The sequence below is a fragment of the Flavobacterium sp. C3NV genome, from assembly GCF_046825355.2.
GTDB lineage: Bacteria > Bacteroidota > Bacteroidia > Flavobacteriales > Flavobacteriaceae > Flavobacterium.
In genome coordinates this window covers 230,686-288,356 of the sequence record NZ_JBKQBJ020000001.1, presented here as the reverse complement: position 1 = coordinate 288,356, position 57,671 = coordinate 230,686, and the positions used below count along the sequence as shown (strand labels likewise).

Here is a 57,671-nt window from a genome sequence, read left to right as displayed (position 1 = left end):
AATTTTCTCGGTGAATCTTTGATTATCGGTTGTTAAAAATTCTGTGATGTAAACGCCGCTGCTTAGTCCGCTGGTAGAAAAAGTATAATTTTCGTTTGTTCCAAGGTCTTTTTTAGATAATACTGTTTTACCTAGAATATCATACAGTTTAAATGATTTCAACGAAAAATTATTTGGATTTGAGGCCTTTAAGTTGCGATTGACATTGTCCTGACTAATGAAAAATTGTTTGATGGTATTGCTGTCAACACCAAGTGTAGTGGCATCTCTAAAGGCAACTTTAAAACGATCATTATACACGCCCGGTGCTAGCGTAACTTCGTAAGTTCCGTTTTTAACGTCATGATAAGAGTCATCAAGCGCATCATAAATATAAATTTTCTGAGTTGTGTCAAAGTTGATCACTTCCGGAATAAAAAATTTAAAAGTTGTATTTGTTGCTGCTTTTACCGTGAGTGCTATTTTTTTATTTTCATCAAAATTGACTCCCTGAATGACGTAACTACCATTTTCTAACCAAAAAGTGACATCGCTTGGCAAGTCATCATCCATGTTTAATGCATCTATTCCATAATCTATTCCATCAGTCGCTTCGGGTACAAAAGCTAATGCTAATTGTCGGGTAAATTGATTGTTGATGATGGTGTTTAATTTAAAATGCGAAACTTCTTCAGGAGTATCTTCGGTACTTTCTTCTTTTTTATTGTCCTTATCTTTTGATGCGGGTCTTTCAAATTGAGATGAACCGGGAGCTTCTTGCATAAATATTCTATGACTGTTTTTGAATGTTGCTGTTCCTCCTGTTGCATTAGCGTTAATAACAAATCCCTGACCAATAGGTGAGTATCTGCGGTTAATTGAGAGCGCAGATGTAGAACCACCACCATTCATTGATCCATCCCCATTATAAGAACTAAAAATTGCAGCGGTATACAAACCCTGACTAGTTCTGCTTACAGGAGCATAAGAATCATAACCACCTCTATAGTTTATAAGGGTATGAGAGTTTACTGTTTTATCCTGTTCCCAAAAATACGCTGTACCATTAGTCGCAGTGTTATCAGTATCCAAAAGGAACTCATTTAAATTCAAAGCCGAAGGATAAGGATTTCCTGTTAAAGTACTGCTATTAGCACCCAGTGTAATGGTTATATTGCCATCATTTGGTCTTCCTCTAAAATCATATCGTTGCGCACTTCCTGGATTATTTGTAACTCCCGTTCCTTCCGGATCTGTGGTGTCAATTCCGCTGGTTCCTTTCATAGAAAAGCCTTCGCCGGGAGCGAGTGTTGTAGTATTACCAACGAAAACCCATTGCGAATAATTAGTAGCACTACTTAACTTGTAAATCCATTTTGAGGCTATTGCAAGCGGGGATGCTGTTCCGTCAGAAGTGGTTGCCGGTAAAATAGTAGCCGGAGTAAATGCAGTAGCGCTTGTAGGCCTGCCTAACATGGTGACTCCAAATTTTCCAGTTTCTGCGGGAACAGTACTGGTACTTCCTACGGGAGAGCACCAATAATTATAACTATAATTGTTTGTGGTACCTTCCTGGTAAACAGATAATGTACCAGTTCCTGTATTGCCATTAGTTGTAGTTGCTTGACCTTGCAATAATTGTGCATTGTTTCTCAAATATAAATTTGAAGAAGCACCTAAATTAATATCCTGCTGCACAAACAGTACTTCGCTTTTGACATACATATAGGCATTAGGGCCAAAATAAATTTGTGAAATACCTTTTGTAGTGGTCAGTATCAAAATAAGTAGTATTATTTTTTTCATAACTTATGATAAAGATTAAACTGTCGATTTTGTTTTTCGTAAGAGAAAAAATAGTCCAAGTAAAATGCCAGCAGCAAAAAGTATTGCTATTTCACTGTCGATAGGCACCTGATCACCAACAGGAGGTATCCCTCTGGGTTGAGGTTTGGGAGGGTCAGGCATGGCATAACTATCAAAAGTGATGCAGAGTAATAAGGCGAATAGTAACTTTAACTTTTTAACTTTCATATAGTAATTCTAGATTTGGGTAAATAAAATTCCTGAAACGAATTATTCTTAAATTTATCAGTAAGAATAATTTTATAAAAAATAGGAGCGGCCTGTAGTAATTTGGTATTTTAGATAAAATGCGTGTAAAATGTAATTTTTTGGCTACGAAAATAAAATTTAATAAATTGTTAAAACATGAAACAAAATGATAAAAAAGCACTTACTAATCCTACACAAATTAGAGTTTTCGTATTTTTTTAACAAATGCTCTTTGTAGTATAAGTAAGATATTTATTCTAATATATTGAAAATAATCGTATAATTTTGCTGTTTGTGGATATTATTTTAAGTAAAATCTTATGTAGTGTAGTACTGTTGGCAAAAGTAGATTGTTGTTGAAAAATGAATTAAAAGTGCATTTTGTTTAAGAAAATTCAAAATGAGATCAAACAAAAAAAGAGCCGATCATATGATCAGCTCTTTTTTGTAAATGTAGAAAATTAAAGTATTGAAGTGTATGTTAGAATAGTATCACTGTTCAATAATAGAAACAATACTTTTAGGAATTTCATCAAATCCTTCGATAGAATAAGGTTTGATCAGATAGGCTTTTACACCCATCAAATCGCATTTTTCTTTATAAACAGGATTTATACTTGTCGAGTAAACAAAGCAGGGAATCGTTTTTAAGTTGTTATTATTTAAAATTTGCTGTAATGCTTCAATGCCGTCAAGTATAGGCATGTTGATATCGGTAAGAATAATGTCGGGTGTTTCGTTTGAAGTATTTTCTAAAAAGTTTAAAAGCTCTTCACCATTTGCGACAAGACTTACTTTTGCAAAATCCGGATTTTTATTAAAGCTATGGCAGATAATATCTGCATCATCGATATCATCTTCGGCAATAATAATATGTAAGTTATATAAGTGTGGCATTTTATAAGATTGGGAAATAAAGGTTAAATGTAGTACCCTCATTCAGTTTACTTTGTACAGTAATATTTCCTGAGTGGTTCTCCATGATTTTTTTGCAAATAGCAAGACCAATTCCGTTTCCGGAATATTCATTTTTGGCATGCAGACGCTGAAAAATAGTGAAAATTTTAAGCAAATGATTTTGTTCCATCCCGATACCGTTGTCTTTAATCTGAATTTTCAGGTATTGTTCAGGTTGATTTGGAATTTCAGATTCAAAATTATCAATTTGAGAAATTTGAATGAGCGGAAAATCCTCTTTTTTGCTGTATTTAATAGCGTTTGAAATAAGATTAGAAAAAAGCTGACGCATTTGCACTCTCGAAGCTTTTATGGTAGGCAATTTTCCTATTTGAATAACTGCTTTTTTATCGGATATTATAATTTCGAGATCATCACATACTTCACGGATGATATCAACGAGATTAACGTCTGTGCGTTCTTCCTGCGCAGTATGAGACGAATAACTGACTAAATCATCTACCAGCGAATTTAATCGTAAAGCAGCTGATTTCATGACATTCATAGATTTAGCATCAGCTTCAGAAAGATAGCTGGCATCTATTCGTCCATTATACATTACAATTTTTCGAAGAGGTTCTTTAAGGTCATGCGATATTACATGAATAAACTCCTCCAGATTTGCATTTATTCGGTTTAATTCGTGAATTTTTTCTTCAAGATCTTTTTGATGTTGTATTAAAGCATCTTCATGTTTTTTCTTCTCTGTCAGGTCTGTGATCACGATTCCAATTCCCTGCACAGCGGGTTCAAGATCTGTTACGGCTATATAGGCAGGAAAAGTATTTCTGTAGGTCTCTGTTTTAAATACAATTTCATGCGTGGTAATACCATATTTTAAAGCTTCAATAATAGGTACAAAATTGTCTTTACTATTAAAGTACTCATACAGGTAATTTCCAATTATTTTTTCGGCAGGTAAGCCTATCAATTTCGAGAAATAATCATTGCAATATAATATCAGTCCGTTTCTCGAAATACTCAGTGCACCTTGTCCAAATTTTTCGATCAGGAGCCTGAAAGTATAATCGGCAGTTTCTAACGAATAAAGTTGTGGTGTCCCGTTTGTATTGACCACCAATGCATCGACATCTCCCTCTTTTATGGCATCAACAATACTATTAGATTCATAAAGTTGTTCCTTTAGGGCAGCTATTTCAGCTTGTAGGGATTCTATATTTGTATTATTGTCCTTCAAATTATTCGCGTATGTTTAGGATTCTCAATACCTTTTCTTTGTCTGATAAATCGCCAAGTATTATTCGTCTTGGCTCAGGATTTGTTTTTATCAGGGTAGGTATCGCCACTATTTGATGTATTACTGCCTGTTCTGTATCGCGGCTAATGTCTATAATTTCTAACTCGTAATTATCCTTGAGATATTGGTCGCATATTTTACGCAGGTTTTCGATAGCATGACCTGATTTAACAGACATACCCGAAACAAAAAGCATAAATTGATGTTTGGTGGTACTTGAGCCATCAGATGAATCGTCCATTTTTTTAAGAGTTTAAGGGTTTTATATTAAGCCCAACAAGTACTCGTTCCTCATTCGAAAGATCACCGATGATCTTACGAATAGGTTCTGGAAATTTTCTAACCAATGTAGGTACAGCAAAAATCTGGTCACCTTCTGCCAATTGCGGATTTTTAAGTAAATCTACAATTTCAATACTGTAAATTCCTTTCAAATGTTCTTCGGCATATTTTTTTATATTTTCCAGTGCCGTTATTGATTTTGGCGTTTGACCCGCAATATATAATCGTAATTGCCATTCGGCTACAGCTTCTTTTTTCATTTTACTCTATTTTTTTTTCGAAGACATCTTTTCCTGCAATTCTTCTGTCGCTTTCAGAATACTTAATTCTTCTTCTGCAGATTCGAATTCATTTTTAAGTGCTTCTATATTAGCTTCAAGAACTCTGCGTTTTCGCTCAATTTCCCTGTCTTTTCTGCTAATTTCGTTCTGAAGTTTAATATCTGATATTGTTTTCTTGAACTGATGCGTTTTTCTCGCAGCACCTGTTAAAATACCTTGTGGACCCAATTCTACATCCAGTAATTCTATACCATTATTGGTAATAACAAATTCCCTTACCTGATTAGAATGTCCCATTCCTCTGGCTTTTACAATAAATATCCCACGGTTTCTTTCGCCAATTCCTTCCATATCACGAACTGTAATCCAGGTATCTACTAGTGAGGATACAGATTCTTCTGCAAGATCGGGTCTAAAGTTATCCGTTTGTTTATTTAATGACGTAAAAAGAGCCGTAATATTGTTTGCTTTCAGCATATCAATCAGCCTTACCAGCATCGAACGTACTTCGTGTTCACTTCCCACGGTAATTAGATTACTAATAGGATCGATAATAATTGTGGTAGGTTTAAACTCCCTGATTAATTTTCGAAGCGTGAGCAAATGCAACTCAAGACCGTTTAATGACGGACGTGACGAATGTATTTGTAAAGTACCATCGTCAAGATGCTTTTGAAGATTGACATTGATCGATTTCATGTTGCGAACCAATTGTTGAGGTGATTCTTCAAACGCAAAATAGATTGTTTTTTCTTTCTTTTCGCATTGCTCATTAGCAAAATAACACGCAATTGTAGTTTTAGCCGTTCCTGCTGTTCCGGAAACTAATATATTACTTCCGCGATAAAATCCTCCGCCCTGAAACATTTCGTTTAATCCCGGAACTCCGGTCGAAATAACATCCGAAGAAACTTCGTTATCCAGTTTTAATGACGTAATAGGCAATACCGAAATTCCGTCCTCATCAATAAGAAAAGGATATTCGTTTGTACCATGAGTTGATCCTCTGTATTTTACAATACGAAGTCTTCTGGTCGAAACCTGTTCGATAACACGATGATCCAGCACAATTACACAATCTGAAACATATTCTTCCAGTCCCTGACGGGTTAAAGTTGCTTCACCACGTTCTCCTGTAATGATTGCCGTTACACCTTTGGTTTTTAACCAATGAAATAATCTTCGCAACTCCGCTCTAAGAATCGCCTGATTATCAAGACCTGCAAAAAGAGATTCTATAGTATCAAGTACAACGCGTTTTGCTTTTATCGAATCTATGGCGTGTCCTAACCTGATGAATAAACCATCAAGATCGTATTCGCCAGCTTCTTCAATTTCAGATCTTTCGACTCTTACGTGATCTACAACGAGTTTTTTATCTTTTTTCAGCTTTTCCAGATCAAAGCCAAGTGATTTTACGTTTAAAGTAAGATCATCAGAAGGCTCTTCAAAAGACATGAAAACTCCGGGTTCGTTATATTCTGTAATACCTCTAATAAGGAATTGCATCGATAACAATGTTTTTCCGCAGCCGGCACCACCGCAGATTAAAGTTGGTCGTCCTTTAGGGAATCCACCATCAGTGATCTCATCTAGGCCGTCTACTCCCGTAGGAGTTTTGGGAAATATAAAACTATGTGATTTTGATTGTTCTTGCACGCTATATAAAATTCTATGTTACTCAAATATACGTTTTCCTAGATTATTAACAATTAATATTTATTAAAGATTTAACAGCTGTTTAGTCCAAAATGAAATATTTCAGAAATGCTTTGCTATTAAACATGGGAATAATGTAAAATTTAAGGAAAATTATAAAACAATTTAATAAAAAACTCTCTATTTTGCAAGTAAAAATTTTTATATTTTGAGTAATACTATTTTGTCAGGAATTAGAATTAGCGAGACCAAAAAGAACTTTCAAACTGCTCTCAAGAATTGTTACATCATAAGCTGAATATAAATTTCTGCGTAAAGTTTATCTCAAATGCATTAAACAAAAGGGAATAGTAATTAGCTATTCCCTTTTGTTTTGAATTAATATATAATCTTTTAGAATAACAATCAAATTATCTAATAGTGATGGCCATATTTGGTACTAATATATCTCCTGTAACTCCTGAGTAGCGTTGTGCATATACTTCGATATAATCGTTATTTGATAATTCGACAGATCCATTTAAAGGAAGAACAACAATATCATTTACAACTGCACCTCTTCCATAAATTTTGTATTGATTTAATGGTACACCATTTTTTGCTATATAAATAATATAGACAGCTACTCCCGGAACCTGAAAAGAAATGGATCCTGCAATCTGAAAAATTCTTTTCTTTTTTCCCACATATTTTAATCTGTTATTGTTATTGGGGCTTATATCTAAAGCAAATCTAAATAAATTGTACGATGTTGAATTTCCACCAACTTTTACTGTATTACTTGGATTTGATGTAGTGAAAGAAGTATTAGCTCCCGATCCAACTGTATAATCCATCGCAAAATCGCCAACCGCATTTGCATCTGCCTCAGTAGGTATTCCGGCAGCTCTTACAGTCCAACTGTTGGTAAAATTATAACCTGAATAAGTTCCTGCCGTATAAGGTTTTACATATCCTGCTGTATTAGCACCTGTAAACACAACCGATTCTAAAACGGCATCACCAGTTATTGCAGGATTTGTTGATACATCAAATCCTATAGCACTACCCTCAACCTGACTAAAACCGCCTTGCTTTTCTACAAGGGTAAAAGTTCCTGTAAGTTTTTCATAAGTTCCAGTATTATTAGCAAACCATCCCTGGTTACTAAGTAATAGTTGGTTAATGTTATTATAAACGATTCCGTTTGTATTTGCAGAAAACTGAATAATACTTAAAAATACTAATCCGAAACCTGAAATTGTACCCACTGCATTAGAATTTGCCACAACACAATCCCTGAATATTAAATTTTGGGTTGCTGCCCCGCTAAGGTTAAAGACATTTCCAGCTGTAGCTATAATGGTAATACCTTTGATGCTTCCTCCATTTGCTCCTTCAAAAAAATTCCCTGTTGATTTAATGATAATATCGTTATTGGTATCTAATCCCTGAACATAGGCGTTGTTTAAATCAATAGGGAAATTAAATAATACGGTACCATTAATTTCATACAAGGTATTAGAATTTAAAACATATTTCGATCCTCCTCCAGCAGCAAGTTCAGCAGCTAAAACCGTTGCCAAAACATCTGTAGATTTTATACGTTTAAAATTGATTCGACCCGGTACACCGCTAACAATTGGTACCCAGGCACCGGTTGAATAATAATAAAATGTTTTCAAATCAGTGTCATAAACAATTAATCCCTCTGCCGGAGTTGCAATAGAGTTTTTTTGTGTCGTTCCCATTCTGGGGGTCAACATTCCTTTTGTGCCAGACGTAACATCCAAAACGGAACTTACATTAGGTGTTATCGTTCCAATCCCAATTTGAGCATTTCCTGTTAAAGTAAAAAGAAGAAAAAACAGCAGTACTATTTTATTATTTTGAAGAGAAGATTTAGTGATCATAATTTTTAAAATTAGTTAGTTGGGGTATATTTTATTTACCTGAATTGGATATGATAATTTTTTCAGTGAATCGTTCATTATCAATTGTTAAGAACTCTGTAATGTAAACGCCGCTGCTTAATCCGCTGGTCGAAAAAGTATAATTCTGATTTGTTCCCAGATCTTTTTTTGATAGTACTGTTTTGCCTAAAACATCATATAATCTAAATGATTTTAGATTTAAATTGGCAGGATTTTCGGCTCTTAATTTACTAGTACTATTATCCTGAATAATGAAGAATTTTTTCGCAGTATAGTCACCAATGCCAAGTGTAGTCTCCTTAAAGGTTATCTTAAAGCGATCATTGTATACTCCGGGCGCAACAGTAACCTGATAAGTTCCATTTTTAATATCATGATAAGAATCATCAAGCGCATCATACATGTAAATTTTCTGCGAGTTGTCGAAGTTGACCACCTCAGGAACAGAAAATTTAAAACTTGCTGTAGCGGTAACTTTTACAGTAAGTGCAATTTTTTTTGTTTCGTCAAAATTAATCCCCTGAATAACATAGCTGCTGTTTTCTATTAAAAAAGTAACATCGTTAGGTAGTGCATCATCCATATTTAGGGCATCGATTCCATAATCAATTTCATCAGTAGCCGTGGGTACAAAAGCTAATGCTAATTGTCTTGTAAATTGATTGTCAATGATGGTATTTAATTTAAAATGCGAAACTTCTTCAGCAGCTTCTTCGGCAGAATTTTCTTTTTTGGCGTTTTTTTCTTTTGGAGTTTGTCTTTCAAATTGAGACGAACCAGTACCTTCCTTCATGAAAATCCTATGACTATTTTTGAATGTGGCAGTTCCGTTTGCAGTAGCACTAATGACAAATCCCTGACCTATGGGAGAGTATTGTCTGTTTATCATAATGCCAGATGATGAGCCGCCATTATTTACTGACCCATCTCCGTTATAAGAACTAAAAAAAGCCGGTACATATATTCCGGAAGAAACCAAATCTACGGGAGAATAAGATCCGTAACCACCTTTGTAATTGATAAGCGTGTGAGAGTTTACCGTTTTATCCTGTTGCCAAAAATAAGCAACTCCACCAGTTGCTGTGTTAGAAGGATCTAAAAGAAAAGCATTTAAATGCAAAGCAGATGGATAAGGATTCCCGGTTAGGGTTGCATTATTGATACCTAAAGTAATAGAGATAGTTCCATCATTTGGTTTTCCTCTAAAATCATATCTCTGTGCACTTCCGGGATTATTGGTTACTCCGGTTCCTTCAGGATCTGTTGCATCTGTTCCGCTAGAGCCTTTCATAGAAAAACCTACACCGGGAGGCAATGTTGCAGCTCCGCCAACGAAAACCCATTGCGAATAATTGTTGGCATTAATGAGCTTATAAATCCACTTTGAAGCTATTGCCAGTGGGTTAGAAGTTCCGTTAGAATTACTTGCAGGTAAAACAGCAGCTGTTGTCGAGGCGATCGAACTTGTTGGACTGCTTAACATTGTAATTCCAAAGTTTTCATTTCCGGGTGCAGCAGAAGCATTTCCTACAGGGGAACACCAATAGTTATAATCAAAATTGTCTGAAGTACCTTCCTGATAAACAGACACAACACCTAATCCTGTATTAATAGACGCCACCGAAGTTCCTTGTAATAATTGCGAATTATTTCTTAAATATAAATTTGAACCTGAAGCTAAATTGATATCCTGCTGAACATATAACACTTCATTTTTTACATACATGTTTGCATTAGGACTAAAATAAAGTTGTGAGATAGATTTTGTGGTTACCAGCATCAAAATGAGCAAAGTAATTTTCTTCATAATTTTTATTTTTTAGGACATTAAAAGCGTTTGTTTTGGCTCGTATCATTGACTTATTTGATTTTTTTAACGAACGATTATGAGGTAGGTTTTGGCCTCTTTAAGAGAAAAAAGATGCCTAACAAAATGCCACTTGCGAATAGTATCGAGATTTCGGTGTTTATTGGTACCGGATCACCTACAGGAGGCGGGATAGATCGAGGCTGCGGAGGATCAGGAGCAGCAACACCTCTAAATGTTATACTAAAGCATAAGAGTAGTAATAACTGTAACTTTCTAATTTTCATATGATATTTTTAGATTTGGGTAAATAAAATTCATGAAATCGAAATTATTTTTACTTTATTGAAGAAATCAATTGGTAAGAATAATGGCATAAAAAATAAGAACGGCTTGTAGTAAAATAATTATTTTAGAGAATAGTGTATGATGCTTAATCTGTTGGCAAAGAGTGAATAATAGAACAATGTGTTAATTTGTGAAACAATCTGATGAGCATTTCACTTTAATCTTGTAATAAGTAAGCTTTTCGTACTTTTAGGATCTATTTAGGTTTAATAGAAGTAGGTAGGTGTTTTTAAATGTATTGAAAAATTATTATTAATATTGAATATTTTTAAAAAATTAATATAATAATATTTTAAATGATGAAAAATTCGTAAAATTTAATCAAATACATTGAGAATTTTTTATTGCAAGAAAAGTATTGTCTGATAAAATAATGGCTAACTTTTAAGTGAAATTTCTTTTCTTATGTAAGAAGTTTTGCGTGACAATTTTAGCTTAAAAAGCAGCCAAAAGAAAAGATTGTTTTTTGAAGATGGTTTGAACGTCAAACTACTATATACTTTCGTTAATTGTTTTTGTTTGAAAGTTCAAGCATGTTTTTGTTGATGATATTTTTATCTGAAACATTTTTGGCTAAGCCAAAAGCAGTTTCAAAATATTGTAAAGCTTTTTGATTATCATAACCCGAATATAAATGTCCGAGTAAAGAGAAATAGAAATGATTATCAGTTAATTGTAGTTTTTCTGCTTCAGCAATTGCTTCTTGTTTACCCATTACTTTAGATAAAGCATAGGTTCTGTTTAAAGCTACAATTGGCGAATATTCTAAAATAATTAGATTATTATACAATTCTAAAATGTGCTGCCATTTTTCAACTGTATCCTTTTTCTGCGTGTGCCAGTACGCAATTCCAGCTTCGAGATGGTATTTAGAAAGAGTGTTTCCGGTAGAGGACTGACTCAAAAAATAAGTTCCCTGGTCTATCAATTCCTGACTCCAAAGTGATTCATCCTGATCTTCATATAAAATGATTTCCCCGTTTTCAGTTGTTCGCGCCTCGAATCTTGAAGAATGAAAACACATTAAAGCCATTAACGCGTTCGTTGCCGGTAAATGGGTCGTTTTGTTCTGAATTAATAAATAAGTCAGGCGCATGGCTTCGGCGCAAAGATCTTTTCGTAAAGTAGTATTTTGCGAAGTAGAGTAGTAGCCCTCAGAAAATAAAAGATAAATGGTTTTAAGTACCGTATCGATGCGTTCTTTTATTTCAGTAGGATTTGGGTTTTGAATTTTAATGTTTTCTTCCTTAAGTCTTTCTTTAGCACGATTGATTCTTTTGTAAATCACTTCTTTGTTCGAAAGAAAAGCATCGGCGATTTCGTTGATTCCAAAACCGCATAATAAATTCAGGGCAAGGGCAATCTGAGCTTCATCAGAATTGCAGGGATTGCAAACCGTAAAAATCATTGCCAACTGGCTATCAGCAATATTCTGATCTGATAAATCAATTTCGATTTCGGGATTGTTTATTGTGGAATTGTATTTTATTTCGGTGACGATTTTCTTTTCGAAAATATCATTTCGTTTAAAGTAGTTTTTGGTTTTATTTTTAGCCACGGTATACAACCACGCTGTTGGATTTTCAGGAATTCCTTTTATCGCCCAGGTTTCGGAGGCCGTCAAAAAAGTATCGCTTACAATATCTTCGGCAATCTCAATATGGTGAATGCCAAACAAATTGCATAAAACCGAAACGATTTTTTGATACTCGGTTCTGAATAAATGAGGGATGAGTTCCTGGTTCATAAAGCTAAAGGTAAATAAATTCCAATACTAAATTTTAACATGAGATAAATTCCAAATTCCAATGAATTGGCCACGGATTGAACGGGTTTCAACGGATTGTCGCGGTTTTTTTATTTGATTGTCTTTTTAAGTTTGTCTGCGCATTTTTGTCATCCCGAGGGACGAGGGATCTCCGCAAGTAGCTCTACAAAGATTGGCGATTTTCATTGGGGAGTTTCTCGCGGAGATCCCTCGTTCCTCGGGATGACAAGAATTATGGTTACGTTGTAAATAATTTTAGCCACAGATTTCACAGATTAAAATGATTTAAAAAACTTTGACAAAGATGAAGAGAAATAAAAAAATCCGCGAAAACCCGCTGAACCCGTAAAATCCGTGGCCAATCATATTGGAATTTGGAATTTCGAGATTGGAATTTCAAATATTCTACATCGCCTGACGTATCTCTACATTTCCACCCAAATTCAAAACCGGGCAACCTTGTGCAATTTCGGCTGCTTCGTCATAATCTTTGGCTTTTATGATAATCAATCCGCCAATAGATTCTTTAATTTCTACAAAAGGTCCGTTTGTAATGCCTTTTGCTTTGCTGACAATTTTTCCCTGTCCGTCCCATTTTTGCAAAGGTCTTGCTAGTTTATCCTGTGCGGCTAAACCACCAAACCAGTTTTGCCATTGTTGCAAATGTTGTTGCAATTCTTCAGGTGAAGGCTGATTTTCTTTGGTTGTAAAATCTCTTCTGAATATTAATATGAATTCGTTCATTGTTTTTATTTTAAAGTTTAAAAGGAGCATTTTATAAAAAGAATTTTAAAAAAGGCTGCCTTTTATCTGAGATATAAATTTAGTGTTTTACCCCAAATAAAAAACAGCCTGATGTATTTATCCAAATTGACCCACTCTGTAAGTTCCCGGAGTATTAGGAAAAGCAAGATTAAAGCGATTCCAAGTATTGATGGTGGTAATTACAAGTGTAAGATCGATTAGTTCCTCGTCTGAGAATTCGCTTTTTGCTATAGCATAAACATCGTCATGAACCTGACAAGCTGTTACAGCTTCCGCCCACGCCAATGCAGCTCTTTCTCTTGAAGTGTAATACGGAGTTTCTCTCCAGGCGCTTAATCCAAATAAACGTTGCGGAGTTTCGCCAGTTGCCAAAGCTTCTTTGGAGTGCATGTCTAAGCAATATGCACAACTATTAATTTGTGATACTCTAAAATCGACTAAATCTAATAATGATTTTTCAAGTCCTGATTTTTTGATATAACCCGTGATGGCAAATAAAGTACTTAACGCTTTTTGACCTTTTTCGAATGCATTGATTCTAGTTTCCATAATGTATAATTTTTAATGTTATACCCTAATGACAACTGAACTTTCAGGATTGGACAAATTTTCGAAAAAAAATAGAGATTTTTTTGAAGTATTTCTAAAACCCTTGATTTTGCTAGGTTTTAATTTATAATTAAATCGATGTTTTTAGAATAGTTAGACAATAAAGGCTTGCCATTAAAACTATTTGTCATTGTCCACGGTACAAGTTTTCCATTTTCAATGATTTCTTTTTTAGAATAAACCATACTAAAATACATTTCTAAATCATTTGGATTTTCTGGCATTGGTTTATTTTTAGAGTCTTCAGGAATATCTTCGTAATAATATCTGGATTTTTTTAAAACCGGATGTTTTTTTAGTAAATAATCATTTAAAGTAAATCTCGGGCCATCACCTTTGTATAAATCATCAAATAAAATAGGGGTAATAGTCAGAGTTTTAATATTCTGTTTTAAACTTTTGTATTGCTCTGAAGTGGTAGAAAAATCAGATTCCTTCAAATTATCTTTTTCAGATAATTGCCTGATAACCGAAAGACGGACATAATCGCCATTGATTTCGATAACCTTAAAAACAAAATAATATTTCTGGTAGCTCTGACTTCCGTTGATACCAGTTTCTTTGCTAAAAATAAAGCTTCCCAATTGCAGTTGATGCTCTTTGGTATTCAGGGATTTTTTCCACATATAAGGTTTGTAGACTTTTTCTTTTAAGACATAAATAGCAATTACAACAATAACAGAAATCAGCAGTATTTTTTTCATTTGTTTGGATAGTAAGAGCGAAGTGCTTTTACAAATATCTACAAATTTTGATTAGGATCGAAGAAAAAATAATAGCCACTCCCGATAGCTATCGGGATAAAAGAGTAAAAGGATTTTTTAAAATATCTGCTTAATCTGCGTAAAAAAAAATTAAACACATAGAGACATAGCTTTTAGGATCGTGTAAAAGGCGTTTCACTTAGAATATTACCGCATAGTGCAATCACGAAACAATACGAGAAAAATAGCAACTCCCGATTGCTATTGGGATAAAATGTTTAAAGGATTTTTTTTAAGGATCTGCTAAATCTGCTGAATCTGCGTGAAAAAATACATTAGATTGATAGTGTAAATATATGTCACCCCGATGGGGTTTAACTTCACGGATTTTTGATTTTCTATAAATATAACGTCCCTCTGGGACTTTTCCAATCGGGTTTAGCGTTACGGATTTTTGATTTTTTATAAATTATAACTGGGACTTTTTATCATTAATTAAAAACAAAAAAGAAAGCTCCGGAGGAGCGTTATATTTATAGCAAATATATTAGGTATTGTATTCAAAGCTCCATCGGAGCGATATATAAAAACATAACGCTGTGAGTTTTATTAAAAATGAAATGACTTTTTCAGCTATAAAATCTATTTCTCTATGTGTTTAAAAAAAACTAAGTGTAAAGGTTATTAAGAATCCAGCCAATTCTTAAAATTATTAATCTCTTTTTTGCTTAAAATAATAGGCTCATTATCCGGAAGGACAACATTCAATAAAATCTCTATTTTCTGGCTCGAATGTTTGATGATTTCCTGAATATGATGGCGGTTAATGATGTATTTTCGATTTATTTTAAAGAAAATATCAGGATTGAGTTTATTAATTAAATCTTTTAGATTGCTGTTATACAAATAGCTGCTGCCGGAATTAGTGTAAAGATACAGATGTTTTCCTGTAGCATAAAAATAAGTGATCGAAGTATCATTGATAGAAAGAAGTTTATCCCTGTGATTTACCAAAAAATGGTGCTGAACGCTGCTTTGATTTTCAATTTCGACCAAAGATTCGACAATCAGGTTGGTATTAAAGGTTTCTTTTATGTTTTTGTATTTGAGTAAAGCTTCGTGTAATTCCTCTTCTTCATAAGGTTTTAGAAGATAATCTATCGTAAAGTGTTTGAAAACTTTTACGGCATAAGAATCGTAAGCGGTAATAAAAATAACGGGACATGAAACAATCGCTTGCTCAAAAATGTCAAGACTTTTACCGTCGCCCAAATGAATATCCATAAAGGCAAGATCAACAGTATTTACTTTAAAAAAAGCAACGGCATCTTTTACAGATTTCACCACCGTTATTTCATTAATCGAAATGATAGTCTGCTGTTCTAAGATGGATTTGAGATAGCTTGAAGCCAAATGTTCGTCTTCAATAATAACTACTTTCATGACGTTTAATTTTCTGTAAAGTTAAAAAAAAAGCTCCGTTAAAAACGGAGCTAATTTTATTACAATTCAGGATTGTTTAAACGGGCATCAAGAGGAAACGGAAGCGTATAACGCGGATCATTTTCTATTAATGTGTAATCCTGATCATTAAAAGTGTGATTAATTTGTTGTTGAGTTGTTCGTCGCAAATCAAACCAACGGTGACCTTCTACAGCAAACTCACGTTGTCTTTCCTGAGCAATGAAATCAAGAAGCTGAGTTTGTGTCATGGCAGCAATCGATGTACTTAATGTATTAAAAGCGGTTGCAGTATATCTGTTTTTAATGAAAGTTATTACAGTTGTTCTTGCTGTTGGAAGATCGCTTAATTGTGCTGATGCTTCTGCTTTGGTCAAGTACAATTCAGCGGTTCTAAAAGTACATTTCTGAGCGATATCACCACCTTTTTTAAATCTGAATCTGCTTCCGCTTGCCTGATAATACAAAGCAAAACGCAAGTCGTTTGTTTTATCATAAACGCCTGTTAAAGTTGGCGCAGCATATGATGTACCTTTTAAAAGATTGAAAAAAGGATCTTCAAGCGCTAATATAGATTCCGGACCGTTATAAAGGTTCGGTAAAGCAGCAGTTGTGTTTAAATTGATCAAAGCACTTTTGTATGTCATTGCTTTATCTGCAGCTGCAATTGCTTTTGCCCATTCTTTTCTGTAAAGGAAAATACGAGATTCCATAGCATATAATGCAGCCTCAGAAAAGCGGTAATTAATTCCTGCTGTCTGAGTGTCTAAATTCAATAACTTTCTAGCCTCTTCGTTATCAGATAAAATCTGGTCGTAAATAACAGCGACACTTTGAGGAACGTAAGCCTGCTCTAAATCTATTTTTAAAGCCAACGGAACACCTCTGTCTGTTGCAGCTGTTGTAGCATTGTAAGGTTTACTAAATATGTTCAGTAAATCAAAATAAGTTAAGGCTCTTAGTGCATAAGCTTCTCCAATTAACTGATTTTTCTCTGCAGAAGGCGCTAATTTTGCGCTTGCGTCATTGATGATCACATTGGTATAGAAAATTCTGTTGTACAAAGCCGCATAAGGAAAACTGTTTGTCGTTTTATCAGGATTGGCATCGTTCCAGATATAATGATCTCTGTAGAAAGTAGCATTATCATTAAATTCATCCAATACCAATTCGTCTGTTCTAATAGCAGATAATGCTTTATGAATAGCAGTTGTAGAGTAGGCACTTGTCATTACTGCTCTGTAATCAGTCAAGGTTTCCGGAATTACTTTACCTACTGGCTCAACATCTAGATAGTGATCACAGCTTACGGTCGTAATAGCTACGCCGGCAAAGAATACGTATTTTAATATATTTTTCATTTTAAATCAGATTAAAAAGTTAGGTTACATCCTAAAGAAATTGATCTTGGGATTGGTTGTGCATAGATATTTCCGTACGTTTCAGGGTCAAAGTAACCTTTATAATCAGAGCTGATTACGAATAAGTTTCTACCTTCGATACTAAATCTTACACTGTCCATAAACAAAGTGTTAGTTGCTTTTTTAGGTAAAGAATATCCAAAACGAACACTGCTCAAACGCATATAGCTCATTTCGTGAACCCAGGTATCTAAATAGTTGTAAACATTAAGTGGAGCTCCTGCTGGAGAAAACCATTGGTAAGCCATCCATGAATCTCCCGTTCCTGAAGTTTCACTGGTAATTCCAGGTATGTGCGAACCTGTATTAGTAGGTGACCATGCATTAAGTACATCTGTAGTGTAGTTTTGACCACGATCTAATTGTGTACCATTAAAATTTGGTTTTTCAACAACAGTTTGTTTGATATTAAAAGTGGTAGCAATAGTAAGATCAAAATTATGAACTTTAAAAGTGTTGATAAAACCACCGGTAAATTTAGGATCTGCATCTCCAACATAAGTAAACAAATTTCTGGTGTCTTCATCTGTAAGTTTTGATTGCGAGAAAACTCCAGGGAAAAAATCTGCATAAGGATCAAAAAGAGCAAAAAAGGTCTGTGAGTTTACCGTTTCTCCTTTTTTATTTACAAATAAAGGAAAACCACTTTCATCAATTCCGTTAGTTTTTAATGCAAATACTGCATTAACCGGAAGTCCTTCTCTAGATGGTAAATAGCTATTAGATCTTGTTTGAATACGATCTACATTACTTTTATTATGAGCAAAGTTAATAATGGTATTCCATTTAAAGTTTGGTCGGTCAATGTTTCGTGTAGACAAAGAAATCTCATATCCTTTATTCGTTACCTGAGCCCAGTTAGCATTTGTATATTCAAATCCGTTTTCGACAGGAAGCGATTGTAAACCAATTAAATCAGTACTTTTTCTTCCGTAAACATCCGTTACAATGCTAATACGATTGTTGAATAAACCAAGATCCATCCCAACGTTAGTATTAGTAGTTTTTTCCCATCTTAATTTATCATTTGGAGGAGAAATTACAGTAATAACAGGTTCTGTTTGTCCTGGTAAAATAATCGTTGTCTGGTTACTTCCAACTACATATGGAGAAGTGTTTTTATCGATATTTCCTTGCAAACCGTAAGAAGCACGTAATCTTAAATTAGAAACTATTTCGTTACCTTTTAAGAAATTTTCTTCAGATACTGCCCATGAACCCGAAACAGCCCATAATGGTAAGTATTTGTATTTAGGGTCTACACCAAATAAATCCGATCCGTCGTAACGCACACTTCCAAAGAAAGTATATTTTCTGTCATACGTATAAGATGCTGTTGCAAAAAGAGATGCAAATGCATTTTCATTTTCACTTTTTAAATACGTTCTCCAGTTTATATTTGCAGCAGAGTTTGGAGTTGGAAAAACAATTTGGGATGTAGTTAATGTTTTCGGGTCGAAACCAAACCCTTTTGTATTAATAGCAGTGTTTTTGTTTCTTCTTAATTCATTACCCACCATAAATTCTAACTCATGTTTTCCGCCAAGAGTAGTGCTATAGTTTAGCATTGTTTTAATGTTGTATTGAAAAAAGTCTGTGTTTGAATTTTGAATAATTCCGCCAACAGGAAGGAAATAAGTATCAGCCCCGTTTACAAATACACGTGATTTTTCTCTTTCTTTTCTGGTGAAATAAGAGTCCTTACCAGTATATTTTTCAGAAGTATTATTATCAAACTGTAAACCAATTTGTGTACTTGCTTTTAGCCCTTTCGTAATCGTATAATCAACGTCAAGTAAAGCTTTTACAGATCTTGTTGTCAATTCGTAATTCGTGTTTTCTCTTTCTTCCAGGAAATTATAAGGAATATAAACACTTCCATTTCCATACCCGCTCATATCCTGATCATATTTATAACTTCCATCAGCGTTATACGGAGTCAGATAGGGGTTTACGTTTCTCGAATAATTAGCAGGGTTGGTAAAAGTATCTGTATCTGATACGTAAGTTGTTTTCTTGCTTTGTGTACCAAAGATTCCAACACCAACATGCAATTTATCGGTTACATCATAGTTGTTTTTTAAAGTAAGATTGTATCTGTCAAAACCAGTTCCAAAAGTAGCTCCTTCTTCATTATAAGCTCCTAAAGAGAAATAATAATCAGATCTTTCTCCACCACCTGATAAACTCAAACCATATTGTTTATTAAAAGTACTTCTGTACAATAAGTCACCCCAATTGGTATTGTTGTCTCTTAAAGCGTTGATTGAGTTTTGAGTTGCAGGACTTAGAGACGAAAAACCTCCCGATCTATAGGCTCCTAATTCATTAGCCTGTTTAAGAATACGGGAAATTTCTCCGTTACCGTCTCTGTAAGTCAAATCTTCTCTTGCAGCTAATGAAAGTTCAAGATCTACTTTTTGAGAAGAGTTTAAAAGGTTTAATTTAGAAAAATTAGGTTTTTCAGTTACGAAAGTATTCACGTTAAAGTCTACTCTCATACTTCCTTTTCTTCCTTTTTTAGTCGTTACCACAATAACTCCGTTTGCAGCTCTTGCTCCGTAAATAGCAGTGGCAGCAGCATCTTTAAGTATGGTAATATCTTTGATATCTTCAGGGTTTAAACCTGCGATAGAAAAATTGCTTAAAACATCGATATTGTCTTTGTCATAGTTTTGAGGAACATCATTTCCTTCAAGAGGCAAACCATCCAAAACCCATAACGGATCCTGTGCGCCATTAAGAGATGCAGTACCACGAATTCTGATTTTTGAGATCGTTCCCGGAGCTCCCGTTTGTTGTGTTACGGCAACACCCGCAACCTGACCAATTAACATTTGATCTAAACTCGCCACACCTGCTTGTTTGATATCTGCCATATCAACTGTTGCAACAGCCGATGTCAGTTTTCTTTTTTCGATTTTTTGGTAACCTGTAACCACGATTTCTTTTAATTCGCTTACATCAGATTTTAATGAAATAGTGTATTGGTTTTTATCTGTAATATCAATTGTATAAGGCAAATATCCCATATAAGAGACTCTTAAAGTTTTGATATTACTGTTGATTTTGAATTCGAATGCACCATCAAAATCAGTTACGGTACCAAGGCTTGCGCTCGTGATTACGCCTTTTTGTTCTGTGTTGTTAGATATGGAACTATTCTCGACAAAAACAGTAACTCCCGGTATCGGTAGTCCGTCTGCGGCATCAAGTACCTTTCCTTTAATAGTCCTTTCCTGCGCATACCCCGAAAGGGCAAGAAGGAAACTCAGCATGTAAAATAAATTCTTCATTGGGTTGTTTTTGGATTGTGTTATATTATAGTGTGTTGTTTAATGCTTTTTCGATACGTTGAATCAAGTCGAAATAATGGTTTTTAGTTTCCTGATTGCCAATATTTCTCTTTGTTTTCAGTAATTGCAAAATCTGATTCAATTCGCCTTTTTTATCAGATGTCACTTCAGAAACTCTTTTTAGAGATGACTGATTAATGTTACGCGCCATTTTTGCTTCGTCTAAATAATCACATAAATGAGGCATGCTTAAAGTTTCTTGTAACTGAATAGTTTTCTTAACATCTGTTTTTTCAAAAAGTTTGTTAGTTGAAACAATCAGTACGTCTACATAATTTTTCTGCGTCATACGCTCCATAATCGTAAGTGATTTATTCTGGATCGTAGGAGCAAAAATGTTTTGGTGTAATGTTTTAAATAATTGTGTTACCGTGAACACATTTTCTTTGGTCTCGTTACGCTGATACAACTCGTTTTCGGTAATTCGCAACAAACGATCATCGCTTAATAAATTGTATAAAATGCCGTATTGTAATTCTCTTGCCAATGTGTAAGGTGTATACTCATAAGGTCCAAGAGGAGAATCTTTCAACGGATTTGTTTTATCCAAAATTGGGTTAAAAAACAACCATTCCGGCAATTTGATACTATTGTTTAATAAGTACGAAACCGCTCTTTTCTGGACTGCTGCAGGAACTGCAACATAACTTTGTTTGTTATCACCGTGAACCGTTGTGTTCAGGTAAATACCACCTACATTGGTCAATACATGATAGTTGTATAGATTCCATTGACCAATTGCACCAATATATAATTTACCCGTCTGGTAGTAAGATTCGTCTTTGTCATACGTCCATTCAAGGATTTTACCCACAACTCTTTTTAAGTTTTTAAGTCCGTATTCGCTCGCTTTCATCGCATCATCACCCAAATCTTCAGATTGCGAACGAGGATCTATCGTAGCATCACCATCTTGTTGTTCTCCGTAAAAGTAAACCGGATCATCCTGGTGTTTTGTAATCAATGCATTCAATGCATTGTGCTCTTCAGTTTGATCTGCATACCATCTGTAACCCCATTCGATAACATATTTATCGTATTCACCAATTTGTGGCGTAATCGCTTCTACATGATCTTCCGGTTGCGCAATATAATTGTAACGTGCATAATCCATGATCGACGGAGCAGTTCCGCCCATTTTTGCTGTAAAAGCTGGAGATCGAAGTGATTCTACAGCGTAAGCAAATGAAGCGCCCATATTGTGTTTTAAACCAAAAGTGTGTCCAACCTCATGAGACGATACAAAACGAATTGCTTCTCCCATATGTTCATCACTAAATTTGTTTCCTCTTGCTTTTGGATCGATCGCTCCGGTCTGAATGCGCATCCAGCTTTGTAATGAAGTCATTACATTGTGCCACCAGATAATATCAGATTCGATGATTTCACCACTTCTTGGGTCTACAACTGCAGGTCCCATAGCATTCGATTTTTGAGACGCTACATAAGTTATAACCGAATAACGTACATCATCAATATCAAAATCAGTATCTTCTTCTGTAGGCTCTTTTGCAATCACAGCATTTTTAAATCCTGCTTTTTCAAAAGCTGCCTGCCAGTCGCGAACACCTTCTATAATATAAGAACGCCATTGTTTTGGTGTCGATGGGTCGATATAATAAACAATAGGTTTTTTAGGTTCTACCAATTCGCCTCTTTTGTATTTTTCGATATCCTCTTTTTTAGGTTCTAATCTCCAACGCGTGATCAGTTCTTTTTCTAATACCGCGTGTTGGCTATCGCTGAAATACCAATGTTTTTCTGAGAAATATCCAACACGTTTGTCGGCAAAACGAGCTTGCATAGGTACTTTATCCAATAAAACAATATTAGAAGTAACACCAAAAGTAACCGAAAGGGCAGGACCGCCTTCGCTTACAGAAGTAGTCAGCTGCGATTTAACCACAATATTTTTAGGAAACGTTTTCACATTTTCTATATACGAAAGTTCAGATTTTACAGATCCTCCAAAACCAATATTGCTTAAAACATCATTAAAACTTTTTTGCTTTCCGTCAAAAACCTTATTCGCTTTTATTACTACCGATGTCGAATCGTTGTTTTTAGTTTCGATATCAAAAACTTCGATAATCGATTCTGAGAAATTGCTGTTTACAGATGCTGTAATAGCGTCTCCAACCGGCGATGAAACTTTTGGTACAGATGATTTTACCCAAACTTTTTTGGCAACCAAATCTTTATGAAACGTGATAATTTTATTCTCGTAATTCATTCCTCTGTTTAAACCTGCATCATTAACAGGTAAAGGAACATTTGAAATTTTATTAACGACTAAAAATTCTCTTTGAAAAAGTGAATCGTTGATCTCCAGATAAAGATCTGTTTTTACCTGAATAGTGTTGAAAAGACCTTTTTTGAATGTACCTTTTTTAATAAGGTCATCATATTTTTGTCCTTTAGCATTTTTTAATGAATCCTTAACTTGTTCTGTTTTGTCTTCTTTATTTTTTTTGTTCTTTTTTTGAGCAATCATAGTACTAGTATTCAGTACCAATACCACCAAAGCGATATTTTTTAGACTTCTCAACAATGCCTTTTCTCTCATAGAAAGTTAAGTTTAGGTTAATTTTTGGCTAAAAATATTGCATGAATTACGTTAAAAAAAGCAAAATGGAGTGAGTGGCTTTTTTTCGGGAGTGAATGTTTTTTTTTATCCAATTAAAGGTAAAATGCAAGTAAAATCGCCGTCTTTTTTGAAGGCTTTAAAATCGTTCTTACCATAGTATTTATAAATACTTTCTAAGTATTTGTGACCAAACTTAGATTCTTTCCCGAAGTTTTGCTTTTCGTTTAAATTATTAGTAATAATTACAACGTTTTCGTTAATGCTAATTGTGATTTGTAAAGGAGTTTCTTCAGAAGCAATATTATGCTTGATTGCATTTTCTACAGCAATCTGAAAAGCCAGATAAGGCACTTTTTTTGCCAGAAAGCTTTCATCTTCAATAGTAATAGTAAAGACGAATTCCTCAGTAAAACGGGTTTGCTGCAAAAAGATATATTTTTCGATAAAAAGCAATTCTTCCTGCACCGTAACAATATTATTAAGAGGCGGATTAATAAGGTATCTGTAAATTTTAGAAAGGTTTAATGTAAACTTTCGTGCTACTCCGGTATTGCTTTCAATTAGCATATAAAGCGAATTCAGCGAATTGAACAAAAAGTGCGGATTAATCTGCTCTTTTAATTGTTGCAGCTGAATCAGAGCTTTCTCCTTATTAATCATTTCGTTTTCTAAAAGCAGCTTATTTTTTTCCTGCGACAAGATTTCTTTTTCCTGAAAAGTCCTGCGCGTAAAAATGGTAAACAAATAAAAGAATACAATTAAAATAGCCGTAGTAATAATATAAATGAGATACGCATATTTTTTGACCGCATTTACATCTTCATTAGAAATTTCTCTCGGAAAATTTACAGCTATATACCAATTTGTTCCTTTTACATTCAGTCGCTTGGTATAGCGCACAATATCTAAAAGCAAATATTCTGATGGGGCAATTCTCTTGCTAAAATCCTCTCTTTTAGAAAAAGTAGTATCCTGAGGCGCGATATTCGTTAACTTAAAAATGTTCTCTTTGAGTAATTTTATTTCAGGATGATAAATAATTGTTCCTTTTTTATCAAACACAAAAGCATAATTAGGCGCTTTTTGATCAATAGTCGAGAAATAAGTCTGAAGCGATTTCAAATCGATATCATATCCGTATCTAACGACAGTACCATTTGCAGCAGTATATCTGTAATAAATGCGCCAAAAAAAGTGGTCACCATCTTCGACAATACTATTAGATTGTGAGAGGTTACTGTTTTTAGCAACAAACTCTTTTATAGAAGCTTCGAGATGGGAATCGTTTTTAGAAATTGTAAATTCTATTTTTTGATTGTCGATCTGAAACCAGTTGTTTTTTACCAGACTATCATTGGCATGAATGTTACTTAGAACCTTTAAATTATCAGATAAGTTTTTAGCGTTGCTAATATCAACAATTCGTTTCAGTTCATTTTTTGATTCCAAGAAGCGTGACAATTCCTGTGCAATAACTTCCTGTTTTTTTACAAAACTACGCTGTGAGCTTTCTGCATTTGATTTTTCAGTAACTTCAGTCATCAAGCCACTAAGGATATAAATAGAAAGCAATGTAAGAAAAACAAAAATGATTCCTAAAATGAAGAAGTTCCTGCCGGAAAAAGTATTTTTTAAAGTAAATTTCAAAGTGTAATAAAAAAAAATTAAGGAGCATCGAACTCCTTAAATTGCAATAGGGGAATAAAATTTTTTCGTGTGCAAATATAAAACTTTTTGACTGATACACTTTGAGTTATGAAATCTTAACACATATTTCGGGTAGTCGTTTAGTAAAAATCTTGTTAAGAGGAAAGAATGTTTCTCGTTGCGTTGATTTAACCGCCAAGAGCGCAAAGTTTTTTACTATGCAAGTTTCTATAAAAACGCAAAGTTCGCAAAGCTTTGTCTTTAATTAAGCTTTGCGAACTTTGCTAGATTAGTTTTTTTTTTTGATTAATTACCCAGGATTTCGCGCAAAGTCGCAAAGCCGCCAAGTTAAAAAATGTAAAAGCTTTGCGACTCTGCGACTTTGCGCGATTATAAAAAATGGATTGAATGCAAAGCTTTGCGAACTTTGCGTATAACTTTGCGCTCTTTGCGGTAAAATGACAAAGTATGCTCATTTCAACCTGAAACCTGAAACAAAAATTAAGAAATCTGAAGATGTTCCAAAGTTTTTTCCACCAAAGTTTTCACTCCAACAGCCTTAAACCCTAATTTAAGATATAGTTTCTTCGCACCCGGATTTCCTTCTTCAACCAATAAACCTAAAGTCTGCTTGTTTTGGGTTACAAATTCTTCAATCAAAAACTGCAATAATTGAGAACCAATTCCTTTTCCCTGATGATTTGGACTTACGCCTAACGCATCAATATAAAATTCCCCACTTTGGGTTTCATTTTCCGGACTAAAATCAGGATTGAAATTAAGACGAACATAATCGACAACCGGTTTTCGTAGTTCCTGCAATTTTGCTCCATCATAAACAGCAACAGCTCCTACAATTTCATCGTTTTCTTCAGCCACAAAACAATTCTGATAAGAATATTGATTGCTTTCATATTCAACAAAATGAAGCAGGAAATAATAGGCCGTTTTAGCATCATTTTCGCCAATGAATTTATAAATGATTTCTTCCATTGCCAGTAACAAATATTTGGCAATAGATTCAGAATCTTCAATAGTTGCTTTTCTAATAATCATGATATGTATTTTAAGAGTACAAAATTACGGTAAGTTTTAAGTATTGATTCTTTTCTTTAAAATAATGCGATAAATAGGCACGATTTTTAAATTTTCGATAAAAATTTAAAAATCATAATCAATTAAATTTTTATATTAAAATATTTATAATCAATTAGTTATTTGTTTTTTTAAGTTGTGAAATAACCAATTATTAGCTTGAAAAGCACAGTAACAAAATGAGTTATCGAGACATAATTATTTTTAGGCGAACCTTTTTTTCGTAATAAAAAGACTACTTTTTGAAAGTGGATTGTTGATAACTGTTTTTTTTGAAAGTGATATTGAAGGTTTCTTTTATGTTGATAACTCTATTTAGATTTATTTTAAATAGCTGATGTTTCGGCTGTTACGGATTATTATGATGCTGTTGATAAAAAGTAAATTTTACATCAATTTTAAGGAGCCTGAAGCTGTTGATAATTGGATGGATTTTTAACATCAAAAGGGGTGCGAAAGAAGAACTGTGGGTTAATTTTGTAAGTATAGAAATGTCGTTGAAATCCCCAATAAACGGATCATTTTTATTTTAAATAAGTCACCATTTAATACTATACATATGTCTATTTTCGATAAAAGAATCAATTATAAACCTTTTGAGTATCCGGAGGTATTGCAATTTACAGAAGCTATAAATAAAGCGTATTGGGTTCATACCGAAGTCGATTTTACTGCTGATACTCAGGATTTTCATTCGCATTTGAATGCAGCCGAAAAAACAGCCATTAAAAACAGTTTATTGGCTATTGCACAAATAGAAGTAGCTGTAAAAAGTTTTTGGGGTAACATTTACGAGCATTTTCCAAAGCCGGAATTCAACGGATTAGGAAGTACTTTTGCCGAATGTGAGTTCAGACATTCTGAGGCTTATTCGCGTCTTTTGGAAGTTTTAGGTTATAATGATGAATTCGAAAAACTGATGGAAATTCCGGTAATCCGCAAACGTGTCGATTATCTTTCGAATGTATTAAAAGATACCAAATCACAAGACAATAAAAAGTATGTAGTTTCATTGATTTTGTTTAGTATTTTGATCGAAAATGTATCACTTTTTAGTCAGTTTGCGATTTTATTATCGTTTACAAGGTTTAAAGGATATATGAAAAATGTGAGCAACATTATCGCATGGACTTCTATCGACGAACAAATTCATGCCAATGGCGGAATTTATATTGTAAACAAAATACGCGAAGAATTCCCGGATTATTTCGACGAAGAAACTTTAACGCTTATTAGAGAAACAGTTAAGGATTCGATTAATGTAGAAGCAGATATATTAGACTGGATTTTTGAAGATGGTGAAATCGAAACAATCAAAAAAGCAGATTTGGTAAACTTCATGAAATTTAGATTAGACGAAAGTCTGACTCAAATCAATATTCCAACAATATTTAATGTTCCGGCCGAGGATTATAAAGCAATGGCATGGTTCGAAGAAGAAGTTTTTGCTAACAGTCTGGATGATTTCTTTGCGAAAAGACCGGTAGAATATACCAAACACGACAAAAGTATTACGGCAAACGACCTTTTCTAAAACAGCAAATTACAATTATGAATACAATAGATACAATCTCAGGAAACAGTGCTCCGCTAAGCGAAGCAGACAATAAAATGTGGTGGAAAAACTCTGAAAGTGAGCAAATTTTAAATCGTGGTTATCTTTTAAAAGGTGAAACTGTAGAAGGTGCAATTGACAGAATTTGTACCGCTGCAGCAAAAAGATTGTACAAACCCGAGTTAAAAGAGTCTTTTGTAGAAATGATAGAACGCGGCTGGATGAGCATTAGTTCACCGGTTTGGGCCAATATGGGAACAGAACGCGGTTTGCCAATTTCTTGTTTTAATGTTCACGTTCCCGATGAAATTGAAGGAATTACACATAAATTAGGCGAAGTAATCATGCAAACCAAAATTGGAGGAGGAACATCCGGATATTTTGGAGAATTGCGCGAAAGAGGAAGCGCCGTAACCGATAACGGAAAGAGTAGTGGAGCGGTAAGTTTCATGAAACTTTTTGACACAACAATGGATACCATTTCGCAAGGTGGCGTTCGCCGAGGTGCATTTGCGGCTTATTTAGACGTAGATCACCCGGATATCGAAGAGTTTTTGAAAATAAAAAGCATTGGAAATCCAATCCAGAATTTGTTTACCGGAATTTGCGTGCCCGATTACTGGATGCAGGAAATGATCGATGGCGATGCAGATAAAAGACAAGTTTGGGCTAAAGTTCTCGAAAGCCGTCAGCAAAAAGGATTGCCTTATATCTTTTTTAGCGACAACGTAAACAAAAACAAACCACAAGTTTATAAAGACAAAAACCTGCGTATCAACGCGAGTAATTTGTGTAGCGAAATCATGTTGCCGTCAAGCTTTGATGAATCGTTTATTTGCTGTCTTTCTTCAATGAATCTGGAACTTTATGAAGAATGGAAAGATACTGAAGCCGTAAAACTGGCGATCTTTTTCCTTGATGCCGTTTTACAGGAATTTATCGAAAAAACCGAAGGAAACTATTATCTGGCAGCAGCGAATCGTTTTGCAAAAAGACACCGCGCATTGGGATTGGGAGTTTTAGGATGGCATTCGTATTTGCAAAAAAATATGATTCCGTTTGAAGGTCTTGAAGCCAAAATGAAAACCACAGAAATTTTCAAACATATTAGTGACAAAGCCGATAAAGCGACTCAGGATTTGGCCAGAATTTACGGCGAACCGGAATTGCTAAAAGGATACGGAAGACGTAATACCACAACAATGGCAATTGCGCCAACCACTTCATCATCGGCTATTTTAGGACAAACTTCGCCAGGAATTGAGCCTTTTAGCAGCAATTATTATAAAGCTGGCTTGAGCAAAGGTAATTTTATGCGTAAGAACAAATACCTAAAAACATTATTAGAAGAAAAAGGTCTTGATAACGAGGAAGTTTGGAGAGAAATCATGCTAAATGGCGGAAGCGTTCAGCATATGAGTCAGTTGAATCAATTAGAGAAAGATGTCTTTAAAACCTTTAAAGAAATCAGTCAGTTAGAGATTGTACAACAAGCCTCTATCCGTCAGAAATATGTAGATCAGGGGCAAAGCATCAACTTGAATATTCCTTCGGATTTGCCAATTAAAGAGGTAAACCGTTTGCTGATCGAAGCTTGGCAATTAGGAATCAAAAGCTTGTATTACCAACGCAGCCAAAGTGTATCTAAAGAATTAGTTACGAGTTTGGTAACTTGTAGTAGTTGCGAATCATAAAATTAAAGGCTGTCTGTTTAGACAGCCTTTTTTTTGTGGCAATTTTTGGCCCACGGATTTTACGGGTTAAGCGGGTTTTCACTGGTTTTATTTAAGGTCCAGCATCTTTGTCAAAGTTGATCATCGCATTTTTGTCATCCCGAGAAACGAGGGATCCCCGCAAATAACTCGACAAAAAAATGTCACCAGAATCTTGTCATCTCTCGACGGAGAAGAGATCACAGAAGAAATGCCGCAAAGAAAATCAACAATCTTTGTCGAGTTCCGTGTGTGATCTCTCCTGCGTCGAGATGACAAACAGTACGTTATAACTTTGCCAAAGTTTAAAATTTTGACAAAGATCTATGCTCATTTTTGTCATCCCGAGGAACGAGGGATCTCCGTTAGTAGCTCGACATGGTAGATAAACCTTGTGTCAGTTTCTTGCGAGGATCCCTCGTTCTAAGATGACAAACTATAAGATAATATTGTTATGAAAATGATTGCCCTAGCCCCGATAGAAGTGGAAATCCTTTTGTTCCGGGGTTCGGAACAAAAGATTGGAACGGATAGCGGGATTAGCTCCTAAAAAAAAGACTGCCCTTTTACAGACAGTCTCTTTCAAACTAAAAAAACAAAAAACTAATGGCTTTTACTATTTTCAAAACCTAAAATAGTAATGGTATAAGGCGTATTAGAAACCTTGATTTTCTTGGCAATTGCCATTGTCGACAAGTTTAATTGCAGTAATTCTCCCGTGCTTGGAGAAGTGATGTACGCAAAATTCTCTGTTAACTGAATTTGTGGTTTTGATGTGGCATCGCTCGCCGTTTCCGGAATTACTTTTGCCTCTTTTTCAACTTGCAAACTCGTTAAGTTGAATAATTTGAATTCACCAGAAAACAATAGAATTCCTAATTTGCTGTTGTTGTAACTTACTTTACATTGCATAATGTTGGTGCTTTGCAAGATTGGTTTTATGGTTCCGGCTGCAACATCAATTAAATAAGCGCCTTTTGCGGCAGTATATCCTATAAATTTTCCTTTGGCTTTAGTTTCTAAAATGGTTCCAAACCAAGCCGTTCCAAAATCTTCAGGAAGTGCAATTAGTTTTTGTTTTCCTGAACTTTCTACTACCAGAACGCCGCTTGCAGAACCAAAAACAGCGTAAGTTCCGTCAGAAGCATTTCCGTGGATTCCCTTTGTTGCAACAGTAGATTCGAAAAGTGTTTTACCGGTATTATCGATAATTTTTACTTTTTCAGGTAATGTTCCCGCAACCGAATTGTCTTTTTGAGTAATAGCATAAGTTCCGTTTGAGAAAGTCGCCATAGCGCCGTGATGCGCCAATAATCCAGCATTTATGGTTCTGAATTTAGCTCCGGCAGTATTGATTTCAGATTCTTTGGCCACAGATAAAGTTCCGTCTCCATCGTTGAAAGTCAGTAATTCTCCAATTTTACTTTTAAAGTGCGTTGGCAAAAGCGATTGACCAGTTAGGGCACCAAATTTCGGAATTCCGTCTACATCAACGTGATCGCCGTGACTTTCGAATCCGCTGTCAAAAGTTTCAACGGTATTGTCTGCTCTGTGTACAATTCCGGCATATCTTCCTGATTCTGTAGTATAAAGTGCCGATTTTGCAAATTTTGCATTAAAAGAAGTGATCGTCGCATCAACCGGATTTACTAATGTAATAGCTGTGGTTTTTTCATCAGAAAGTAAAATTCTCAAATATTTGTATTCAGCAAGCGTTTCTTCTGGCGTTTCGGTGGTATTGTCATCGTCATTGCTACAAGAGACAGCAAAAGTGGATAAAGCAAATAAGAAAAGGAGCTTGAAATAATTGTTTTTCATTGTAAAACGTGTTTAAATTAATTTAGGTTTAAAAAATGTGTAGATTAAAAATTGATGGTAACAGGCATTGATTTGTAAACACTTAAATTATAAGTGGTGTTTTTGTATAAAAGAACCCAATTGTATTGCCCTGATTGCCATGATTTGTCTGCTGTTGTTGGGTTTCCTTCGGCATCTTTGTCTGCGCCAACAACGATACTTTCGCCGCCCCAAGCATCATTGATTTTTTGCAGCGTAGCAATTTTTGAAGCCGGAGCAAGACCTTTATGTTCTACTTTTGAGATCACTATAACTTTTTTGAAATCAAGATTATCAATACTTTCAGGATGGTAATTCAGGCTCTTTTTGATTAAAACCGAATATAATATTCCGTCGCCCATAATCTGGCTTACTTGTGCATGTGCCGTAATCTTATCATTCTTTTTGAAGATCAATTCCGGTTCTACCCAGGTTTCCATATAATAAATAAGATCGTCATTTCGCGAAAGCATATCACGGCCAATTAGCGGATCAGCGGGCATATTGGCAGGATCTGTAATGATAACTTCTTCTTTGATTTCGAGTTGCGATCCGTTTTCGTCCAGAACAATAAACGAGAAATCAAATTTACCTTCGGGTGCATCGGCAGGAATATTAAAGTGTTTATGAACATTGGTATTTTTAGCTCCTTTGTATTCTGCAAAAGACAATTCGAACTTCCAGACTTTGGTATACGTTTCTCCTTTTTTTGGAAGTATTTTAATTTGGACATCGGCGATTTTGTCTCCGGCAAGTACATCAGCATTAAAATGGAAGTCACGTCCAATTAAAGCTTTTTTGTTATTGCCAGTTCCAATTTCAACATTGGTGGCTGTTGGTTTCAAAACTTCGTTGTTGTCGTCATTGTCGTTGTTACATGCCGTAAATCCAGCGGTGACAACAAAAAACAGCAGAAATAATTTTGCTTTTTTCATAAGGAATTGGGGTTTGTTAATTGAATTCATATTAAATTGATTTATGTATTAAAAAGGGAATTTTAAGCGATAGAATGATGTTTCTACTGGCTTCGGGAAGTTCGATCAACCTGTAAAAACTGGTATGATTGAGGTATTTTGTATTGAATAAATTCTGAACCTGAAGGCTAATAATAAAATCCTGTTGTCCTGCTTTTGCTTTGGTTCCCATCGCGAGATTGAACACGTTGCTGGCTGCAGTTTTTCTTTCGGGTGGAACGATTTGATTTTGCTGAGCCGTATACCGATAATCAAGCGAGAAATAAGTGTCTTTCAAATTTTTGATTTCCGGATTGTACGTCATCCCAAATAAAACCGAAGCCGGCGGAGAAAAGGGAAGCGTATAGCCTTTTTTGCTCCCAGATAATTGCTCAGAATAAAGATATTCGGCCAGAATTTCGCCGCTTAAATTTTTCAGGAACTGATAACGCGTCTGCAATTCACTGCCATAACGCATCACTTTACTTTGCTCGTATTCAAATACCTGATTGCCGGCACCGTAATAAATATCATGTTGCGAAGTAGGATTGAGGTAAATGTAATTGGGGAAATAATTAAAAAACGGACTCAGTTGCACCGACCATTTATTTTCCTGCCATTCCATACCAAGATCTAACTGATACGAACGTTCTGCCGATAAATTAGGATCTCCTTTTTCGAACCTGAAATAATGATAATTTACCCCGTTTGAAGCCAGTTCTTTGGCAATTGGCATTCTAAAACTCGTTCCCAAATTGGCTTTAAGCGACCATTGTCCCAGCGTATAATTCACGCCTGCTGACCAATTGAAACTATTGAAAGTTCGCGTAAGTTCTTGAGATCGTTGTAAATATTGCTGCGTAGTCTGACCGTTTTCGGTGACTTCGCTTTGAAACCAATCGGTGTATGGTTTCATTTCGATTTGACCATGATCCAGACGAATGGCACCTTGAAGCAGCCACAAATCATTGAGCTGAAATTTATCATAAACAAATAATCCTGCGTTTGATTGTTTAAAGGCAGGAATCAGAAAACTCCAGCCGTTAATCGCATTTTGCTGTTGCTCGCCATTTAAACCTACTGTAAATTGATGTTTTCCTAACGAAAATTCATCCTTAATCGCAACTGAAAAAACTTCTTTATCATATTGTCTTTCCAAGTCTTTTGGCGCATACATATCGTCAGGATAAATAGGCGGCATATAACCATGATTGACATAATGGCTCCATTCGCGACGGAAATTCTGCTGAAAACCCAATTGTGTTTCGAGTTTGTGAGTTTCTATCGAAAATGAGGTTGTATTACTAATTTTAGTATGCGTCACTTCCTGAAAAGGCATCAGTATATCACGGCTCGATTTGTCGTGAAGTTCCGTGTCAACGTTTCGCGGTTCTAGCCCGTGTGCATTGGCAAAAAAGCCACTTTTGGTGTAAATATTACTTACGTAAAAAATAGATTTAAAGCGATCCGTAACATAACCCACACTTCCGTGTACATCCATTTCACGACCTGCTGTATTACGTAAATGGTTTTTGTAAAGCGGAACTGCATAATTGTAAACCTGCACTATATCAGTTGGTACGCGGTAATCGCCATAATCCATAGCGGTTATTCTGGTATCGAAAAACCATTTTTCATTTCGACCAAATAAATTAAACGATCCTCCAAATTGTTCGTTGTTGCTTTTGCCTGTAAAATCAACGCTTCCGCCCAAAACATGTTGGGCAGGAAATGGCACAGGTTTGATATTAATGGCGCCACCAATCGCATCAGATCCGTACATGAACGAAGATGGTCCTTTGATAATTTCAACCCGATTAACGGCATATTGATCGATTTCTAAACCATGATCGGCGCCCCATTGCTGGCCTTCGTGTTTGATACCATTCTCGACCACAATTACCTGATTAAAACTGAGTCCGCGTATTAAAGGTTTTGAACCTCCGGAACCAATAGAAATAGTTTTAACGCCCGGAAGTCTTTGCAAGGATTGCATCAGGCTTCCGCCGAGATTTCGCTGAATAAAACTGCTGTTAACGCTTTCGATATTCAGGGATTCCTGTTTTTTTCGACGTAATTCATAATTAGCAGCAATGACTACTTCCTGCAATTGTTTTACCTCTGGTTTTAACAAAATTGTAGGTATCGTATTTGAATTTTCATCCAAAAAAAGTTTCATTTCATAAAACGAATAACCGGAATGACTCACTGTTAATCTGTTAGAGTTTTTAGGGATTTGTGGAAAGAAAAAACGCCCTTGTTGGTCTGTAATAGTACTTATAGCTGAAGGATAAAGGGTAACGATAGCGCCATCCAACGGTTTATGCCCGTCGGAAAATACGCTGCCGGATACACGAACAGATTGTGCTGCAGCTTTTGTAACTATAGCAAAGCAACAAAGCAGGAGGAAAAATGTCTGTAATCGATTCGGTTTATTTTCGTTCATCAATTCATTATAAAATTTTAATACTTAAGCCTTTAATCGTTTGCCAGCCTTCTTTATCAGTCAAACGAATCATGAAATGATAATCGCCCGGATCGATATCGGTTGGGATTGTAATTTCCTGAACAGCTTCGTAACTTTTTGGTCCGTCTGGAATCGTAACCGAATTGATGTACAACAAAGGATTTACAGGTTTTTTGATAGGATCTGCAGTACAATTATTGACTTCTGTGCTGTGCGTGTGATGATCAAAATTGTGGTGAATGTCGAGACTGTAAGATCCCAAAGCAGTATTATCTGTAAATTTTGCTCTGAAAGTGATTTTCTGTCCTCGGGTAATTTCGCTGCATTGTATCGGGAATGCATTCGAAGCCGAATTATCGATTACAGGATATTCGGTGTCAATTTCGTTGTTGTCACTGCTACAGGATGAGAGAGCGAGAACAGCTAATAATACACAGAAGAGCGTTTTTGTTTGCTTCATTTGGATTGATTTTTAAAGGATTATATTTAGAAAATGGGTTACGGAAAGCAGGAAATAATTACTAATTATTAATTGTGAATTGGGAAAGTAAGTCGTGCGAAGGGATGATTCAATTGGAATATTGAATTTACTTGTGATAGAAAATAAGGTCTGGTACTACTTCTTAATCTGATTTTAGACAACGTAGTTTTATTCCCCGTAAGGGAAAACTTTACGTTTTAAAATAAGAGAAAGCGTTTCTAAGCAAGTTGTTGCAAGAAAAATGAAATAGTAATGATTAAGAAAAGTGAATTGCTTTTCTGACCTAAATTAGATTCTAAAACATATAAGTGCACATCAATTCATATAAATGAAATGATTACTTTTTATAGTTTTAAACAATAGGAGGTGCCCTTAATGAGAATAAAGAGCCTTTGAAAAATGGAGAATATGATTTTGAATAAAAACAGGTAAAATGAATTATTGTACTGTTTTTGTAAAACTGAAACGTAACAAATTCAAAAGTAGTAACAGGACTAAATTTAAAATGACAAATAGCGCATTCTTCATTCGAATGATCGTGTATTTTAAATTCGGTTTTTTCCGTATGATTTTGGTGTTGAGCGCATTTGTGCGCAACATTATGGCTTTGTATGTGTTCGTACGAATGTATTGCCGGAAATAGTATAGCAAATACTACTATTAGCGGCATAAAAAGATTTAAGATTTTAAAATTCTTTTTCATTCAGATGAATCGATATTGATAATGCAATATTGTTGCAAATATAAAATTCTTATTTACAAATGCAACATTGTTTCATTAAAAAATATAATAATTAGTGAGATAGAGAGAGTAAAGAGTAAAGAGTAAAGAGTAAAGAGTAAAGAGTAAAGAGTAAAGAGTAAAGAATATAGAGTAAAGAATATAGAGTAAAGAATATAGAGTAAAGAATATAGAGTAAAGAATATAGATTGATTTTAGAATCAAAACTTAGATTTCAATCTGCTTAGGGTTTCCTGGGAGACATTGATGTATGAGGCGACGATTTTGTTGGGCAAACGTTTTACGATCGTTGGGTTTATTTTTAGCAGCCATTGATAGCGCTCTAAAGCATCCATGGTGGTAAACGACATTAATCTGTTGGTATTATTTACGTAGGCTTTTTCTAAATACGAACAATAGAATTGCATCCATTCCGGAACGGTTTTGAGGAGATGATTAAAATCTTCGTGACTGATATACAAAAGTTCCGATTTTTCGATTACCTGAATATATTCTAATGAAGGTAGTTTGGTAATAAAGCTGACCAATGCTGTAGCAATTTGATTTTCGAAAGCAATATATCGGGTAACATCTTTTCCTTCTTCATTGATAAAATAAAGCCTCAAACAGCCTTTGCCCACAAAATAAGTATGCTGACTGGTTTGTCCCGCCGAAAGCAAAAGGTCGTTTTTATCGTGTTTTAAAGGTTTAAAATAAGATAAAATCGTATTAAGGTTTTCATCAGAAACCTCAATACGATTTTTTATATAATCACCAAGTTGCTCGTATATCATTTGTTACTTATAATCTCTCACAAATTTGCGGTAATAAATAATATCCTCAATAGACAATACTACCAAATCGTGTTCTTCTGCAAAGCTAATGATTTTGTCAAGTTTAGCCATGCTGCCATCTTCATTCATTAACTCGCACAAAACAGCTTCTGGTCGTAAACCTGCTAATTTCATCAAATCTACACTGCCTTCGGTATGTCCGTTACGTTCGAGAACGCCATTGTTTTTGGCACGTAAAGGGAAAATATGTCCGGGTCTGGCTAAGTCAGAGGCTTTTGCATTTACAGCGCTTGCCGCTTTAATTGTGGTAATGCGATCTGCTGCCGAAACTCCTGTTGTCACGCCTTCTTTGGCTTCGATAGTGATCGTAAACGGAGTCTGAAAACTGCTTGTGTTTTCCTGAACCATATAGGGCAATTCGAGTTCATCAGCTTTTTCGTTAGGCAAACAAAGACAAACAATTCCGCTGCATTCGCGAATCATCATGGCCATGTCTTTGACGCTCATATGTTGTGCCGAAAAGATCAAATCGCCTTCGTTTTCGCGGTCTTCATCATCGGTTAATAAAATTCCTTTTCCGTTTTGTAAATGTTGTAATGCGTTTTCTACGCGTTGTATGCTTGTTAAGCCAAATTTTTCTAAAGGATATGTTAGTGTGCTGATCATTTTGTTTTGGGTATTTTTAAATTAATGAGCAGCAAATCTAGAATTGTTTAACATGCAAAAGTTTGATGTAGGTCAATAAAATGAGCTTTTTAGTTGGCTCCGAATTTTAAGTTTGACGCGAAAAGAGTTGCCACGAATTTGCTTTGCCTGTTCGCTATCGCTCGAGTCACGAATTTTTACGAATTATTATAAGGGAATATTTAACCACAAATTACGCAAATTTTCACAAATTTCTTTTTATAATCTTTGAGGTTAAAAAAAAATAATTCGTGAAAATTGGTGAAATTCGTGGCAAACTGTTTTCTTTAACACAAAGTATCACAAAAGAAATTTGCGAAAATTTGCGTAATTTGTGGTTACATAACCCCATAATAATTAGTGGAAATTAGTGAAATTCGTGGCGATCTTTAACACAAAGTATCACAAAAGAGATTTGCGAAAATTTGCATAATTTGTGGTTAAATAATCCCATAATAATTAGTGAAAATTAGTGAAATTACTTCGTCAGTTCGCTTCGCTCGTGTCGTGGCAAAAAACTTTTAAACTAGTTTAAGAAGTGCTTCCGTATCGATAACTTCTGCGAATTCGTTATGCAAACTTGCCAGGGATATTTGATGCACTAATTCCGAGTCGTATTTTTCTCCGTTGATGCCCATTCGGTCGAAAGTAGCTGTTGCGTCGGAAATTAGATAAACATCAAAACCAAAATTCCCCGCCATTCTTGTGGTTGTCGAAACACAATGATTCGTGGTAAGTCCCACAATTACAAGTTTATGAATGCCTAGATTATCAAGTCTTTCCTTTAAATCAGTTCCTATAAAAGCGCTGTTGACATTTTTTGAAATTATAGGTTCGCCAACAATAGGTTTTACTTCGTCTTTGATTTCGAATCCGGGATGTGAGGCATGTAGTTTCGAATCGGGATGCATGGAACTATGAACGATATGAAAAACGGGTAATTTTAGCGTTCTCCATTTTTCGAGAATCTGAGCCATTTTTGTTTCGGCATCTTTGTTGTTGCGGTTTCCACCCCAATGATTTTCTTCATTAAAACCTTTCTGAACATCAATTAAAATAAGGGCTGTATTTTGGTCTCTAAGCTTCATCTTTTTATCAATTAGATTGTTAGATACAAATTTACCTTTCTATTAAAGATCAAAAAAGGACAAACGATAGTCGTTTTAAGACCATTTATTTTTTATTGCTGAAGGCAAAGCATCAAGATGAGATTCGAGTACAATACGCAATTGTTTCGAGGTTTTGTAACCACACAAATGCGCAATATGTTCTATTTTATAATCAGAATTGCTAAGCAGACTTTTTGCCTTTTCGATTCTAAGTTTCGTTCGATATTCGGCGATGGTAATTCCGGTTTGTTTCTTGAAAATTAGGGTTAGATTTCTGGGGCCAATGTGAACCAATTCGGCAAGAAAATCAATTGTCGACGTTTTATCAAGGTTTGAAATAATCCAATCCTGAATGATGTGAATTTTTTCGTCATGATGATTTCGGTTTTGCAAATACACACTTTCCTGTTCGTCATTGCCATGTCTTCTTTTGTATACGACCAATTCTTTGGCAATTTTCGCTGCAGTTTCTTTGTCGTGTCGTTCTTCGATAATATGCAGCGCCAGATCGATTCCGGTTATGATTCCGGCGCTGGTATAAATAGTTCCCGATTGGGTAAATAAAGTGTTGTTTTGTGTTTGCGCAAGCGGAAAATCTTTTTTGAGTTTATCAACCAGTTTCCAGTGTGTCGTACATTCTTTACGGTCTAAAAGTCCGGCTTTCGCCAAAATAAAAGCGCCGGAACAGATGCTGCAAATCGTAGTTTTATTTTTGTTTACTTGCTGAAGCCATTCAAAAAACGAAGCATCTTCAGCATTCAGATCGATTTGGTGTGTATTGCTTCCTGAAATAACAACAATATCATTTTCCTTTGGATTCGTTTTAGAAAAGTGAGTAAGCGCCGCCAATTCTAATCCCGAAGAACAAACCACAGCTGATTGACTGCTAATATATTGCAACTTATAATTGAATCCTAAACCTATTGCTTCCTGAAAAACTTCGACAACGCCACTTAAATCCAAAAGTGTAACTTGTTGAGGAATGTAAAAATAAACCGTTGTTAGTGTTTCTTTCATTTTCAGAATGTATTTATTAACCACATTTTAAGCACACAAAAATAAATCATTAATTTCATTTTTTAGTTCCTGATAAAATTGCAATATGCTTTTACTTTATAATAAAAGAAGTTTTTATGTAGCTAAAAGACTATGTATTCACTAATAATCCAAAAAAATCTAATTGTAGATTAAAATCATTATTATCAATGATTTAAGTGTTTAAGTTGGTATTTTTTAAACAAATAAACAATCTTATTGATAAAGTGTTAAGGAAATCGCTATAAATTCTCTATTCCAATTTTATTTAAACGTACATTTGAATCTAATGCGACCCAATCATGAATTCAAAAAAGAATATAAAGATTTTACTTACTGACGACGATGAAGACGATAGGGATTTTTTTGCAGAAGCTCTCGAAGATCTCGACCTTGATTATCCCGTCGAATTTTGTAAAAATGGGGTAGAACTTCTTGATCGTCTTTATGATCCTACTTTGGCCATTCCGGACATTATTTTTTTAGACCTTAATATGCCTATTTTGTCTGGTTTTGAAACTTTGCAGCAAATTCGTGAAGATGCCAAGTTTAAGGATATTCCGGTTATCGCGATTTATTCTACTTCTGCTACTATAGATGGGGTCAAAAATACTTTCGGTTTAGGGGCTAACGCTTATGTTGTAAAACCTATTGCTTTTAGTGATTTAAAGAAATTATTAAAAAAGGTCATCGAAACAGATTGGGCAGAAAAATTATCAGATGTCAGAATTGAATCTTTTGTCATCACAGTTTAGTTTTAAAAAATATGCAATTTTAATAGTATGCATTGATTTATAATGAATTAAATATTTAAAGAATGAAATCATGCATATGCAAAAGAACAATTTGCCCAAAGCTACCCGCCAGGATTTTCCCATAGTTGGTATTGGTGCTTCAGCAGGGGGGTTGGAGGCTTTTAAACAGCTTATAGAAGCGATTCCAGCAGATTCTGAAATGGCTTATGTCATTGTGCAGCATTTGCATCCATTGCATGATAGTATGCTTACAGAATTGCTTTCGCGTGTAGCCAAAATTCCAATAAACGAAATTACCGATGATATTCATCTGGCTCCCAATACCATATATGTCATTCCGGAGAATAAATTACTTACTTCTTTTGATGGTGTTTTAAAGTTAAGTCCACGTGTAAAAGACACCAAAAATCAGGCGATCGATGTTTTTTTCAATTCATTGGCCGAAGTGCATCTGGATCTGGCCTATGGCGTACTGCTTTCAGGAAACGGATCTGACGGAACAATTGGCCTTAAAGCCATTAAAAAACACGGCGGAATTACTTTTGCTCAGGATATTGAAGCTGCTAATAACGAAATGCCACAAAACGCGATCAATGCCGGAGTGGTAGATTATGTGTTATCGCCGGCTAAAATTGTCGAGAAACTTATTGAACTTACAAAAGCAAGAGATCAAATTAGCGAAGAAAATGATCCCAATGACGAAGGTGTATTTCAGGAAATTATCAAAATTTTGCGTCATCATAGCGGTGTAGATTTTACCTATTATAAACAAACTACCATACGCCGACGCATTGCCAGAAGAATGGCTTTGAGTAAAATTGTGAATTTAAAAGATTATCTAAAAGTACTTCAGGGAGATAAACTGGCGCCCGAAGATTTGTTCAACGATTTATTGATTCCTGTGACTGAATTTTTTAGAGATACCAAGATATTTCAGACAATGAGAGAAAAGGTTTTTCCCTTATTAACGAACAGAGTAACCGAAGGAAATGCCATACGTATCTGGATTGCAGGATGTTCTACCGGCGAAGAAGCGTATACACTTGCAATTGCCCTTCATGAATTTTTAGGTGAAAATCTCGAAGGAAAAGAAATTCAGATTTTTGCTTCGGATATTTCAGAAGTGGCTATAGCCAAAGCACGAATTGGGTTTTACAGAAAATCTCAAATGCGAAATGTTTCTGAAACCATTCTGACCAAATATTTCACAGCCAATACAAACGGTTATAAAATTAAAAGGCAAATTAGGGATTTATGCATTTTTGCCGTGCATAATTTTCTAACAGATCCGCCTTTTGCCAAAATGGATCTGATTACGTGTCGCAATGTGTTCATTTACATGGATTCGTTTTTGCAGAAAAAATCGCTTACTACTTTTCATTACGCCTTAAAAGAAAACGGATTTTTACTTTTAGGAAAGTCAGAAACGGCTGTTCCTGCAGCAGAACTTTTTCAGCCTTTTGAAAAAGCAGGAAAAATTTATACCCGTAAACAGGTTTCAGGCCGATTTGTACATTCCGGTATGGGATCGAATGATAAATTGAAAACTTTAAAAACTGATATTCAAAGAAAAGAGATCATCAAAGAAGATTTTAGAAAAAGCGCCGAAGCTTTATTAATTTCGAAATATACTCCTGCCAGCGTTATTGTAAACGAGCAAATGGATATTGTTCATATCAACGCATCTATAGCCGAGTTTATTGAACTTTCGACCGGAAAACCAACGTTTAATTTACTAAAAATGACCCGCGAAGGTTTGGCTTTCGAACTTCGAAATACCTGGCATAAAGCCAAAGAAACCGGAGCTTTGGTAAAAAAGGAAGGTATTCAGGTTAAGAACAAAGGGATTATTAGCGAAATATCGATCGAAATTCAGCCATTAGAAGATACTTCAGAACCTTACTTTTTGGTCTTGTTTTATAAAACTGTGGTTCGAAAAGAAGATGTACTTTCGAATCAGTTTACGGCAGAAGAAATACGCGAAAACACTAATTTAAGAAGGATTGCACAGCTCGAGAAAGAACTCGCCAAAATTCATGACGATGTAAATGCCATTAGCGAAGAGCAGGAAGCGTCGAATGAAGAACTGCAAAGTGCCAATGAAGAATTATTGAGTGGGAGCGAGGAACTGCAAAGTCTGAATGAAGAACTCGAAACCTCAAAAGAAGAATTGCAATCCAGTAACGAAGAGCTTTTGCAGATCAATCAGGAACTCCTGAACAAACAGCAGCAAATAAATATTTCTAAAAATTATACCGAGGCCATTGTAGCCACACTTCGTGAACCTATAGTGGTGTTAGATACCAATTTAAGAATAAAAAATATCAACAGGGCATTTTCTAAAAAATACAATATTACCAAAGAAGAAGCCACAGGAAAATTGATTTACGAAATACAAAATCATCTTTTTGATAATATCCCGATGCGCGCGATGCTCGAAAAAGTATTGCCCGAAAAAACACAGCTTGATGATTATCAAATCTCGGTAAATTTGTTGCCTTACGGCGAAAGTGTCATGCTGCTAAATGCCAGACAAGTAACTAATGAAACCAGTAAAGAGCAACTGATTTTACTGGCTATTGAAGATATCACAGAACGTCGCATCATCGAAAAAAGATTGCAGGTATTATCAAGCGGTTTCGAAGCGAAAGTAGAAGAACGTACTGCCGATTTATTGACAGCCAATAAAGAACTCGAAAGTTCTGTTAAGAACCTGCATGGTGCCAATGTCCAGTTACAGGAATATGCCTATGTGGCAAGTCACGATTTGCAGGAACCTTTGCGTAAAATATTAATGTTTATAAGCCGATTGCTGGAAATGAACGAAGATTTATCTCCTCAGGTAATTGCATTAATAGAAAAAATCAGCAAATCCTCACTAAGAATGAATACGCTGATCAAAGATTTACTGGCGTATTCCCATCTTAATAACCCTGACAGACTCTTTGCAGTAACCGATCTCAATGTTATTATAGCTGATATTATGATCGATTTTGAGTTAATGATCGAAGAACGTGATCTTGAAATAAAAGTAGGGGAATTGCCTGTTATCAATGCGATTCCGTTACAAATGAACCAACTTTTTTACAATTTAATAAGCAATGCTCTTAAGTTTTATAAAAACGACGGTTCGATCTCTAAAGTCGAAATCAGCTCGCACAAAATGACCGTCAGTCAGATTAAAAAATATCCTACTTTAGATCCTAAATTGAGCTATTACGAAATCATTATAAAAGACAATGGCATAGGTTTTAACAAACAATACGAGAATAAAATTTTTACCATCTTCCAAAGGTTACACAACAACGAGGTCTACACCGGAACCGGAATTGGCCTCGCCATTGGCAAAAAAATCGTAGAAAACCACAAAGGTATTATCTTCTCAAAAGCCGAAGAAAATATTGGTGCTGAGTTTCATATTATTTTGCCTGTTTAAGAGTTTATTATTTAGTTAATTAATGAAAAGACGATATGCTTAGAGGTGTATTGTCTTTTTGTTTTTATGGAGGTTTTGTAAAACGGGTATTTATACTTGGTGGTTGGTTTTTATTTAGTGGTATACTTGTTTGAAATAAATTTTAGCGGATTATGGATTTCCGTAAAGTGGGGAATTGTTGAATACTGATATTTGTTTGTGCAAAAAATAAAAAACATGAAAAATCTACTATCTGTAACATTAATTCTTTGGACTATTCTATGTTATTCTCAAAAGGAAAATATTGAATCATCAACTCGAATATTGATTGACAAAACACAATTTACTAGAATTAATAAAGATTGGAACACAACTGCTGAATTTAAATCAGGAATTGGTGAATACGTAAATTTCTATCCTATAGAAGTTATTGATCTTAAATCAGGTACAAAAACTAATGCTTTGCAATTAGATATGTATATAAAAAATCCAGATATCCGCAAAACCGTTTGGGTTGGAACTGATGAAATTGAAGAATTTATAAATTTTGTAGAGGATAATGTAATTCCAAATCTAGATTTAAAATTTAAAGGTAAATCTTCTGAATTCATTTTCAAGGCAAAAGAAATGACGTTGTCATATTTTATTTATGAAAAAGATCGTAGAATTACCATTAAGTTAAATAGTTATGATGATGATAAAATTTTGAACTATACTTTTTGGACAGAAACACAAGTTGATAAAATTCCAAAACTGCTTACTGTTCTAAAAAAAATCAAATAGCAGAATTATTGTCAATAATAAAAGAAATATAACTAATATATAAATTACAAAACATATGAATAATCCAGAAAGTGTAAAGTTAGAAGTATATACTATTGCATTAAAGCCTGTTGTGGGATATGAAAATAATAGCTTTGAAGATTTGATAGCTAATATTCCAGGAGTTATTCTTGAAAATAATTTATTTACTGAATTTTATCAATTATTCATAAATCATATTGATTTAGGTTATACAGAGGTAAGAAGTAAAGCTTTCACATTGAGTACAAATGTAGATGATTATAATCATGATCCTGCGAATGAAATAATTTGGGGCGTTTTAAAAGGCGGTCCAAAAGGGTCGGGAAAATCAAAATCACTATTAATTAATAGAGAGGACGAAGAAGACTTAGGAGGGAACGTTATTAATGATAAGTATTTTTTTTATCTTTATTTTCCTTTAAACAGTAAATTCGGATATTTATTTTTTCAAATATATGGTGGCGAAAGTATTAGAAAAGAATTTATACAACATATTAGAGATTTATTTAAAATTGGAGGTAAATACAATAAACCGGAGCCTTCGGCTATTTTGCCAAATAGCATTAGAGACGAATTTAAAAATAATAGTAAAGTAGTTGGTTTAAGTTATCTTACAAATACATTGGCCTCAGCAATTACCAATGATGCAGAATTTTCTAATTTATGTAGAGAATATAATATTGAGATTTCGATTAAACCAAAAGGTGAAAGTAATATTTCTCCTCAAAGAATTAATTTATTAAATAGAGTTATTTCAACACTAACCTTTAACAATTTACCTTTATCGAGAGCAACTTCTAGAAAAGTATCATTACAAAATTTAACATCCAAAAAAACTTCGACTTTTGAATTAGATACTAATGATGTAATGCCAAGAATTTATTTACATGGAAAAGTACCAATAGATGTAAATGGAACTCCAAATTTTGAAAGTCTTAAATTATTTTGTGATAATTTATTAAGAGAATTGGTCGAAGGTGAATATACTAGAATTAGTAGATTATGATAAAGAAATTATGGAATATATATTTTAACGCTACAAAGAGTATCTGTATCAAAGAAGATAATAAAGTCAATTATATTGAATTAATTATAGTTTATCTTTTGATAATGACACTAAGTACTTTTCTAGTTTATTATAAAAGCGAAAAATTTATTGAAGATTCGAAAATTTTGGCTATGCTTTTATCTTTGTTTTCAGGATTAATGTATAGTGTTTTATTAAAAATCCCCGATAAGCTAGCAAAGCTACAGACAATAGATCAAAAGGAAAATGAGACAATAAAGGAGCTAAAAGAAAGAACAGAATCAAACATTCTTAATAATAGAACTATTAATTATTTAAAGAATTTTTCTTTTACTCTATCATATTCTATTATCGTAGCGATAATGTGTATTTTTTTTGTTATTGCTAGTTCATTCTTTACTTCTCTACTAAATTTTCACTTATCGAGTGTTAAGTTTAATTTTGATTCAATTGACTATGTTCTAACTTTTAAAGTTTCTATAATTATTTTTTATCGCTTTTTATTTGTTTTTTTTATGTTTCAATTTTTATATTTCATCACTAAATCAGTCATTTATTTAACAGATTTTACTTTATATGAATTTAATAATTTGAAATAATATAGACATTTTGCTTTAGTTAGAATTTAATGTAAAAACAAAACTCCCCGCCTATGCGAAGTTTTCAGACTTCGTGCCCATTCCAATATTTCTTCTTAACCTTGAACTTTTGACTAATTAAGCTGTTTTTGACTAGCATTGTGGTTGCGAGGTCTGCAAACATCAAACCTTATTTATAACACGTAAAACATAAAAATAAATGAAAATGATTAAATTGTTATTCTTAATATTCGCCTGTAATTCGATGAATGGACAATCGTTAAAATCTACTTCTCTTTTAATAAAAAAATCAGAAGTTTTGAGTAATGATCGTGAAACAAATATTATAATATCTGAATCTGAAATAACGATAAAAAATTACAGTGATAATAGTCAAAAGGATTTAATTAGGAAAATAGAAAAAATAGAGAGTAAGCCTTATAATAATATAAATTGTACCTGGTATTATTGTGTTTCCGTTGAAAAAGATACCTTTAGAAATGACTATAGAAAAAGTATATTTATTTATGATAAACTGGGTAAAAGTATATTATTTGCTGATTTTGCATCAGAAGTAGATGTATTTTGGACAAAGTTTTATCTTAATATTTAATGATAACGCATAAAAAAAGAGACCAACAAGTCTCTTTTTTCATTTTATATATATTTTACAAAGGATTATTTACCCTTTAATAATTTTTCCAAATACTCAATCTTATCTTTTTCAGCCTGTAGTAAACGCTCATAAAGTTTTTTGTTTTCATCATAAGATTCAATTAATTTATCTAAAGGATTGAAAGTACAATGATTATTAAACGTTCCTGCACTACTATCTGTGAAATTATTAAAATAATTAATTGCAGCTTCTTCCGAAAAATTTTTAAGAGCTTCAACACTTACGCCTAAAGCTTTTGCAACAGCAACAAGTTTTTCTTCGTCAATCGTTTCGCTGTTTTCAAGAGCAGATATTGCCTGTTGGTTTGTGCCTAAAGCTTGTGCCAAAGCTTCCTGTTTCATATCACGAAGTTCACGAATACGGCTAATTTTTCGCCCTATATGATTTGGTTTTGTAAGTGTGCTCATAATTCAAAGATAATAATTAAGTGTAATAAGTCGCAATATGTAAAAAACATATTTATAGCTGTACAATACGGCAAAAAATGATTGGGTACGAGACAATCTATTTCGTTCTTCGCCGGGTCAAACAAAAGTACAATTTTTCTTATAATAAAATAATAAAAGTCTAATTGTAAAATGATTAACAAGATACAACTAAAAAATATACGCCATGGAAACCAATGAAATCAAAAAATTAGAGAATCTTAGACAATTAACGGCCAAATATTGCAATACTTTAATCCCGTCTGCTGATAAAACAGGAACTCATACAGCCCAAATTAAAATGCAAAATTATTATGAATTGGGCTGTACCATTACCGAAATCATAAAATTATGTATTGTAGCATTAGAACAAGAGGCACATCAAACTTCGACTACAATAAAATATTCACCTATAAATGTGCCTCTCATTTTAGAAATGGTTTTAGAGATGTTTCCTTTGGATGAATTTGAATTGATAACAGAAATTAATGAACTGCTTGTTGAATAAATGAAAGCTCTTAGAAACCTATTGCTCTGAAAGAGCTTTAGCAATAGCATGGTGCGAAGCACTATGAATGAAAAATGATTATAATTTTAAGCCCTGTAAGGGCAGAAGCCTATTTTCAACAATTATGTTTACCCTATTTAGATGGTGTTATTCGGGAAAACACCTTTTTCTCTTTATGCTCAATTTTCTTTTGCCCTTTCAGGGTAATTTTCACTTTTGATTTAATTCGTAGTGCGTTGCACTAGGCTATTGCTTTTTGCGCTTTCAGAGCAAAAGGTTTCGTATACTCATGATTGTAAATGCGCGCTATATTATATTGAGAATTAGTTTTAGAAAAAGCGTTATTCTTTATATTTTTTTCTTTAGAAAAATAAAAGATATAGTCCCGAAGCTTCGGGAGTTGAATCAGGCTCCTATTAAAACCCACAAGAATTTTGTATCTTAGTTTTTAGTAACCCAATTTTATTTGATTTCGAATTTTTCGGGATCGAATGAAATTATAAAATAAGACAAAATGCCCTGGAATCCGGAAATCTATAATAAGTTCAAAAATATTCGTTATCAGCCTTTTTATGATCTGGCCGATTTTATTCAGCCTGTAAGCGGAATGAAAGCCATTGATTTAGGTTGTGGTACAGGAGAACAAACGGCGATTTTGGCCGATAAATTCAAGGAAGCCGATTTTCTGGGTGTAGATTCTTCGGCAGAAATGCTGGAACAATCGAAATCTTTAGAAACGGATCGTCTACATTTTAGAAAAGCAACTACCGAAGAAACATTAGCTTCGGGCGAAAAATGGGATTTGATTTTTAGTAATGCGGCTTTGCAATGGTCAAACGATCATGAAACGTTGTTTACAGAATTGATAAAACTCGTAAACCCAAAAGGACAATTTGCAGTACAAATGCCGGTTCAGCCGGAAAATAAACTCAATGTGATTCTTGCCGAATTGGTAGATGAAGAACCTTTTCAATCATACCTGAATGGTTACAAAAGAGATTCCCCTGTTTTGAGTATCGACGAATATGCACAAATTCTGTTTGATGGCGGACTCGAAGAGCTACAGATTCAACAAAAAGTATATCCTATAATTGCAAACGATCATGAAACGCTTTATAATTTCATATCCGGTTCGGATTTGATTCCGTACATAGAACGTCTGGAAGGCGAGCAGAAAGCGCTTTTCATTAAAACTTATAAAGAGGGGATTGCGGAGCATTTCCCGAAACTTCCGGCGATTTATTCGTTTAAAAGGCTTTTGCTTTATGGTAGGAAAGGGTGATTTTTTGCCACAGATTAGAGGATTAAAAAGATTTTTTTTTGTTTCACGCAGATTTTAAAAGGATTTAAGCAGATTTGCGCAGATGATTTTTTAAAAATAAATCTGTGATTATCTGCTGTAATCTGTGAGATCTGCGTGAAAAAATATGTGCTTATTATTTAAACATATAGGGACATAGTTTTTAATATTGCTTCAAAAGGCATTTCACTTTAAATATTACTGCAAAGACTGAGTGCATAGTTATGTGTTTAAATTTTTTTGCCACAGATTACAGGATTAAAAAGATTTTATTTTTTTGTTTCACGCAGATTTTAAAAGGATTTAGGCAGATTTGCACAGATGATTGTTTTTAATTTAAATCTGTGATTATTTGCTGCAATCTGCGAGATCTGCGTGAAAAAAAACGCATAGACTGTACCTATAGCTATGTGTAAAAATCTGGATTTTTTTAACTACCTCAATCAGTAACGTATAATCTATGTTTCTATGTGTTTAATTTTTTTCTCGCAGATTAAGCAGATTTTTTTTAATCTTTTTAATCCTGTAATCTGTGGCAAAAAATAAACTATTTCTGCAATACGGCCGAAGGCGTGATTCCATACTTTTTCTTGAAAGCAAAAGAAAAATGCGAAAGATCTTCGAAACCCAGATCAAGATAAATATCCGATGGTTTTTTTCCTTTTTTCTCGATCAGGAAATAACCTTCCTGAAGTCGTCTTTGTATGAGCCAGCGACTTGGCGTATCTGAAAAAATGGATGCAAAATCACGTTTGAAACCCGAAATACTCCTTCCGGTGAGATACGCAAAACGTTCCATACTGATATTGAACTTATAGTTTCTATTCATGTAGGCTTCTAAATCGATCTTTTCCGGTGGTGCAAAATCAAAAAGAATATCGGTTAATTCGGGGTTTTCTTTTAAGAGAATCAAAAGCAATTCTTCGCGTTTAATACTCGAAAAAGTATCGTCGATTTCGCCTCCTTCATTATAATACGGCATTAGGGACAGAATAAAATTGGGAACTAAATCACTTTTCTTAATATGCACAAATGATGCTTCATTGGTACTATTTTGGCCTATTGTTTTATGTTTTGCAGCAAAGTTTTTTAGAAATTCGGTATCAAAAATGACAACGACTTTTTCGAACTCACCATCTTGTTTTTGTTTGTGGTATCGTGCGAGATGATTTTTGCGCACGATGCAATATTCTCCAGCTTTTAGATGGTATTTACTGATGCCGTCATAACCTTCGATAGTACCTTTTGCGAGGTACAAAAAGAAATGTTCGGCAATAAATTGTTCCGGTGATATTTCGGGACCAATATAACAGCTTTTAATTTCGGTATATCTCATGGTTTATCGTCTGTGGGTTAGGATTATTTCCACCATTGTTTAAAAACTTTGTGCTCATCAAAAATAACGATTTCTCCCATAACGGGCGTTATCAACGGAATTTGATATTTAGCGTTGAGTCGGTTAAGTTCATTTAGCGGGGCGTTCCAGGTATGTTTTGCCAAAGCAAATTTAGAATTATGAACAGGAATCATGCTTTTGGCTTTAAGATCACGTGATGCCTGCAAGGTTTCTTCGGGCAACATATGGATATAATGCCAGGCTTTATCGTATTGTCCGTTTTCCATAATCGCCACATCGATGGGGCCAAATTGTTTACCAATTTCTGCAAAATGCGTGTCGTAACCGCCATCGCCGCTGTAATATACCTTTAGCTTAGGCGAACTAATTAAATACGACGCCCATAAAGATTGATTTTGTTTTAAGCCGCGTCCTGATTTGTGTCTGGCCGGTAAAGTATGAATGGTGTAGTTATTTTCGACCACCACATCATCGTTCCAGTCCTGCTCGATAATTTTTTCTTTTGGATATCCCCAACGTTCAAAATGTGCACCAACACCCAAACCGCAAATAACAGTTTTCACCTTGTCTTTGAGTGCCAGAATGGTTTCGTAATCAAGGTGATCATAATGATCGTGCGAAATGAGTAAATAATCGATATTGGGTAAATCCTGCACGTGATAGGTATTGGTTCCATCGAAAACCTTTACGGTATTGGGCAGGGGAGAAGCATTATCGCTAAAAATAGGATCGATTAAAATTTTCTTTCCGTCTATTTGCAAAAGCACGGAAGAATGCCCAAACCAAACCAAAAGATTCTGGTCAGCCGGCAAATGTTTCAAATCTGTTTTTACAGACGGAATTCGTTTTGTAGGTTCGGTTGGAACGGTTTTATCGAAAAACGTTTTTGTTATTTCGCCCCAAAAGCTATATCCGGGAGCTAATGTTGGCGTATAAATCATGTTCTGAAATTCTCCGTCTTTATAATGAGGCGATTTTTCGATTTGCAACATGCTTTTATCTGATGGTAAACTGCCAAAAGTTGCTTTTTGCATGTATAGAAAAATAGCAACGCCCAAAACGATTATTATCGTCAGGATGATGATAGAGATGCGTTTAATGATTTTTAAAATTCTTTTTTTCATTTTGCGTTGGCTGCTTTTTTTATATCAATGGCTTCAAGTACATTTTTTGAATACCCAATTTTTGTTACCGCAATCATGGCGCGACCAATTTCTCTGACGGTACAACCAGTAAAAAATAAGCCCATAATAGGGTAGAGAAACGTAATATATTTATTGAATCCTTTAAGGTGAATTTGTGTTTTATCAGGCTTCATTAATCCCGGACGAAAATTGTATTGCGCTTTAAAACCTAAGACTTTCAAAGCATTTTCGGTTTTTCCTTTTACGCGTGCCCACATTACTTTTCCGTTTTCAGAACTGTCTGTATGTGATCCTGAAATAAAATTGAAAGTAAGATTTGGGTTTTGGTCTAAAAGCACTTTCGCAAAATGCAAAGTTGTATCGTAGGTAATATGCGTGTATTGTGCTTCATCCATGCCTACGCTGCTGATTCCGGCGCAATAAAAACAGGCATCATAACCTGCAAGCTGAGTATCACCGCTTTTCAGCGAAAGAAAATCCGGCACAAGATATTCTTTTAGTTTAGTATGTGATTTTCCGCTTGGTTTTCTTCCCACGTACAAAACTTGTTCTATCTGATTATTATCTAAACATTCGATCAAAACTCCTTCGCCCACCATTCCGGTAGCGCCTGTTACAATTACTTTCATATTTATATTTTAAGAGATTTCCATTTTATTAAACTAATTACGGTTGCCATAATAGCTTCTTCATTATTACGTGGTTTCCAGCCTAAAACTGTTCTGGCTTTTTCGTTACTGGCTTCGCGGTAAATACCAACTAATGGCAAAATGGCTTTGGCCTGATCGTTAAACAAAGCGCTTAATCGTATTATAAAGGTAGGTAAAGATTTTGTAGAGGCTTTCTCTACAACGTATGGCATTTTTTGCTTTAAGAGCTTTACGATTTCTAATAATGACATGGTACCTCCAGACAAAGCGAGAAAACGTTCTCCTTTTGCATCCAGATTTTCCATGGCCAGAATGTGCAGTTCGGCTACATCTCTTACGTCTACGATTCCCAAACGGATATCCGGAACTGCTTTCATGGTTCCGTCAAGTAGTTTTTTTAGCATTTCGAAACCGCTCGATAAATCATGACTTAAAGATGGCCCGAAAATCCCCATTGGGTTAATGACAGAAAGTTCTAAAGATCCTCCTTCGGTTTTCATAAAATCCCAGGCTGCTTGTTCTGCAAGAACTTTAGATTTATTATAAGTCGAAAGTCCTTTTTCGTTAGGATTGGTCCAGCTTTCCTCTGTAATAATTGTATTTTTATCTTTATGGCTATAACCAACCGCACCAAAGTTTGAGGTCATGACTACACGTTTTACGCCTGCTTCTCGTGCCGCTTTCAGTACACGTAAAGTTCCGTCAACGGCAGGACGAATCATTTCGTCTTCGTTTTTAGGTAATCTTAAAAATATTGGCGAAGCAATGTGCAGAACATACTGACAGTCAATCATGGCTTCGAGCCAGTTTTTATTTGAGGTAAGATCAGCTTCGATAAAATCAAGTTTACTAAAATCTGTGATGCCGCCATTTTTTAGCATTTCGAAAATCTTGTCTTTGCTTTTTATCGAACGAATGGTTGTTCGAACCTGATAACCACGGTTTAATAATTGTAAAATACTATGTATCGCCACAAAACCTGTTCCGCCTGTTACCAATACTTTTTGATGGGTATGTATCATTCATTACATTTTTATGGTACAAAGATCTGAAGAATGCTTTTAGGTGACTTTGTTGAAAAGTCCAAAGTTGTTTTGTTGAGAAGTTCAGAATTTGTAAAATGCGAGAACGTGAAATGAGAGATGGCACGCGGATGATACGGATTCGCTTGCGCGAAAACACGGATTTTTATAGTTGGTTTTCTTGTTTTTGTATGTCAGACTGAGCGAAGTCGAAGTCTCGCAATGTGACTACAAATAATTTTTCATGCCGATTTCTATGGTATAAACATTTTTTTCAGGAGCTAATCCCGCTATCCGTTCCAATCTTTTGTGCCGAACACCGGCACAAAAGGATTTCCACTTCTATCGGGGCTAGGGTAATCATTTTCATAATAATATTTAGTTTATCAAAAATGAAATAAACTGGTTTAAACATATAAAGTAACCACAATCCTGTCATCCCGAACGAGGAATCTCCGCAAGAAACTCCTTAAAGAAACTCCTTAATTAGTGAGACCTGACAGGTTTTTAAAACCTGTCAGGTCTGCTTTATGTGCCAATTTTTGTCGAGTTGCTCACGGAGATCCCTCGTTCCTCGGGATGACAAGATTGAGGATAGTAACAGGGGAGTACATCTTTTTCAAAGTTGTAAACTTTGAAAAAGATAGTAAAAAAATCTAAAATCTAAAATCATTCTACAGGTAATGTATCTTCTTTTTTACCTAATAAAAATTTTACGTAATAAATTTCTTAAAGCCTTGTTTTAGTGTTTTTTTTACGGTTATTTAAATGCAATTATTTTGAAAAAAATTGCCTGATTTCAGTTGATTGATAAGAAAAAATATTGTTCATTTGCGCCTTAATTTAGAATTGGTTTAAATAACAATAACATGAAAACAAAAATAATATCAACTTCCTCTTTCCTAAGAACTTCAGGAAGAATGATAGCAACTCTTCAACAGCAATTTAATTTCATTATTTTAGTCAGTTTGTTAGTGAGTGGTGGACTTCTTCAGGCTCAAACTACAGCAACAGGACAAATTTCAGGAACTATTATTACCAATGACGGAAATGCAAGTCAGGGCGTGATTGTGAAATTAATTGAGATTAATAAAAGCGCTGTAACGAATGCATCCGGTAATTATGAGTTTAAAAAAGTACCTTTTGGGAAATATACAGTAGAGGTTACAATGTCTGGTTACGCTTCTTCGACAGAAACGGCCGAGATAACAGAACAAGCTCCGTCGACTACAGTAGATATCAGGGTAAATTCATCTGTTGAGAATCTTGAAGATGTGGTAATTCGTACCGGAGGAAATCGTTTTGCTAAAAAAGAGAGTATTGATGTGGCAAAAATGCCGCTTAAAAACATCGAAAACTCTCAGGTGTATATCATTGTAAGCAAGGAGTTAATGAAAGAGCAAGTCATTACAGATTATAATAGCGCGTTTAAAAATGTTCCGGGAGCCGGTATTGCAGAGGTACGAAATCAGGGGAGAACTACTTCTATTTCAAGAGGTTTTGCTACACCTCAATTGGTTCGAAACGGGGTTGGAAGTTTTACTTATACCACAATCGATCCTTCGAATCTGGAGCGTATCGAGGTGATCAAAGGACCATCGGCAACACTTTTTGGAAGTACTTTATCTTCTTTTGGTGGATTGTTTAATCGTGTGACCAAAAAGCCTTTTGACAGTTTTAAAGGTGAAATATCGTATTCAGCAGCTAGTTGGGATTTAAACCGATTTACAGCGGATGTAAACACACCATTAAATAAAGATAAAACAGCTTTGCTAAGAATGAATACTGCTTTTCATAGTGAAAGAAGTTTTCAGGATGCAGGATTCAACAGGAATTTTTCTTTTGCTCCAAGTTTTTCGTATGAAATCAATGATCGTTTGACGCTTTTAATTGATGCTGAATTTAGTATGTACAAAGCGACTTCGCCAACCAGACTTGCGCCGTTTGTGGTAAAAGGTACCGAAAGCAGTATTGAAGATCTTGATATTCCGTACAAATTGTCTTTTGCCAATAACACCATCAATTATACAAGTCAGCAATATAATATTTTTGCACAGTTAAAGTATAAAATGACTGACCAATGGACGTCTCAAACTGTTATATCCAGAACACGATCTTCATCTGATGGTTATACGGTGGCGTTACAAATGATGTCTCCCACTACAATAAGACAACAAGTTACATATCAGGAATCTCCTTTTTACGGAACAGATATTCAGCAGAATTTTATTGGTGTTTTTAACATTGGTAAACTAAAAAACAGGGTAGTGGCAGGTATCGATTTTTACAGTCTTCGTGCTACGCGTAACGATGCTACGGTAAATATGCCAGCCATGGATTACAAAAAACCAGGCGATGCTTACAACAATTTTAATTTGGATAAAGTGGCTCCGATGTTTACGGATCCTAAGGTAAAGTTCACCAATTATGTTTCGACCAACGAAAATACGTATAGTGCCTACGTTTCTGATGTTTTGAATGTAACAGACAAATTATTAGTAATGGGAGGAATTCGTGTAGACCGATATGAAAATAAAGGGACTTATTACCCGAGTAAAGATTCTATTGCGGGAAATTATAATCAAACGGCATTTTCGCCAAAATTTGGAGTGGTGTATCAGCTTATGAAAGACAGGATTGCTGTTTTTGGTAATTATATGAATGGTTTTAGTAACGTTTCGGGTTCTGATTTTGACGGAAACACTTTTAAACCCAATCAGGCGAATCAGTATGAGGGAGGTTTTAAATTTGATTTGAATAAAATATCAGCGACACTTAGCTATTATGATATTCAGGTTACAAACATTACACGCGATGATCCGGATCACGCTAATTTCTCTATTCAGGACGGAACTCAGGTAAGTAAAGGTTTTGAGGCTGAGCTGATTGCCAACCCAATTTCAGGACTAAATATCGTTGCGGGTTATACGTATAATGATAGTAAATACGAAAAAAGCAATGCCAGCGTTCAGGGATTAAGACCAACAACAGCGGGATCTCCAAGAACGGCGAATTTATGGGCGAGTTACAGAATTGTAAACGGTCCGGCGCAAGGTTTAGGATTTGGTTTTGGAGGTATTTATGGCAGCGAATATTACCAGACCAATACGACGACTTTCAAATTTTCGATTCCGTCGTACACCGTTTTAGATGCTTCACTTTTTTACGATCAGCCTAAATACAGGTTGGGTATTAAAGTAGACAATTTAACAAACGAAAAGTATTGGTCGTACAGACTTGCAGCTCAAAACCCAACGCGTGTGACAGCCAACATTACGTTTAAATTTTAAGCTATTTAATAATTTTAAATAATAGAAAAAGGGGAATATTTCATTTTTGAAATCTTCCCCTTTTTTATTTCCTGAATTTAATATTTCGCCCCGCTGGGGCTCTGTGTTGTGTGGCTTGATTTTCTATAAATATGCCGTCCCTCCGGGACTTGAACATGATTATTTATTTTTTTGAAATCTTCCCCTTTTTTATTTTCTGAATTAAATATTTCGCCCCGCTGGGGCTCTGTGTTATGTGGCTTGATTTTCTATAAATATGCCGTCCCTCTGGGACTTGAACATGATTATTTGTTTTTTTGAAATCTTATCCTTTTTATTTCTGAATTTAATATTTCGCCCGCTGGGGCTCTGTGTTGTGAGACTTGATTTCTATAAATATGTCATCCCTCTGGGACTAGAAAATGATTATTTGTTTTTTTGAAATCTTATCCTTTTTATTTCTGAATTAAATATTTCGCCCCGCTGGGGCTCTGTGTTGTGTGACTTGATTTTCTATAAATATGTCGTCCCTCTGGGACTAGAAAATGACTATTTATTTTTTTGAAATCTTCCCCTTTTTTATTTAATGAATTTAATATTTCGCCCCGCTGGGGCTCTGTGTTGTGTGACTTGATTTTCTATAAATATGTCGTCCCTCCGGGACTAGAAAATGATGTTTTTTGGGTCTCTATAAATATATTATCATTTCAGCATTTTAAATTGATGATGAACATTATAAAAATCCCTTATAAGAAAAGCTCCATAGGAGCGATATATTTATAGCTATTTGATATTGGTTTAGAATAAAGCTCCATCGGAGCGACATATAAATTTTAGACATTCAGAGCGGCTTTGTTTTCTGTAAATATTGTTCAATTTTGATTTTAAATCTTTCCCTTTTTTCTATTATTTATTCAGCCATGCTTTAAATTCCGCGGCTTTGTTTTTGCTAATGATAACATCGATTGTAGATTTTGGAACAACTTCAATTTTGAGCTGGTTATTGCCATATTTCAAAATTTTATCTATCGATTTTATAGCCAGGATAAATTGTCTGTTGGCCCTGAAAAAGATTGCATTGTCGAGTTCGCTGTAAATTTCTTCGAGGCTGCTGTTACTTGTAGAGATTTTTCCGTTTACATCTTTCACGTAAGTGATCGTATTCTCCATATAAATATAGGCGATTTGTTCTATTTCGAGCGAGACGATTTCATTTTTCAGATTCGTTAAAATCCTCTTTTTATTCGCAGGAGAAATAGATAAATCGGGAACTTTTGATTGCTCATTCGATTCTAGTTTTGATTTATAACTGGTTAAATCATAGTTGAGTTTCGAAAGACTTAAAACTTCATTAAAAAGATTTTCATTTTTCTGCTCCAGTTTTCTTTCGTATCGGCTTCCAAAAAGGCGAATCATAAAAAAAGAAAGCAAAACAATCAAA

General features: G+C 34.6%; 44 protein-coding genes (2 of these 44 only partly in view). 11 read left to right on the top strand and 33 right to left on the bottom strand.

Features of this window, described 5'->3' with window-relative positions; all coding sequences use genetic code 11:
* From ACIDC4_RS01175 to ACIDC4_RS01090, 18 genes are all read right to left on the bottom strand, one after another.
* A protein-coding gene (locus ACIDC4_RS01175) for a T9SS type A sorting domain-containing protein (protein ID WP_412043283.1) crosses the window boundary here: on the bottom strand, nucleotides 1–1,785 show its 5' portion. The gene continues 24 nt to the left of window position 1, outside the view; only the first 1,785 of its 1,809 coding nucleotides appear in the window; the start codon lies at nucleotides 1,783–1,785; its stop codon lies off the left edge, out of view.
* Nucleotides 1,786–2,526: 741 nt separating this feature from the next.
* Nucleotides 2,527–2,931: a response regulator gene (locus ACIDC4_RS01170; RefSeq protein WP_412043281.1), complete on the bottom strand. Its 405-nt coding sequence runs from the start codon at nucleotides 2,929–2,931 to the stop codon at nucleotides 2,527–2,529.
* Between the two features lies 1 nt (nucleotide 2,932).
* Complete coding sequence (locus ACIDC4_RS01165) at nucleotides 2,933–4,189, bottom strand: sensor histidine kinase (RefSeq protein ID WP_412043280.1); 1,257 nt, start codon at nucleotides 4,187–4,189, stop codon at nucleotides 2,933–2,935.
* A 1-nt stretch (nucleotide 4,190) separates the two neighbouring features.
* The gene (locus tag ACIDC4_RS01160; protein WP_412043279.1) at nucleotides 4,191–4,490 is read right to left on the bottom strand and encodes a circadian clock KaiB family protein; all 300 of its coding nucleotides are present in this window, start codon (nucleotides 4,488–4,490) and stop codon (nucleotides 4,191–4,193) included.
* 4 nt (nucleotides 4,491–4,494) lie between these two features.
* The gene (locus ACIDC4_RS01155) at nucleotides 4,495–4,791 is read right to left on the bottom strand and encodes a circadian clock KaiB family protein (RefSeq protein WP_055092894.1); all 297 of its coding nucleotides are present in this window, start codon (nucleotides 4,789–4,791) and stop codon (nucleotides 4,495–4,497) included.
* A gap of 6 nt (nucleotides 4,792–4,797) precedes the next feature.
* Nucleotides 4,798–6,471 (bottom strand): circadian clock protein KaiC, encoded by a 1,674-nt coding sequence (gene kaiC / locus ACIDC4_RS01150; RefSeq protein WP_412043278.1) that lies wholly within the window; start codon nucleotides 6,469–6,471, stop codon nucleotides 4,798–4,800.
* Between the two features lie 410 nt (nucleotides 6,472–6,881).
* The gene (locus ACIDC4_RS01145) at nucleotides 6,882–8,363 is read right to left on the bottom strand and encodes a hypothetical protein (RefSeq protein ID WP_412043277.1); all 1,482 of its coding nucleotides are present in this window, start codon (nucleotides 8,361–8,363) and stop codon (nucleotides 6,882–6,884) included.
* A gap of 31 nt (nucleotides 8,364–8,394) precedes the next feature.
* A complete protein-coding gene (locus ACIDC4_RS01140) occupies nucleotides 8,395–10,191 on the bottom strand; it encodes a T9SS type A sorting domain-containing protein (RefSeq protein WP_412043276.1) in 1,797 nt (598 codons plus the stop codon).
* 853 nt (nucleotides 10,192–11,044) lie between these two features.
* Nucleotides 11,045–12,286: an RNA polymerase sigma factor gene (locus ACIDC4_RS01135; protein WP_412043275.1), complete on the bottom strand. Its 1,242-nt coding sequence runs from the start codon at nucleotides 12,284–12,286 to the stop codon at nucleotides 11,045–11,047.
* Between the two features lie 426 nt (nucleotides 12,287–12,712).
* Nucleotides 12,713–13,051 (bottom strand): YciI family protein, encoded by a 339-nt coding sequence (locus tag ACIDC4_RS01130; protein ID WP_173971627.1) that lies wholly within the window; start codon nucleotides 13,049–13,051, stop codon nucleotides 12,713–12,715.
* A 117-nt stretch (nucleotides 13,052–13,168) separates the two neighbouring features.
* Nucleotides 13,169–13,621, bottom strand: coding sequence for a carboxymuconolactone decarboxylase family protein (locus ACIDC4_RS01125; protein ID WP_263758547.1), 453 nt, complete (start codon nucleotides 13,619–13,621; stop codon nucleotides 13,169–13,171).
* 119 nt (nucleotides 13,622–13,740) lie between these two features.
* The gene (locus tag ACIDC4_RS01120) at nucleotides 13,741–14,385 is read right to left on the bottom strand and encodes a hypothetical protein (protein ID WP_412043274.1); all 645 of its coding nucleotides are present in this window, start codon (nucleotides 14,383–14,385) and stop codon (nucleotides 13,741–13,743) included.
* A gap of 684 nt (nucleotides 14,386–15,069) precedes the next feature.
* Entirely contained in the window at nucleotides 15,070–15,828 is a 759-nt protein-coding gene (locus ACIDC4_RS01115) for a LytR/AlgR family response regulator transcription factor (protein WP_412043273.1), read from the bottom strand.
* Nucleotides 15,829–15,887: 59 nt separating this feature from the next.
* Entirely contained in the window at nucleotides 15,888–17,207 is a 1,320-nt protein-coding gene (locus tag ACIDC4_RS01110; RefSeq protein WP_412043272.1) for a RagB/SusD family nutrient uptake outer membrane protein, read from the bottom strand.
* Between the two features lie 11 nt (nucleotides 17,208–17,218).
* The gene (locus ACIDC4_RS01105) at nucleotides 17,219–20,563 is read right to left on the bottom strand and encodes a SusC/RagA family TonB-linked outer membrane protein (protein WP_412043271.1); all 3,345 of its coding nucleotides are present in this window, start codon (nucleotides 20,561–20,563) and stop codon (nucleotides 17,219–17,221) included.
* A gap of 25 nt (nucleotides 20,564–20,588) precedes the next feature.
* A complete protein-coding gene (locus ACIDC4_RS01100) occupies nucleotides 20,589–23,189 on the bottom strand; it encodes a zinc-dependent metalloprotease (protein ID WP_412043270.1) in 2,601 nt (866 codons plus the stop codon).
* A gap of 105 nt (nucleotides 23,190–23,294) precedes the next feature.
* Nucleotides 23,295–24,752, bottom strand: coding sequence for a histidine kinase (locus tag ACIDC4_RS01095; RefSeq protein ID WP_412043269.1), 1,458 nt, complete (start codon nucleotides 24,750–24,752; stop codon nucleotides 23,295–23,297).
* 606 nt (nucleotides 24,753–25,358) lie between these two features.
* Nucleotides 25,359–25,913 (bottom strand): GNAT family N-acetyltransferase, encoded by a 555-nt coding sequence (locus ACIDC4_RS01090; protein WP_412043268.1) that lies wholly within the window; start codon nucleotides 25,911–25,913, stop codon nucleotides 25,359–25,361.
* Nucleotides 25,914–26,511: 598 nt separating this feature from the next.
* Here ACIDC4_RS01090 and ACIDC4_RS01085 point away from each other — a divergent pair.
* Together ACIDC4_RS01085 and ACIDC4_RS01080 are read left to right on the top strand one after the other, a co-directional pair.
* A complete protein-coding gene (locus ACIDC4_RS01085) occupies nucleotides 26,512–27,486 on the top strand; it encodes a ribonucleotide-diphosphate reductase subunit beta (protein ID WP_230037694.1) in 975 nt (324 codons plus the stop codon).
* 17 nt (nucleotides 27,487–27,503) lie between these two features.
* Nucleotides 27,504–29,201 carry a ribonucleoside-diphosphate reductase subunit alpha gene (locus tag ACIDC4_RS01080; protein ID WP_412043267.1) on the top strand — a complete coding sequence of 566 codons (1,698 nt, stop codon included), beginning with the start codon at nucleotides 27,504–27,506 and terminating at the stop codon, nucleotides 29,199–29,201.
* Nucleotides 29,202–29,822: 621 nt separating this feature from the next.
* Here the strand turns inward: ACIDC4_RS01080 and ACIDC4_RS01075 are convergent.
* From ACIDC4_RS01075 to ACIDC4_RS01035, 9 genes are all read right to left on the bottom strand, one after another.
* Entirely contained in the window at nucleotides 29,823–31,037 is a 1,215-nt protein-coding gene (locus ACIDC4_RS01075) for a hypothetical protein (protein ID WP_412043266.1), read from the bottom strand.
* A gap of 44 nt (nucleotides 31,038–31,081) precedes the next feature.
* Nucleotides 31,082–31,990 (bottom strand): DUF4625 domain-containing protein, encoded by a 909-nt coding sequence (locus tag ACIDC4_RS01070; protein ID WP_412043265.1) that lies wholly within the window; start codon nucleotides 31,988–31,990, stop codon nucleotides 31,082–31,084.
* Between the two features lie 31 nt (nucleotides 31,991–32,021).
* Nucleotides 32,022–34,454, bottom strand: coding sequence for a TonB-dependent receptor (locus ACIDC4_RS01065; protein WP_412043264.1), 2,433 nt, complete (start codon nucleotides 34,452–34,454; stop codon nucleotides 32,022–32,024).
* A 7-nt stretch (nucleotides 34,455–34,461) separates the two neighbouring features.
* Complete coding sequence (locus tag ACIDC4_RS01060; RefSeq protein WP_412043263.1) at nucleotides 34,462–34,935, bottom strand: DUF4625 domain-containing protein; 474 nt, start codon at nucleotides 34,933–34,935, stop codon at nucleotides 34,462–34,464.
* A 373-nt stretch (nucleotides 34,936–35,308) separates the two neighbouring features.
* On the bottom strand, nucleotides 35,309–35,626 hold the full coding sequence (locus tag ACIDC4_RS01055; protein WP_488381121.1) for a hypothetical protein: 318 nt from the start codon (nucleotides 35,624–35,626) through the stop codon (nucleotides 35,309–35,311).
* Nucleotides 35,627–35,898: 272 nt separating this feature from the next.
* Nucleotides 35,899–36,471, bottom strand: coding sequence for a Crp/Fnr family transcriptional regulator (locus ACIDC4_RS01050; protein ID WP_412043262.1), 573 nt, complete (start codon nucleotides 36,469–36,471; stop codon nucleotides 35,899–35,901).
* 3 nt (nucleotides 36,472–36,474) lie between these two features.
* The gene (ribB, locus tag ACIDC4_RS01045; protein WP_412043261.1) at nucleotides 36,475–37,137 is read right to left on the bottom strand and encodes a 3,4-dihydroxy-2-butanone-4-phosphate synthase; all 663 of its coding nucleotides are present in this window, start codon (nucleotides 37,135–37,137) and stop codon (nucleotides 36,475–36,477) included.
* Between the two features lie 539 nt (nucleotides 37,138–37,676).
* Nucleotides 37,677–38,243 (bottom strand): cysteine hydrolase family protein, encoded by a 567-nt coding sequence (locus ACIDC4_RS01040; protein ID WP_412043260.1) that lies wholly within the window; start codon nucleotides 38,241–38,243, stop codon nucleotides 37,677–37,679.
* Nucleotides 38,244–38,318: 75 nt separating this feature from the next.
* Nucleotides 38,319–39,281, bottom strand: coding sequence for a GlxA family transcriptional regulator (locus ACIDC4_RS01035; RefSeq protein ID WP_412043259.1), 963 nt, complete (start codon nucleotides 39,279–39,281; stop codon nucleotides 38,319–38,321).
* A gap of 320 nt (nucleotides 39,282–39,601) precedes the next feature.
* Here ACIDC4_RS01035 and ACIDC4_RS01030 point away from each other — a divergent pair, with 320 nt between their 5' ends.
* From ACIDC4_RS01030 to ACIDC4_RS01005, 6 genes are all read left to right on the top strand, one after another.
* Entirely contained in the window at nucleotides 39,602–40,054 is a 453-nt protein-coding gene (locus ACIDC4_RS01030) for a response regulator (RefSeq protein ID WP_412043258.1), read from the top strand.
* 76 nt (nucleotides 40,055–40,130) lie between these two features.
* Complete coding sequence (locus ACIDC4_RS01025; protein ID WP_412043257.1) at nucleotides 40,131–43,490, top strand: CheR family methyltransferase; 3,360 nt, start codon at nucleotides 40,131–40,133, stop codon at nucleotides 43,488–43,490.
* A 216-nt stretch (nucleotides 43,491–43,706) separates the two neighbouring features.
* Nucleotides 43,707–44,252 (top strand): hypothetical protein, encoded by a 546-nt coding sequence (locus ACIDC4_RS01020; RefSeq protein ID WP_412043256.1) that lies wholly within the window; start codon nucleotides 43,707–43,709, stop codon nucleotides 44,250–44,252.
* 55 nt (nucleotides 44,253–44,307) lie between these two features.
* Entirely contained in the window at nucleotides 44,308–45,279 is a 972-nt protein-coding gene (locus tag ACIDC4_RS01015; protein ID WP_412043255.1) for a hypothetical protein, read from the top strand.
* Nucleotides 45,276–45,899 (top strand): hypothetical protein, encoded by a 624-nt coding sequence (locus tag ACIDC4_RS01010; RefSeq protein ID WP_412043254.1) that lies wholly within the window; start codon nucleotides 45,276–45,278, stop codon nucleotides 45,897–45,899. The genes ACIDC4_RS01015 and ACIDC4_RS01010 overlap by 4 nt, the downstream gene beginning before the upstream one ends.
* 199 nt (nucleotides 45,900–46,098) lie before the next feature.
* On the top strand, nucleotides 46,099–46,491 hold the full coding sequence (locus tag ACIDC4_RS01005; protein WP_412043253.1) for a hypothetical protein: 393 nt from the start codon (nucleotides 46,099–46,101) through the stop codon (nucleotides 46,489–46,491).
* Nucleotides 46,492–46,556: 65 nt separating this feature from the next.
* Here ACIDC4_RS01005 and ACIDC4_RS01000 read toward each other — a convergent pair whose 3' ends face one another.
* Nucleotides 46,557–46,961: a helix-turn-helix domain-containing protein gene (locus ACIDC4_RS01000; protein ID WP_412043252.1), complete on the bottom strand. Its 405-nt coding sequence runs from the start codon at nucleotides 46,959–46,961 to the stop codon at nucleotides 46,557–46,559.
* Nucleotides 46,962–47,166: 205 nt separating this feature from the next.
* On the opposite strand from ACIDC4_RS01000, the gene ACIDC4_RS00995 reads away from it, so the two are divergent.
* Nucleotides 47,167–47,487 (top strand): hypothetical protein, encoded by a 321-nt coding sequence (locus ACIDC4_RS00995; RefSeq protein ID WP_412043251.1) that lies wholly within the window; start codon nucleotides 47,167–47,169, stop codon nucleotides 47,485–47,487.
* A gap of 514 nt (nucleotides 47,488–48,001) precedes the next feature.
* Nucleotides 48,002–48,769: a methyltransferase domain-containing protein gene (locus ACIDC4_RS00990; RefSeq protein WP_412043250.1), complete on the top strand. Its 768-nt coding sequence runs from the start codon at nucleotides 48,002–48,004 to the stop codon at nucleotides 48,767–48,769.
* A gap of 565 nt (nucleotides 48,770–49,334) precedes the next feature.
* On the opposite strand, the gene ACIDC4_RS00985 is transcribed toward ACIDC4_RS00990, so the two are convergent.
* From ACIDC4_RS00985 to ACIDC4_RS00970, 4 genes are read right to left on the bottom strand one after another with little or no spacing between them, the layout of a single operon-like run.
* Nucleotides 49,335–50,123: a helix-turn-helix domain-containing protein gene (locus ACIDC4_RS00985; RefSeq protein ID WP_412043249.1), complete on the bottom strand. Its 789-nt coding sequence runs from the start codon at nucleotides 50,121–50,123 to the stop codon at nucleotides 49,335–49,337.
* Nucleotides 50,124–50,146: 23 nt separating this feature from the next.
* Nucleotides 50,147–51,268: an MBL fold metallo-hydrolase gene (locus ACIDC4_RS00980; protein ID WP_412043248.1), complete on the bottom strand. Its 1,122-nt coding sequence runs from the start codon at nucleotides 51,266–51,268 to the stop codon at nucleotides 50,147–50,149.
* Entirely contained in the window at nucleotides 51,265–51,918 is a 654-nt protein-coding gene (locus ACIDC4_RS00975) for an NAD-dependent epimerase/dehydratase family protein (protein ID WP_412043247.1), read from the bottom strand. Before ACIDC4_RS00975 ends, ACIDC4_RS00980 begins: the two co-directional genes overlap by 4 nt.
* A gap of 2 nt (nucleotides 51,919–51,920) precedes the next feature.
* Nucleotides 51,921–52,961 (bottom strand): SDR family oxidoreductase, encoded by a 1,041-nt coding sequence (locus tag ACIDC4_RS00970; RefSeq protein ID WP_412043246.1) that lies wholly within the window; start codon nucleotides 52,959–52,961, stop codon nucleotides 51,921–51,923.
* An 869-nt stretch (nucleotides 52,962–53,830) separates the two neighbouring features.
* Between ACIDC4_RS00970 and ACIDC4_RS00965 the strand changes: the two genes are divergently transcribed.
* On the top strand, nucleotides 53,831–56,251 hold the full coding sequence (locus ACIDC4_RS00965) for a TonB-dependent siderophore receptor (protein ID WP_412043245.1): 2,421 nt from the start codon (nucleotides 53,831–53,833) through the stop codon (nucleotides 56,249–56,251).
* An 885-nt stretch (nucleotides 56,252–57,136) separates the two neighbouring features.
* Here the strand turns inward: ACIDC4_RS00965 and ACIDC4_RS00960 are convergent.
* Nucleotides 57,137–57,671, bottom strand: partial view of a LytTR family transcriptional regulator DNA-binding domain-containing protein gene (locus tag ACIDC4_RS00960; RefSeq protein ID WP_412043244.1) — the 3' portion only. Its footprint extends 584 nt past the window's final position; 535 of the gene's 1,119 nt are visible here — the last part of the coding sequence; the start codon falls outside the window, past its right edge — the gene reads right to left on this strand; it ends in the stop codon at nucleotides 57,137–57,139.

Coding starts and splice junctions, on each gene's coding strand:
- ACIDC4_RS01170 (WP_412043281.1), bottom strand. CDS start 2,931: ATGCCACACTTATATAACTTACATATTATTATTGCCGAAGATGATATC.
- ACIDC4_RS01160 (WP_412043279.1), bottom strand. CDS start 4,490: ATGGACGATTCATCTGATGGCTCAAGTACCACCAAACATCAATTTATG.
- ACIDC4_RS01155 (WP_055092894.1), bottom strand. CDS start 4,791: ATGAAAAAAGAAGCTGTAGCCGAATGGCAATTACGATTATATATTGCG.
- ACIDC4_RS01145 (WP_412043277.1), bottom strand. CDS start 8,363: ATGATCACTAAATCTTCTCTTCAAAATAATAAAATAGTACTGCTGTTT.
- ACIDC4_RS01140 (WP_412043276.1), bottom strand. CDS start 10,191: ATGAAGAAAATTACTTTGCTCATTTTGATGCTGGTAACCACAAAATCT.
- ACIDC4_RS01135 (WP_412043275.1), bottom strand. CDS start 12,286: ATGAACCAGGAACTCATCCCTCATTTATTCAGAACCGAGTATCAAAAA.
- ACIDC4_RS01130 (WP_173971627.1), bottom strand. CDS start 13,051: ATGAACGAATTCATATTAATATTCAGAAGAGATTTTACAACCAAAGAA.
- ACIDC4_RS01125 (WP_263758547.1), bottom strand. CDS start 13,621: ATGGAAACTAGAATCAATGCATTCGAAAAAGGTCAAAAAGCGTTAAGT.
- ACIDC4_RS01120 (WP_412043274.1), bottom strand. CDS start 14,385: ATGAAAAAAATACTGCTGATTTCTGTTATTGTTGTAATTGCTATTTAT.
- ACIDC4_RS01115 (WP_412043273.1), bottom strand. CDS start 15,828: ATGAAAGTAGTTATTATTGAAGACGAACATTTGGCTTCAAGCTATCTC.
- ACIDC4_RS01110 (WP_412043272.1), bottom strand. CDS start 17,207: ATGAAAAATATATTAAAATACGTATTCTTTGCCGGCGTAGCTATTACG.
- ACIDC4_RS01105 (WP_412043271.1), bottom strand. CDS start 20,563: ATGAAGAATTTATTTTACATGCTGAGTTTCCTTCTTGCCCTTTCGGGG.
- ACIDC4_RS01100 (WP_412043270.1), bottom strand. CDS start 23,189: ATGAGAGAAAAGGCATTGTTGAGAAGTCTAAAAAATATCGCTTTGGTG.
- ACIDC4_RS01095 (WP_412043269.1), bottom strand. CDS start 24,752: ATGACTGAAGTTACTGAAAAATCAAATGCAGAAAGCTCACAGCGTAGT.
- ACIDC4_RS01090 (WP_412043268.1), bottom strand. CDS start 25,913: ATGATTATTAGAAAAGCAACTATTGAAGATTCTGAATCTATTGCCAAA.
- ACIDC4_RS01085 (WP_230037694.1), top strand. CDS start 26,512: ATGTCTATTTTCGATAAAAGAATCAATTATAAACCTTTTGAGTATCCG.
- ACIDC4_RS01080 (WP_412043267.1), top strand. CDS start 27,504: ATGAATACAATAGATACAATCTCAGGAAACAGTGCTCCGCTAAGCGAA.
- ACIDC4_RS01075 (WP_412043266.1), bottom strand. CDS start 31,037: ATGAAAAACAATTATTTCAAGCTCCTTTTCTTATTTGCTTTATCCACT.
- ACIDC4_RS01070 (WP_412043265.1), bottom strand. CDS start 31,990: ATGAAAAAAGCAAAATTATTTCTGCTGTTTTTTGTTGTCACCGCTGGA.
- ACIDC4_RS01065 (WP_412043264.1), bottom strand. CDS start 34,454: ATGAACGAAAATAAACCGAATCGATTACAGACATTTTTCCTCCTGCTT.
- ACIDC4_RS01060 (WP_412043263.1), bottom strand. CDS start 34,935: ATGAAGCAAACAAAAACGCTCTTCTGTGTATTATTAGCTGTTCTCGCT.
- ACIDC4_RS01055 (WP_488381121.1), bottom strand. CDS start 35,626: ATGCCGCTAATAGTAGTATTTGCTATACTATTTCCGGCAATACATTCG.
- ACIDC4_RS01050 (WP_412043262.1), bottom strand. CDS start 36,471: ATGATATACGAGCAACTTGGTGATTATATAAAAAATCGTATTGAGGTT.
- ribB (WP_412043261.1), bottom strand. CDS start 37,137: ATGATCAGCACACTAACATATCCTTTAGAAAAATTTGGCTTAACAAGC.
- ACIDC4_RS01040 (WP_412043260.1), bottom strand. CDS start 38,243: ATGAAGCTTAGAGACCAAAATACAGCCCTTATTTTAATTGATGTTCAG.
- ACIDC4_RS01035 (WP_412043259.1), bottom strand. CDS start 39,281: ATGAAAGAAACACTAACAACGGTTTATTTTTACATTCCTCAACAAGTT.
- ACIDC4_RS01030 (WP_412043258.1), top strand. CDS start 39,602: ATGAATTCAAAAAAGAATATAAAGATTTTACTTACTGACGACGATGAA.
- ACIDC4_RS01025 (WP_412043257.1), top strand. CDS start 40,131: ATGCAAAAGAACAATTTGCCCAAAGCTACCCGCCAGGATTTTCCCATA.
- ACIDC4_RS01020 (WP_412043256.1), top strand. CDS start 43,707: ATGAAAAATCTACTATCTGTAACATTAATTCTTTGGACTATTCTATGT.
- ACIDC4_RS01015 (WP_412043255.1), top strand. CDS start 44,308: ATGAATAATCCAGAAAGTGTAAAGTTAGAAGTATATACTATTGCATTA.
- ACIDC4_RS01010 (WP_412043254.1), top strand. CDS start 45,276: ATGATAAAGAAATTATGGAATATATATTTTAACGCTACAAAGAGTATC.
- ACIDC4_RS01005 (WP_412043253.1), top strand. CDS start 46,099: ATGAAAATGATTAAATTGTTATTCTTAATATTCGCCTGTAATTCGATG.
- ACIDC4_RS01000 (WP_412043252.1), bottom strand. CDS start 46,961: ATGAGCACACTTACAAAACCAAATCATATAGGGCGAAAAATTAGCCGT.
- ACIDC4_RS00995 (WP_412043251.1), top strand. CDS start 47,167: ATGGAAACCAATGAAATCAAAAAATTAGAGAATCTTAGACAATTAACG.
- ACIDC4_RS00990 (WP_412043250.1), top strand. CDS start 48,002: ATGCCCTGGAATCCGGAAATCTATAATAAGTTCAAAAATATTCGTTAT.
- ACIDC4_RS00985 (WP_412043249.1), bottom strand. CDS start 50,123: ATGAGATATACCGAAATTAAAAGCTGTTATATTGGTCCCGAAATATCA.
- ACIDC4_RS00980 (WP_412043248.1), bottom strand. CDS start 51,268: ATGAAAAAAAGAATTTTAAAAATCATTAAACGCATCTCTATCATCATC.
- ACIDC4_RS00975 (WP_412043247.1), bottom strand. CDS start 51,918: ATGAAAGTAATTGTAACAGGCGCTACCGGAATGGTGGGCGAAGGAGTT.
- ACIDC4_RS00970 (WP_412043246.1), bottom strand. CDS start 52,961: ATGATACATACCCATCAAAAAGTATTGGTAACAGGCGGAACAGGTTTT.
- ACIDC4_RS00965 (WP_412043245.1), top strand. CDS start 53,831: ATGAAAACAAAAATAATATCAACTTCCTCTTTCCTAAGAACTTCAGGA.